Source organism: Burkholderia plantarii (genome assembly GCF_001411805.1).
GTDB classification, from domain to species: domain Bacteria; phylum Pseudomonadota; class Gammaproteobacteria; order Burkholderiales; family Burkholderiaceae; genus Burkholderia; species Burkholderia plantarii.
This window is the reverse complement of sequence record NZ_CP007212.1, coordinates 1,483,792-1,541,462: the sequence shown is the minus strand read 5'-3', so window position 1 is coordinate 1,541,462 and position 57,671 is coordinate 1,483,792. Positions and strand designations below refer to the sequence as shown.

General features: G+C 61.0%; 49 protein-coding genes, 2 tRNA genes and 4 pseudogenes (1 of these 55 running past the window's edge). 33 read left to right on the top strand and 22 right to left on the bottom strand.

Annotated features, from left to right (window positions below):
- A protein-coding gene (gene tssH, locus bpln_RS06650) for a type VI secretion system ATPase TssH (protein WP_055138386.1) crosses the window boundary here: on the bottom strand, positions 1 to 2,389 show its 5' portion. 305 nt of this gene lie to the left of the window's left edge; the window shows 2,389 of its 2,694 coding nt (coding positions 1-2,389); it begins with the start codon at positions 2,387 to 2,389; its stop codon lies off the left edge, out of view.
- 506 nt (positions 2,390 to 2,895) lie between these two features.
- Here tssH and bpln_RS33705 point away from each other — a divergent pair.
- The 6 genes and pseudogenes from bpln_RS33705 (at position 2,896) to bpln_RS06625 (ending at position 8,611) form a co-directional block, all read left to right on the top strand.
- A complete protein-coding gene (locus bpln_RS33705) occupies positions 2,896 to 3,573 on the top strand; it encodes a TagK domain-containing protein (RefSeq protein WP_082465210.1) in 678 nt (225 codons plus the stop codon).
- Positions 3,570 to 3,962 carry a type VI secretion system accessory protein TagJ gene (locus bpln_RS37610; RefSeq protein WP_244131907.1) on the top strand — a complete coding sequence of 131 codons (393 nt, stop codon included), beginning with the start codon at positions 3,570 to 3,572 and terminating at the stop codon, positions 3,960 to 3,962. The genes bpln_RS33705 and bpln_RS37610 overlap by 4 nt, the downstream gene beginning before the upstream one ends.
- The gene (gene tssE / locus bpln_RS06640; RefSeq protein ID WP_042624505.1) at positions 3,955 to 4,512 is read left to right on the top strand and encodes a type VI secretion system baseplate subunit TssE; all 558 of its coding nucleotides are present in this window, start codon (positions 3,955 to 3,957) and stop codon (positions 4,510 to 4,512) included. The genes bpln_RS37610 and tssE overlap by 8 nt, the downstream gene beginning before the upstream one ends.
- 32 nt (positions 4,513 to 4,544) lie before the next feature.
- Positions 4,545 to 6,434 carry a type VI secretion system baseplate subunit TssF gene (tssF, locus tag bpln_RS06635; protein ID WP_055138384.1) on the top strand — a complete coding sequence of 630 codons (1,890 nt, stop codon included), beginning with the start codon at positions 4,545 to 4,547 and terminating at the stop codon, positions 6,432 to 6,434.
- Positions 6,434 to 7,508: pseudogene (tssG, locus tag bpln_RS06630) on the top strand (type VI secretion system baseplate subunit TssG). Before tssF ends, tssG begins: the two are co-directional and overlap by 1 nt.
- Positions 7,505 to 8,611: a type VI secretion system protein TssA gene (locus bpln_RS06625; RefSeq protein WP_055138382.1), complete on the top strand. Its 1,107-nt coding sequence runs from the start codon at positions 7,505 to 7,507 to the stop codon at positions 8,609 to 8,611. Before tssG ends, bpln_RS06625 begins: the two are co-directional and overlap by 4 nt.
- Before the next feature lie 53 nt (positions 8,612 to 8,664).
- Here bpln_RS06625 and bpln_RS06620 read toward each other — a convergent pair.
- Together bpln_RS06620 and bpln_RS06615 are read right to left on the bottom strand one after the other, a co-directional pair.
- A tRNA-Arg gene (locus bpln_RS06620) sits at positions 8,665 to 8,741 on the bottom strand.
- A 306-nt stretch (positions 8,742 to 9,047) separates the two neighbouring features.
- Positions 9,048 to 9,878, bottom strand: a complete 831-nt coding sequence (locus bpln_RS06615) for an undecaprenyl-diphosphate phosphatase (protein ID WP_055138381.1) — start codon at positions 9,876 to 9,878, stop codon at positions 9,048 to 9,050.
- A gap of 571 nt (positions 9,879 to 10,449) precedes the next feature.
- Here bpln_RS06615 and bpln_RS06610 point away from each other — a divergent pair.
- The 5 genes from bpln_RS06610 to bpln_RS06590 all read left to right on the top strand — a co-directional run bounded on the left by bpln_RS06610 (position 10,450) and on the right by bpln_RS06590 (position 16,383).
- Positions 10,450 to 11,358: an aldose epimerase family protein gene (locus tag bpln_RS06610; RefSeq protein ID WP_055138380.1), complete on the top strand. Its 909-nt coding sequence runs from the start codon at positions 10,450 to 10,452 to the stop codon at positions 11,356 to 11,358.
- A gap of 369 nt (positions 11,359 to 11,727) precedes the next feature.
- Positions 11,728 to 12,429 (top strand): peptidoglycan DD-metalloendopeptidase family protein, encoded by a 702-nt coding sequence (locus bpln_RS06605; protein WP_042624493.1) that lies wholly within the window; start codon positions 11,728 to 11,730, stop codon positions 12,427 to 12,429.
- Between the two features lie 369 nt (positions 12,430 to 12,798).
- The gene (locus bpln_RS06600) at positions 12,799 to 14,424 is read left to right on the top strand and encodes an acyl-CoA synthetase (protein ID WP_055138379.1); all 1,626 of its coding nucleotides are present in this window, start codon (positions 12,799 to 12,801) and stop codon (positions 14,422 to 14,424) included.
- Positions 14,425 to 14,689: 265 nt separating this feature from the next.
- Positions 14,690 to 15,013 carry a DUF2288 domain-containing protein gene (locus bpln_RS06595; RefSeq protein WP_055138378.1) on the top strand — a complete coding sequence of 108 codons (324 nt, stop codon included), beginning with the start codon at positions 14,690 to 14,692 and terminating at the stop codon, positions 15,011 to 15,013.
- Between the two features lie 8 nt (positions 15,014 to 15,021).
- On the top strand, positions 15,022 to 16,383 hold the full coding sequence (locus bpln_RS06590; protein WP_055138377.1) for an MATE family efflux transporter: 1,362 nt from the start codon (positions 15,022 to 15,024) through the stop codon (positions 16,381 to 16,383).
- Between the two features lie 138 nt (positions 16,384 to 16,521).
- On the opposite strand, the gene bpln_RS06585 is transcribed toward bpln_RS06590, so the two are convergent.
- The 4 genes from bpln_RS06585 to bpln_RS06575 all read right to left on the bottom strand — a co-directional run bounded on the left by bpln_RS06585 (position 16,522) and on the right by bpln_RS06575 (position 18,679).
- Entirely contained in the window at positions 16,522 to 16,710 is a 189-nt protein-coding gene (locus bpln_RS06585) for a hypothetical protein (protein ID WP_042624489.1), read from the bottom strand.
- Positions 16,711 to 16,766: 56 nt separating this feature from the next.
- Entirely contained in the window at positions 16,767 to 16,988 is a 222-nt protein-coding gene (locus bpln_RS35135; RefSeq protein ID WP_148653946.1) for a hypothetical protein, read from the bottom strand.
- A gap of 262 nt (positions 16,989 to 17,250) precedes the next feature.
- Positions 17,251 to 18,069, bottom strand: coding sequence for a GNAT family N-acetyltransferase (locus bpln_RS06580; RefSeq protein WP_042624488.1), 819 nt, complete (start codon positions 18,067 to 18,069; stop codon positions 17,251 to 17,253).
- A gap of 151 nt (positions 18,070 to 18,220) precedes the next feature.
- On the bottom strand, positions 18,221 to 18,679 hold the full coding sequence (locus bpln_RS06575; protein ID WP_042624487.1) for a SixA phosphatase family protein: 459 nt from the start codon (positions 18,677 to 18,679) through the stop codon (positions 18,221 to 18,223).
- A 112-nt stretch (positions 18,680 to 18,791) separates the two neighbouring features.
- Between bpln_RS06575 and bpln_RS06570 the strand changes: the two genes are divergently transcribed.
- A tRNA-Pro gene (locus tag bpln_RS06570) sits at positions 18,792 to 18,868 on the top strand.
- 957 nt (positions 18,869 to 19,825) lie between these two features.
- Here bpln_RS06570 and bpln_RS33695 read toward each other — a convergent pair.
- A pseudogene (locus tag bpln_RS33695) lies at positions 19,826 to 20,263 on the bottom strand (IS6 family transposase); the annotation flags it as partial.
- Positions 20,264 to 20,606: 343 nt separating this feature from the next.
- Between bpln_RS33695 and bpln_RS36620 the strand changes: the two are divergent.
- The 9 genes from bpln_RS36620 (at position 20,607) to bpln_RS33350 (ending at position 30,630) form a co-directional block, all read left to right on the top strand.
- Positions 20,607 to 20,852 (top strand): helix-turn-helix domain-containing protein, encoded by a 246-nt coding sequence (locus tag bpln_RS36620; protein ID WP_158512009.1) that lies wholly within the window; start codon positions 20,607 to 20,609, stop codon positions 20,850 to 20,852.
- 559 nt (positions 20,853 to 21,411) lie between these two features.
- The gene (locus bpln_RS06565) at positions 21,412 to 23,520 is read left to right on the top strand and encodes a hydantoinase/oxoprolinase family protein (RefSeq protein WP_055138376.1); all 2,109 of its coding nucleotides are present in this window, start codon (positions 21,412 to 21,414) and stop codon (positions 23,518 to 23,520) included.
- Complete coding sequence (locus bpln_RS06560; protein ID WP_055138375.1) at positions 23,517 to 25,259, top strand: hydantoinase B/oxoprolinase family protein; 1,743 nt, start codon at positions 23,517 to 23,519, stop codon at positions 25,257 to 25,259. The genes bpln_RS06565 and bpln_RS06560 overlap by 4 nt, the downstream gene beginning before the upstream one ends.
- A 19-nt stretch (positions 25,260 to 25,278) precedes the next feature.
- Positions 25,279 to 26,178, top strand: coding sequence for a fumarylacetoacetate hydrolase family protein (locus bpln_RS06555; protein WP_055138374.1), 900 nt, complete (start codon positions 25,279 to 25,281; stop codon positions 26,176 to 26,178).
- A gap of 181 nt (positions 26,179 to 26,359) precedes the next feature.
- Positions 26,360 to 26,722, top strand: coding sequence for an IS66-like element accessory protein TnpA (tnpA, locus tag bpln_RS33685; protein ID WP_148653945.1), 363 nt, complete (start codon positions 26,360 to 26,362; stop codon positions 26,720 to 26,722).
- The gene (gene tnpB / locus bpln_RS06550; protein ID WP_055138373.1) at positions 26,722 to 27,069 is read left to right on the top strand and encodes an IS66 family insertion sequence element accessory protein TnpB; all 348 of its coding nucleotides are present in this window, start codon (positions 26,722 to 26,724) and stop codon (positions 27,067 to 27,069) included. The genes tnpA and tnpB overlap by 1 nt, the downstream gene beginning before the upstream one ends.
- Before the next feature lie 29 nt (positions 27,070 to 27,098).
- Positions 27,099 to 28,661 carry an IS66 family transposase gene (gene tnpC, locus bpln_RS06545; protein ID WP_055138372.1) on the top strand — a complete coding sequence of 521 codons (1,563 nt, stop codon included), beginning with the start codon at positions 27,099 to 27,101 and terminating at the stop codon, positions 28,659 to 28,661.
- 39 nt (positions 28,662 to 28,700) lie between these two features.
- Complete coding sequence (locus bpln_RS06540) at positions 28,701 to 29,297, top strand: plasmid pRiA4b ORF-3 family protein (protein ID WP_055138371.1); 597 nt, start codon at positions 28,701 to 28,703, stop codon at positions 29,295 to 29,297.
- A 169-nt stretch (positions 29,298 to 29,466) separates the two neighbouring features.
- On the top strand, positions 29,467 to 30,630 hold the full coding sequence (locus tag bpln_RS33350; RefSeq protein WP_063891192.1) for a porin: 1,164 nt from the start codon (positions 29,467 to 29,469) through the stop codon (positions 30,628 to 30,630).
- 99 nt (positions 30,631 to 30,729) lie between these two features.
- Here the strand turns inward: bpln_RS33350 and bpln_RS06530 are convergent, their stop codons facing one another.
- Positions 30,730 to 31,608, bottom strand: coding sequence for an IclR family transcriptional regulator (locus bpln_RS06530; protein ID WP_158512008.1), 879 nt, complete (start codon positions 31,606 to 31,608; stop codon positions 30,730 to 30,732).
- A 354-nt stretch (positions 31,609 to 31,962) separates the two neighbouring features.
- On the opposite strand from bpln_RS06530, the gene bpln_RS06520 reads away from it, so the two are divergent.
- The 6 genes from bpln_RS06520 (at position 31,963) to bpln_RS33665 (ending at position 39,051) form a co-directional block, all read left to right on the top strand.
- Positions 31,963 to 33,360: an MFS transporter gene (locus tag bpln_RS06520; protein ID WP_063891188.1), complete on the top strand. Its 1,398-nt coding sequence runs from the start codon at positions 31,963 to 31,965 to the stop codon at positions 33,358 to 33,360.
- A gap of 267 nt (positions 33,361 to 33,627) precedes the next feature.
- Positions 33,628 to 34,587, top strand: a complete 960-nt coding sequence (locus bpln_RS33680; protein WP_082465206.1) for a LysR family transcriptional regulator — start codon at positions 33,628 to 33,630, stop codon at positions 34,585 to 34,587.
- Between the two features lie 457 nt (positions 34,588 to 35,044).
- Complete coding sequence (locus bpln_RS06515; protein ID WP_055138366.1) at positions 35,045 to 36,004, top strand: VOC family protein; 960 nt, start codon at positions 35,045 to 35,047, stop codon at positions 36,002 to 36,004.
- Positions 36,005 to 36,026: 22 nt separating this feature from the next.
- Complete coding sequence (locus bpln_RS33675; protein WP_082465205.1) at positions 36,027 to 36,698, top strand: alpha/beta hydrolase; 672 nt, start codon at positions 36,027 to 36,029, stop codon at positions 36,696 to 36,698.
- 203 nt (positions 36,699 to 36,901) lie between these two features.
- Positions 36,902 to 37,870: an amidohydrolase family protein gene (locus bpln_RS33670; RefSeq protein ID WP_158512007.1), complete on the top strand. Its 969-nt coding sequence runs from the start codon at positions 36,902 to 36,904 to the stop codon at positions 37,868 to 37,870.
- Positions 37,871 to 37,953: 83 nt separating this feature from the next.
- On the top strand, positions 37,954 to 39,051 hold the full coding sequence (locus tag bpln_RS33665; protein WP_082465203.1) for a maleylacetate reductase: 1,098 nt from the start codon (positions 37,954 to 37,956) through the stop codon (positions 39,049 to 39,051).
- Positions 39,052 to 39,063: 12 nt separating this feature from the next.
- Here bpln_RS33665 and bpln_RS33660 read toward each other — a convergent pair.
- Positions 39,064 to 39,631 (bottom strand): annotated as a pseudogene (locus bpln_RS33660) (transposase); the annotation flags it as partial.
- Between the two features lie 69 nt (positions 39,632 to 39,700).
- On the opposite strand from bpln_RS33660, the pseudogene bpln_RS37605 reads away from it, so the two are divergent.
- A pseudogene (locus bpln_RS37605) lies at positions 39,701 to 40,238 on the top strand (integrase core domain-containing protein); the annotation flags it as partial.
- Positions 40,239 to 40,327: 89 nt separating this feature from the next.
- Here bpln_RS37605 and bpln_RS33645 read toward each other — a convergent pair.
- The 11 genes from bpln_RS33645 to bpln_RS33630 form a co-directional block, all read right to left on the bottom strand.
- Positions 40,328 to 41,290 carry a SphA family protein gene (locus tag bpln_RS33645; protein ID WP_209444929.1) on the bottom strand — a complete coding sequence of 321 codons (963 nt, stop codon included), beginning with the start codon at positions 41,288 to 41,290 and terminating at the stop codon, positions 40,328 to 40,330.
- A gap of 97 nt (positions 41,291 to 41,387) precedes the next feature.
- Complete coding sequence (dmpG, locus tag bpln_RS06500; RefSeq protein WP_055138364.1) at positions 41,388 to 42,398, bottom strand: 4-hydroxy-2-oxovalerate aldolase; 1,011 nt, start codon at positions 42,396 to 42,398, stop codon at positions 41,388 to 41,390.
- A 9-nt stretch (positions 42,399 to 42,407) separates the two neighbouring features.
- Entirely contained in the window at positions 42,408 to 43,367 is a 960-nt protein-coding gene (locus bpln_RS06495; RefSeq protein WP_055138363.1) for an acetaldehyde dehydrogenase (acetylating), read from the bottom strand.
- Positions 43,364 to 44,158 (bottom strand): 2-keto-4-pentenoate hydratase, encoded by a 795-nt coding sequence (locus bpln_RS06490; RefSeq protein WP_055138362.1) that lies wholly within the window; start codon positions 44,156 to 44,158, stop codon positions 43,364 to 43,366. The genes bpln_RS06495 and bpln_RS06490 overlap by 4 nt, the downstream gene beginning before the upstream one ends.
- 50 nt (positions 44,159 to 44,208) lie before the next feature.
- Positions 44,209 to 44,997, bottom strand: coding sequence for an alpha/beta fold hydrolase (locus bpln_RS06485; protein ID WP_082465324.1), 789 nt, complete (start codon positions 44,995 to 44,997; stop codon positions 44,209 to 44,211).
- A gap of 70 nt (positions 44,998 to 45,067) precedes the next feature.
- The gene (locus bpln_RS33640; RefSeq protein WP_082465200.1) at positions 45,068 to 46,000 is read right to left on the bottom strand and encodes a VOC family protein; all 933 of its coding nucleotides are present in this window, start codon (positions 45,998 to 46,000) and stop codon (positions 45,068 to 45,070) included.
- 29 nt (positions 46,001 to 46,029) lie between these two features.
- Positions 46,030 to 46,860 carry a 3-(cis-5,6-dihydroxycyclohexa-1,3-dien-1-yl)propanoate dehydrogenase gene (gene hcaB, locus bpln_RS06475; RefSeq protein WP_055138359.1) on the bottom strand — a complete coding sequence of 277 codons (831 nt, stop codon included), beginning with the start codon at positions 46,858 to 46,860 and terminating at the stop codon, positions 46,030 to 46,032.
- Positions 46,847 to 48,076, bottom strand: a complete 1,230-nt coding sequence (locus bpln_RS33635; RefSeq protein WP_082465199.1) for an NAD(P)/FAD-dependent oxidoreductase — start codon at positions 48,074 to 48,076, stop codon at positions 46,847 to 46,849. The genes hcaB and bpln_RS33635 overlap by 14 nt, the downstream gene beginning before the upstream one ends.
- The gene (locus tag bpln_RS06470) at positions 48,073 to 48,414 is read right to left on the bottom strand and encodes a bifunctional 3-phenylpropionate/cinnamic acid dioxygenase ferredoxin subunit (RefSeq protein ID WP_055138358.1); all 342 of its coding nucleotides are present in this window, start codon (positions 48,412 to 48,414) and stop codon (positions 48,073 to 48,075) included. The genes bpln_RS33635 and bpln_RS06470 overlap by 4 nt, the downstream gene beginning before the upstream one ends.
- A 7-nt stretch (positions 48,415 to 48,421) precedes the next feature.
- A complete protein-coding gene (locus tag bpln_RS06465; RefSeq protein WP_158512005.1) occupies positions 48,422 to 48,955 on the bottom strand; it encodes an aromatic-ring-hydroxylating dioxygenase subunit beta in 534 nt (177 codons plus the stop codon).
- Positions 48,948 to 50,321 carry an aromatic ring-hydroxylating dioxygenase subunit alpha gene (locus bpln_RS33630; protein WP_082465198.1) on the bottom strand — a complete coding sequence of 458 codons (1,374 nt, stop codon included), beginning with the start codon at positions 50,319 to 50,321 and terminating at the stop codon, positions 48,948 to 48,950. Before bpln_RS33630 ends, bpln_RS06465 begins: the two co-directional genes overlap by 8 nt.
- Before the next feature lie 572 nt (positions 50,322 to 50,893).
- On the opposite strand from bpln_RS33630, the gene bpln_RS33625 reads away from it, so the two are divergent.
- The 5 genes from bpln_RS33625 (at position 50,894) to bpln_RS06435 (ending at position 55,685) form a co-directional block, all read left to right on the top strand.
- Entirely contained in the window at positions 50,894 to 51,934 is a 1,041-nt protein-coding gene (locus bpln_RS33625) for an AraC family transcriptional regulator (RefSeq protein WP_158512004.1), read from the top strand.
- Between the two features lie 278 nt (positions 51,935 to 52,212).
- The gene (locus tag bpln_RS06455) at positions 52,213 to 52,527 is read left to right on the top strand and encodes a DUF1153 domain-containing protein (protein WP_047837792.1); all 315 of its coding nucleotides are present in this window, start codon (positions 52,213 to 52,215) and stop codon (positions 52,525 to 52,527) included.
- The gene (locus bpln_RS06450) at positions 52,524 to 53,345 is read left to right on the top strand and encodes an IS3 family transposase (RefSeq protein ID WP_042627473.1); all 822 of its coding nucleotides are present in this window, start codon (positions 52,524 to 52,526) and stop codon (positions 53,343 to 53,345) included. The genes bpln_RS06455 and bpln_RS06450 overlap by 4 nt, the downstream gene beginning before the upstream one ends.
- A 433-nt stretch (positions 53,346 to 53,778) precedes the next feature.
- Positions 53,779 to 54,531 (top strand): WcbI family polysaccharide biosynthesis putative acetyltransferase, encoded by a 753-nt coding sequence (locus bpln_RS06440; RefSeq protein ID WP_055138354.1) that lies wholly within the window; start codon positions 53,779 to 53,781, stop codon positions 54,529 to 54,531.
- Between the two features lie 140 nt (positions 54,532 to 54,671).
- Positions 54,672 to 55,685: a GSCFA domain-containing protein gene (locus tag bpln_RS06435; protein ID WP_208459491.1), complete on the top strand. Its 1,014-nt coding sequence runs from the start codon at positions 54,672 to 54,674 to the stop codon at positions 55,683 to 55,685.
- 640 nt (positions 55,686 to 56,325) lie between these two features.
- On the opposite strand, the gene bpln_RS06430 is transcribed toward bpln_RS06435, so the two are convergent.
- The gene (locus tag bpln_RS06430; RefSeq protein ID WP_055139465.1) at positions 56,326 to 57,630 is read right to left on the bottom strand and encodes an NAD(P)/FAD-dependent oxidoreductase; all 1,305 of its coding nucleotides are present in this window, start codon (positions 57,628 to 57,630) and stop codon (positions 56,326 to 56,328) included.
- Between the last annotated feature and the right edge of the window lie 41 nt (positions 57,631 to 57,671).

Below are 57,671 nucleotides of genomic sequence, written 5' to 3'. Positions count from 1 at the left end.
GGACGATGCTGGCGAGCGCACTGTCGGCAAGTGGCCGATACGGCACGACTGTCACACGCCCGAGAAATGCCGCCGGGAAGACCTTGAGCAGCTCGGGCGTCAGGGCTTCCCGCAGACCATCCTGATTCGGCGCGAGCGATGGATCGACGCAAAGATTCGTGTTCAGCTCGGCGCCGACGTTGCTCGTGAGCAGGATCGTCGTATGGCGGAAATCGATATAGCGGCCGTCGCCGTCCTCCATGTAGCCCTTGTCGAAGACCTGGAAGAACATCTCATGCACGTCGCGGTGGGCCTTCTCGATTTCGTCGAGCAACACGACCGAATATGGACGGCGGCGCACCGCCTCGGTCAGCACCCCGCCCTCGCCGTAGCCGACATAGCCCGGCGGCGCCCCTTTCAGGCCCGAGACGGTGTGCGCCTCCTGATACTCACTCATGTTGATCGTGATCAGGTTCTGTTCACCGCCGTACAGCGCTTCGGCCAGCGCCAGCGCGGTTTCCGTCTTTCCGACGCCCGAGGGACCGGCGAGCAGGAATACGCCAAGCGGTTTCTTCGGGTCGGTGAGGCCCGCTCGCGCGGTCTGCACACGTTCGCCAATCCGACGCAGCGCGTCGGTCTGGCCAATCACGCGAGCCGCGAGCGTGTCGGGCAATCTGCGCACGGCGGCGACCTCGTCGGTCAGCATGCGGCCGACGGGAATGCCGGTCCAATCGGAGACGATTTCCGCGACGATCGCCTCATCGACCTCAGCGAATACGAGCGGCGCATCGCCTTGCAGCGCGGCGAGCGCGCGTTCGCGTTCGCGCAGCATCGAAAGCGCCGCCGCCTCGTCGCGTGGGGTGTCGCCGTTGTCGGGTCCAATGGCTTCGCGCGCGGCCAGCAACGCCTGTGCGGCGGCCGCCTGAGCACGCCAGCGATGGTCGACAGCCGCCTCTTCGGTCACCAAGGTATCGATGCGCGCCCGCACGCCCGTCAACGCGCTGTCGATATCCAGGCCGATACGGGCTTCCTGCACGAGCAAGGCCTCCTCGGCACGCGCGGCCGCCAAACGCTGACGTATGTCGTCCAGTTCGCGCGGCACGGTATGCTGCGACAGCGCCACGCGGGCACAGGCGGTGTCCAGCAGGCTGATGGCCTTGTCCGGCAGTTGGCGCGACGGGATGTAACGGTGCGAGAGCGTGACCGCCGCACGAATCGCTTCGTCCAGCACCACGACGCCGTGGTGCCGGGAGAACGTCTGTACGAGCCCGCGCACCATGTCGACGGCGGCCGCTTCGGACGGCTCCGAGATCTGCAGTACCTGGAAGCGCCGCGTGAGCGCCGGATCCTTTTCGACGTGGCGCTTGTACTCGGCCCAGGTCGTCGCACCGATCGTGCGAACCGTGCCGCGCGCCAGCGCCGGTTTCAGCAGATTGGCGGCATCGCCCGTGCCTGCCTGTCCGCCGGCGCCAATCAGCGTGTGGATTTCGTCAATGAAGAGGATCACCGGCGCCGGCGATTTTGCAGCGGCTTCGAGCAGCGCTTTCAGACGCGCCTCGAATTCCCCTTTCATGCTGGCGCCGGCGAGCAATGCGCCGACGTCGAGCGACAGCAACCGCACGTCGGCGAGCTTCGGCGGCACGTTGCCCGCTGCAATCGCGCGCGCCAGCCCTTCCACGACGGCCGTTTTGCCGACGCCGGCCTCTCCTGTTACCAGCGGGTTATTCTGCCGGCGGCGCAGCAGCACATCGATCATCGTGCGAATCTCGAGTTCACGGCCGATGACCGGATCGATCTCGCCCGCACGAGCGCGCGCCGTCAGGTCGGTGCAGTACCGGTCGAGAGAAGCCGCCTTCGATGCCACTGGAATGGCGCCGGACGCCTCGCCCGGCACTGCCGCCGAAAAATCGCTGTGGTCGTAAGGTGCATCGGTGGCTTCGGGCGAGCCGTCAATCCAGGCCGGCAACGCGTCGCCGAGCCCGTCGACGGGGAGCTTGCCAAACGCGGGAGAAATGGAGAGCAGAACGCGCCGCAACTCGGGCGTGGAGACGAGCGCAGCGACGAGCCATGCGCCGCGCACGCGGCGATCGCCATGACTCAGCGTCGCGAGCACCCACGCACGCTCGATTGCCGCCTCGATATGCCACGAGAAATCACTGATCGAACTGGCGCCGGCGGGCAGCGCGGCCAACGCGCTTGCGAAATCACGATCCAGTGCGTCGCGGTCAATGCCGGCGTGCCGCACGATGCGATGCAGGTCGCTATCGGGTTGCTGCAGGAGCTGATGCAACCAGTGGACGAGCTCCACATACGGATTGCCGCGCAGCTTACAGAACCGTGTTGCTGATTCGACGCTGCGGTAGAGCTGAGCCCCGAGCTTGCCGAACAGCGCCTGGCGTGAAATTGTCATGCGAACCTTCTTGTTGTTGATTCGATGTTCCTGGCCCTGGCCGGAGCAATCAGGAATTCTATTCGGGCGGCATCGGCCTATTGCCGCACTTCACACACCAATAAAGTGAATGCCTCTCAGTCCGCGCATTATTCCAATTAGCTTTTACTGTCGTCACTCACGCAAGTTGGAGAACCGACATCGAATCGCACCTTGCGACCTTACACCGCCAAAGATATTCAACTACACCATCTGGGTCATGAAAACGGGGAAGCTACACGAGCGCCGCAATCACCACGCCATTGATGCAATCGAGGGAATCCGCCAAAAATACGAACATACCCTCAACAATCCCTCATTGACATTTCTTATCTCCATATAAACCAAGCACACTCCACCTCACTCAATTAATCCATTAATTCAAGATCAAATCTTGATAATATTTTAAAATCGAGAAACCTCATTTCGAATGAACGAATTACCCACCCCACGGGTAAAATGCGCATTCCGTCATCACAGGCTCTTTCATGCGCTTATTCCGCTTGCAACGGCACCGCCAACCCGATACCTCGATTACCGAGCCCGAGTTGCATAACGAGTCGTGCGATCCCGGGAAGCAAGAGGACGGCGCGGACTCTCTGCTGTTCGAACCATCGGATCTCGCGGGCGGAAATCAATCGATCCTCGATCTGATCGGCAATCACGGTATGAACGGGAATCACGTCCGGGGGAAGCTCGGCACGGGGTCGCGGGAGACCCCGTTTCCCGAGCACACTGACGACCTCGTCGAAACGCTTCACGCGCAATACTGGCGCGCGCTGACGGACCCACACACCGCCCTTTCCGGCTCATTGAGCGAACCGCCGGACCCGCCCGCGACACCTGTTGGCTCAGTCGCGCCCGATTCCGGTTCGCACGACCTGCGGCCGCCACCGGCAAACCCGACTGGCCCGGAATCCATCGAGGTGTTGCTGTCAGGCGAGCGCAAACTCGAGGACGCATTCGGACGGCTGGACACGGAATCTGCTCCCGAGCTGGAGACCGGACCCACGCCGGAAGTCCTGCGCCTCTTTGCTCCCCCCGAATTCCACTCGGCGGAACTCCGCCGTGCGCCATCGCTGCCGCCCGCGCTGACCCGGCGCGAGCATCACGCGCTGTCGGTCGATAGCCCGCTGGATGCACCGGTATGCAAGGACGACGCATGAACCTGTCATTCGCGGTTGAAACGCTCTCTGGCCACCGCTTGGGAGACCTGCCGACTATCGTGCAGATCGAGCGGATCGAATCGAGCATTCGCGTGCAGCCGGTCCATCGGTGGGCCTTTTTGGATACCGTGTCTGCTGGCGCTGAGGGACGGCAGTACCGTGCGCGGCTTCATGCCTGCCTGCTACCCGGCTCGGAAGCCGCGACCGACGTACTGCGTCTCGGGCGCGAAACGGCTTGGCAGGAATCTGGACGGACCGCCGTCATCGCACCTGGACGAAAAACCCGGACAACGGATCAGGGAGATTTCGGTCCATTCGAACTGGACCACGCGCAGTTCGGCTCGCGTATCACGGGCGGCGCCACCCCTGGAGAGCCGGCCGATGACTGAGCCCAAACGGCATCCCACGCGGAGCGGCTCGCTCGTCGCCCGCCCACCGCGGCGCGCAAACGCCCACCTGATGCCGACCCTGCTCGACCGGCTGCGGGACGACGCGCCGCATCGACTCGTCGAAGCCCCCGAAGAATATGCCGTCACGCGCAAACAGATGCGCGACATCGTCCAGCGCGATCTCGCCTATCTACTCAACACGACCAGCATTGAAGACCGGATCGAGCGCGACCGCCACCCGCGGGCGGCCGCGTCAACCGTCAATTTCGGCGTACCGCCGCTCGCCGGCACCTTTCTCGCATCGCGCCAGTGGAACGACATCGAGCGGATGATCCGGCAGGCCATCATCGATTTCGAGCCGCGGCTGATCCCCGATTCGCTGGCGGTCTCGCCGCGTCTGAGTGAGGACGCCAGTGGCCAGCACAATGTGCTCGCGTTCGAAGTACGCGGTCTGGTCCACATGGACCCGTATCCGCTCGCATTCATGGTGCAGAGCTCGCTCGATCTGGAGACGAGCGAGATCCAGATCACCGGCATGCGCGCCGGGTAGGCACGGCAGCACGACAAAACGAGGCCTTTCCGATGGACCCGCGACTGCTCGACTATTACAACCAGGAACTCATCTACATGCGCGAGCTCGCCACCGAGTTCGCGCAGGCGCATCCGAAAATCGCACGCCGGCTCGGCATGCAGGCCGGCGAAGTGGCCGACCCTTACGTCGAGCGCCTGATCGAGTCGTTCTGCTTCATGGCCGCGCGCATGCAGATCAAGCTCGACGCGGAGTTTCCCCGCTTCACGGAACGGCTGCTGGAAGTGATCTATCCGAATTACGTCGCCCCCACGCCATCGATCGCGGTCGTGCGCCTGTATCCGGGTCAGGCTGAAGGCAATCTGGCCGCAGGCTACCGTATCGCGCGCGGCACCTCGTTCAAGGCACAGGTTCCGGACGGAGAAAAAACCGCTTGCCAGTTTACGAGCGGGCAGGACGTCACGCTCTGGCCGCTCACGATCACCGATGCGCGCCTGACGGGCATTCCGCCCGACATTCCGGCGCTCGACCGCTACGTCTCACCGGACCGACCGGTGCGCGGCGCATTGCGGCTGCGGCTGGCGACGACGGGCGACGTGCGCATCACCGATCTGAAGGGGCTCGACCGGCTGCCCGTGTACCTGGCCGGTGACGAACAGGTCGCTTCGCACCTGTTCGAGCTGCTGCACGTTGCCGGCGTCGCGTCGATCATTGCCGCGCCGGGTGAATTCGGCGTACCGGGGCGCCCTCCCGCCGCCGTGACTCGAGACGCGGTCGAACACGAGGGACTGCGCATCGATCAGAACCTGCTGCCGCTCACCTGGACGAAGTTTCACGGGCACAACCTGCTGCACGAATACTTCGCATGCCCGGCACGGTTCTGGTTCTTCGCACTCAACGGTCTCGCGGAAGGGCTGTCTCGCGTGAATGGTCGCGAGGTCGAAATCGTCGTGCTGCTCGACCGGGCGCCGGGCTCGCTCGCGAACCTCGTCGACGCGTCGCGCTTCGCGCTGTTCTGCACGCCCGTCATCAACCTCTTCAAACGACATACCGACCGCATCGAGATTTCCCCCCGCGAGACCGAGTCTCATCTGGTGCCCGCGCGGCTTGCACCGCTCGACTACGAAGTGTTCGCGGTGGAGACCGTGCATGGACAGGTCGCGGCGACCTCGGACGAACTGGAATTTCGCCCGCTTTATCAGACGCTGAACAACGACGAAGGCAATCACGGGCGGTATTTCTCGACACGACGCGAACGGCGGCTCGTGTCCGATTCGGCGCGCCGTTACGGCACGCGAACTCCCTATGTCGGCACCGAGGTGTTTCTCTCGCTGATTGACCAGAACGAGGCCCCTTATGGCGAGGACATCCGTTTTCTGTCAGTCGTGGCGCTGCTGACGAACCGGGATCTCGCCACGCTCGTGCCGCGCGACGGCGTGCGCGATCTGACAACCGAGGAGTCCGCGCCGGTCGAGAGCATCGGTCTCATTCGTCCGCCGAGTCCACCGAAAGCGCCGTATGCGGAGCGAGAGACGGCGTGGCGGCTGATTCGCCAGCTCAACTTCAACTACCTGCCGCTCGAAGGTCTCGATCACCGTGACGGTGGCCAGGGGCTACGCGACCTGCTGCGCCTGTATCTTTCGAACGACAACAACGAGCCGCTGCGGCAAGTCGAAAGCCTCGTCGGCGTCAAGACGCGTCCGGTAACACGCAAGCTGCCGGGCACCGGCCCGATGACGTTCGGGCGTGGCATCGAGTGCGCGGTAACGGTCGACGAGACCGGTTTCTCCGGCGTGAATCCTTACCTATTCGGGACGATTCTCGAGCACTGGCTGGCACGGCACGTCTCGATCAACAGCTTCACGCAGACCGAATTGCATTCGATGCAGCGCGGCCGTATCGCCCGCTGGCCCGTGCGCACCGGGACACGCGGCGTGCTGTGATGAAACGTACCACGCTACCGGCGCTCGTTCGCGACAACACGCTTTCGCCCGATCTGCTCGAACGCCTGCGGGCCGAACCGTGGCGCTTCGGGTTCCTGTCGCTGCTGCGACGCATCGGCGCCAACCCCGCGCTCGACCCGATCGGCACCGCGCGCCGGCCGCGGGCCGAGCCGTTCCGGCTCGGACAACAACCGAGCCTCGCCTTCGCACCGCGCGAAATCGCCAGCGTCCAGGAAGCAGCGGGACGGCTCAAGGTCAGGCTCTTCGGTCTCGGCATGCTCGGGCCAAACGGGCCATTGCCGATCCATGTCACCGAATGGGCGCGCGAGCGCGAAGAGGGTCGCCGCGACACGACGACAGCCGACTTCTTCGACATCTTCCATCACCGATGCCTGACGCTGTTCTATCGTGCGTGGGCATCGGCACAGTCGACCGCCGGACTCGACCGGAAAGACGACGAGAGGTTTTCGTTCTACATCGCGAGCCTCACGGGCCACGACACCGCCGAAATCGGGCGGCGCCCGCTGCCCTCGCATGCCCGACTGGCGGCGTCCGCGCATCTCGTGCGCGAGTCGCGCAACGCAGACGGGCTCCGCGCCACGCTCGAGCATTACTTCGGCGTGCCGGTCGCGATTGAGGAGAACGTGTTCCATTGGGTCGAAATCGATCCGGCCGATCAGGGGCGCATGGGCCGACCGGGAGCCGCCGCCACGATGGGGCAGGCCGCGATGCTCGGGCGCGTGGCACCGGACCGTCAGCACCGGTTCCGCATCGTGATCGGCCCCATCGATCTCGACGCGTATCTGCGCTTCACACCGCAGGGCGAGGATCTGCCGCGTCTCGTCGAATGGGTGCGAGCGTTCGTCGGCTATGAACTGGAGTGGGAACTCGAGCTGCGCATCAAGCCCGAAAGCGCGCCGCCGGCTGTCATGGGCGGCCCGCAACGCATGGGATGGTCCGGATGGCTGGGGCGCCCGAGGTCCGACCGATCGATTACCGGCATGCGGTTCGAACCCGAACGTTATGTACGGCATTTTGAAAATGCGCCCGACTGAATCCGACCATCGACCATGAGCAAAAAGCAGTCGCCCCGACAGTCCGCAACCCGTAAAGGTGCCGAGCAGGACACGCCTTATCACGACTGGCTCGCGCCCGTGAGCGATTCCATGCCCTGCGGTCCGGACCTCGAATACGACCACGATTTCGTCGTGTTGTTTGCGAGTGCGGCACCGAGACAGGACGTGCAGTATGGTGCGTTCGTCGGTACCCCCGATCCCGTCAACTGGAGCGAGCTCGAGCGCGACTGCCGGCGGCTCATGGCGCGCACGAAGGATATTCGGGTTGCCGTGTTGTATACGCGATGTCGCACGCGGCTCGCCGGTGCCGCGGGTCTGGCAGAGGGCACCGGATTGCTGGCCGCCTGGCTCGATGCGTTTGCCGAACACGTCCATCCCCAGCCCGATGTCGAGGGTGGGCGCGACGTCGCGCGTGAAATGCGGATGAACGCGATACAGGCGCTCGCCGATCCGGAAGGGTTGCTCGCGGACGTGCGCGAGATCGTGCTTTCGAAGTCGTCGCTGGCGCGACTGCAGGTGCGCGACGTCGAGCGTGCCTTTGCGCACCCTCGCCCCATTGATGCGCTCGCACCCGAGTCCGTTGCGCAGCAGTTGCTGGATGTGCGCGAGCAGCGGCCCGAGGTGATGGCGGGTTTCGACAAGGTGATTGCGCATCTCGCTGCGATCGATGCATGGTGCGCCATGCATCTCGAAGCGTCCCTGCCGGACCTGACATCGCTCACGCGACTCCTCGGCAGGTTGACTGCATCCGCATCGGTGAACGCGGCGGAGCCATTGGAAGAATCTTCCGATCCCGCGTTGGCTTCTGACGAACCATCGGAAAGCGACGCGTCAGTGCTGCGAGAACCGTTGAATGACGGAACAACGAGCGCCACCGAGCGCATAACGGCCCAACCGAGATCCGAACCGACGGACCGGCAGGCCGCGCTCGCGCTGATTCGCAGCGCGCGAACGTGGTTCGAGATCCACGAACCCAGCAGCCCGATTCCCGTATTGCTCAAACGCGCGGAGCGGTTCGTCGGCAAGCCTTACGCCGAGGTCGTCACGGCGATCCCAGCCGAGCTTCTTGCGCAGTGGGAAGAAAATGGGCGCGGCGGTTAGCAACGAAGGGCCGCTGCATGATTTGAAAATATCAGCTAACGCACTGATTTGACTGGCCCGCCCTACACGATTCGAACGTGTGACCTACGGCTTAGAAGGCCGTTGCTCTATCCGTCTGAGCTAAGGGCGGTCGTGAGACAGGCAGTGCCGTTTGCACTGCCCCGGAGAGACGAGGGAAAAACGAGTATCCTCTTCGATGCGCCCCAACCGATCCCGCGTCGAAGCCCCTCGCAGACAGCCCGCCAACCCGTTCAGCAATCGTCGACCGCCCCGCCCACCGAGGCGAACCGGTCGAAGAATCCGAGCCGGCAATTATACCCGATCGTCACCGCGCGGCCAGCATCTGCGGGGCCCGCATCTGCATGGCATTACCGGCCGGCAAGCGCGCGAGGCGGCGCGACCACCATCGCCCGCCGCCTTTTCCCATCAAACTGCCTCAAACCGGCTGCGGATGAAACGCGAACCACCCAAGGCAGAACAACCCCGCCAGCACGCAATACACGCCGAACGACGCCAGCCGCCCGCGCCCCTCGAAATAGCGCATCAGGAACCGTATGCTCAGGTACGCCGCGATCGCGGTCAGCACGCCGCCGAGCGCCGCGTCGGCGAGCTGGTCCGGTGCATGGAACAGCTTCGGTAATTCGAGCACGCCGGCCGCGAGAATGATCGGCGTGCCGAGCAGGAACGAGAACTCGGCGGCCTTCTCGGTGGTGAGCCCGGCCGCATTACCGGCAATCATCGTCAGCCCGCTGCGCGAAAAACCCGGAATCAGCGCGCCGATCTGCGCGAGCCCGACGAAAAACGCCTGGCCGAACGTGAGCTTCTCGGGCGCGCGATGCTGGCGCGAACGCTGCAGGCGGTCGCCCCACCACAGCAGGACGCCGTTCACCATCAGCGCCGCGGCCACGATCCGCAGGTCATGGAACACATGCTCGATGCGCTTCTCGAGCACGAGCCCGACAAGGCCGGCCGGAATCGTGCCGATGATGAGCGCCCACATCATGTGCGCGTCATCGTTCGGGCGCCCGGCGAACGAGGCAAAGAAACCGCGCACGAGGGCGCACCAGCGTGTACGGAAATACCAGAGCAGCGCAAGCGCGGTCCCGAGGTGCAGGGCGACCAGAAATGGCAGCAGTTGCGGCGCATGCTTGTCGATATGCATGCCGATCAGCGCCGGCACGAGCAGCGTGTGACCCAGGCTGCTGACAGGGAAAAGTTCGGTCACGCCCTGCAGGACGCTCAGAAATACCAGAAACCAGAGGCTCACGCGTCGGTCCTTTTGTCGATGATTGAACGGGGAGATCGCCAGATCGGCCGGCGCGAACGGCCGGCCGCGCCCCGATTATGCCCACCTGCATCCCGTGCGCCAAGCCACTCGGCGCGCTCATCGTAACCGGCAACGCATCACCGCAAAATTGAAATAAAAATCAAAAAAACAAACGGCCCGCGGTCCGAAGACGGCGGGCCAGTCAACGCGGTGGCGGAATCCGATCCGCCGCCGCGCGGCATCAGCGGCCGAGCTGGTAGAAAAACAGCAGCGTGCTGCCGGTGAACATGCCGAACAGTGCGATACCCATGGCCATTGCCAGATCCATGCTCAGACTCCTTCAACTCGACTCGAGGGCTCAGTGTAACGAAAAGTAACTGGTTGATACAATTATCCCGACTCTCCGGCGCGATGCCACCCCGCGATTTCCCGAACGGGTTTCCCCTAGGTGCCGGCCGCCTCATCGCATCCGGTCCCGCTCCCGCCGCGAGACGGCCGGCGCCGCCCGCACAATCGCGCGTCGATCCGTTATGCTGTCGGCCCGTTTCCCGATGCCGATCGAAGGCCCCTCATGCCCATCTTCCAGCAGCAGGACATCATCGAACTCGTCGACGGCGCCTCGCGCGTGCGCATCGCCCCGCAGGCGGGCGGCCGTCTTTTGTCATGGGACATCGGCGGCGAGCCGATCATCTTCTGGCCCGAGCAGGCCGACTGGAGCGCACCGGCCAAGGTGCGCGGCGGCAACCCGCTGCTGTTCCCGTTCCTCGGCCGCCATCGGGTGGGCGACACGATCGGCCGCTGGCGCGACGCGGCCGGCGCAGTACGCGACCTGCCGATGCACGGCTTCGCGCGCGACCTGCCGTTCGCGGCGCACGTCGATGCGGACGGACGTGGCATCGACATGACGCTAGAAAGCAGCGAGGCCACGCTCGACGCCTACCCGTTCGCGTTCCGCTTCGACGTGCGCTACCAATTTAACGACGAGAACACGCTCGACGTCGAACTGACCACGCGCAATCTCGGCGACGCGCCACTGCCCTATTACGCGGGCCATCACTTCTATTTCGCGCTGCCGCACGGCGAGCGCGCGCAGACCACCCTCGACCTGCCGCCGACGCAGCGCCGCTACCAGCAGCCGGACGGCTCCATCGCGGCGCCCGAGGCGGGCGAGCCGCGCTACACGCTCGACGAGGCGCGCATCCACGACCGTTTCCACTGCCTCGAAGGCGTGCCGGCGCAGCCGGTGCGAATCACGATGCCGGGGCGCGGGCGCTGCATCGGGATCGACCTGAATCGCCCCGGCTCGATCCCGTGGTACACGGTGACGACCTGGACCGAGAAGCCCGAATCGGACTTCTATTGCGTCGAGCCGTGGCTCGGCCTGCCGGACGCGATCCACAACGGCCTGGGCCTGCGCATGCTCGCACCCGGCGCCAGCGAGACGGCCGCGCTGCGGATCCACGTGACGGCGCTGGACTGAGCGCGCCCCGCCCGCTGTCCGCCGTGAGCACGGCGGTGTGGAACGCGAAACCAATCGTCCCGCACCGCCGCGCCTCAACAAAACACGCGTAATAACGACAAGGCCGACGGCCTGCTGAGCCGTGGCGCATCCGACGCGCACCTCTTTCGCGCTTTTCGTTCAGCACACACACCGTCGCGGCGCCCGTCACGCGCCGCCGCCACATCGCGCCGCCCCCCCCCCGCGCGTCGTCGCGTCACGCGAACATCCGCTTCCGATCGCCACGGCCAAATATCGGGCGCCGCGCCGAACCCGGTAAAATCCGGGGTTTTTGCATCCGCTGCCGTGGGCATCGCGGCGGCACCCTGCGAGGTTTCATTGCGAGGTTCCATGTTGGTCAAGATCACCCGGCGGCTCGTCGTCGCTTCACTCGTCGCCGTGCTGGCCGCTTGCGGCTCCGCGCCGGTCGCCCCCGGCTTCTATCGCGTCGAGCGCGGCGACACGCTGTCGAAGATTGCCCGCTCGAACCGCCAGTCGGTGTCGAACCTCGCGCGCTGGAATTCCATCGCCAATCCCGATGCGATCGAGGTCGGCCAGGTGCTGCGCGTCGTGCCGCCGGGCGCCTCGGGCAGCGCGCCGATCCGTACCACGGGCGGCGGTGCCCCCGCGCCGAGCGCACCGCCGCCGGCCGCAGCCACGGCCGCGCCGTCGACGCGCCCGGCCACCTCGATCTCGCTGATCTGGCCGGCGGCCGGCACGGTCGTGCGCAGCTTCGACGGCGGCAATTCCAAGGGCATCGACATCGCGAACACGGCCGGCACGCCGGTGATCGCGGCAGCGGCAGGCACGGTGGTGTACGCGGGCAACGGGCTGCGCGGCTACGGCAACCTGCTGATCATCAAGCACGACGCGGATTACCTGACCGCCTACGCGCACAATCGCGTGCTGCTCGTGAAGGAAGGCCAGGCGGTGACGCAAGGCCAGAAGATTGCGGAGATGGGCGACACCGACAACGATCGCGTCGCGCTGCATTTCGAGCTGCGCTACGGTGGCCGGTCGATCGATCCGTCGCGCTACCTGCCCGCGCGCTGAGACGCGCACCGGCGGCCAAAACGCCGGAACGCAGCCGGCCGAGGCAGCCGGCGGAGCCGAAGAAAACGCGGACGGTGCCGGTTCAGCGCTTGCGATACCGGCCGCCGACGCGGCCCGACAACGGATCGACGCGCGTCGCGAACAACACGACGGCGCCGATGCCGATGAGGCTGAACCCCGACGCAATCCAAAGCCAGAGCATGTTTCATTTCGAATCGTTGACCGCACGATAGTACGCGTCCCGGCCCCCACCCGCCGCGAGACACGATGCAACAGACCGCTGCACGGCACGACTATCGTGCAAAAGCCGTGACGATCCGGTGTAATGTCGTCGGAATTCGCGACACGAGACTCTCGCCAGGAGCGCCGATGCTGCCCGAAGCCGACGATTACCCTTCCCTGCTCGCCGCCTTTTCGTGGCGGATTCCCGAGCGCTACAACATCGGCGTCGACGTCTGCGACCGCTGGGCCGACGGCAGCGGCCGGCTCGCGCTGATCGACGAGCGCGAGGACGGCCGCGTGACGCGCCATACGTTCGACGCGCTGAAGGCCGCTTCGAACCGACTCGCGAACAACTTCGCGCGGCTGGGCGTGGCGCGCGGCGACCGAGTCGGCATATTCATCGCGCAGGGCGTGCAAACCGCCGTCGCGCATCTGGCCGCTTACAAGGCCGGGGCGATCGCGGTGCCGTTGTTCGCGCTGTTCGGCGCCGACGCGCTCGAGTTCCGCCTCGCCGACAGCGGCGCCGCGGCGCTCGTCACCGATCGGGCCGGCGCCGCGAAGATCGCGCCGCTGCGCGCGGCCTTGCCGGCGCTGCGCACGGTCTATTGCATCGACTGCGACGACAGCGGCGGCGTGCCCGACGGTTGCGTGTCGTTCGAGGCAGCGCTCGCCGCCGAATCCGACCACTACGCGCCGGTCGACACGCTGGCCGACGATCCGGCCGTGATCATCTACACGTCCGGCACCACCGGCAAGCCGAAGGGCGCGCTGCATGCGCACCGCGTGCTGCTCGGCCACCTGCCCGGCGTGGAGATGTCGCAAAACGGTTTTCCGCGCCGCGCGCGCGTGTTCTGGACGCCGGCCGACTGGGCCTGGATCGGCGGCCTGCTCGACGTGCTGCTGCCGGCCTGGCATCACGGCGTGACGGTGGTGGCGCGGCGCTTCGAGAAGTTCGACGGCGAGGCCGCGTTCGCGCTGCTGGCGCGCCACCAGGTCAGCCACGCGTTCCTGCCGCCCACCGCGCTGAAGCTGATGCGCAGCGTGGCGCGGCCGCGCGAGCGCCACGCGCTGCGGCTCGAATCGGTGGCAAGCGGCGGCGAGTCGCTCGGCACCGAGTTGCTCGAATGGGGCCGCGAGGTGTTCGGCGTGACGATCAACGAGTTCTACGGGCAGACCGAATGCAATGTCGTGCTGGCCTCGTGCAGCGCGCTGTTCGCGCCGCGCGCGGGTGCGATCGGCCAGGCCGCGCCGGGCCATCGCGTCGAGATCGTCGATGGCTCGGGCGCGCCGCTGCCGGCCGGCATCGAGGGCAACATCGGCATCCGTGCGCCGGATCCGGTGATGTTCCTCGGCTACTGGCGCGACCCGGCCGCCACGCGCGAAAAGTTCGCCGGCGACTACCTGCTCACCGGCGACCGCGGCGTGGCCGACGAGGCCGGCTTCATCCGCTTCGTCGGCCGCGACGACGACGTGATCACGAGCGCCGGCTACCGGATCGGCCCCGGCCCGATCGAGGACTGCCTGCTGCGCCACCCGGCCGTGCGGATGGCGGCCGTGGTCGGCGTGCCGGACGCGACGCGCACCGAGATCGTCAAGGCCTTCGTGGTGGTCCAGCCCGGTGTCGAGGCTGGCGACGCGCTCGTGCGCGAGTTGCAGCAGCACGTGCGCACGCGCCTCGCCGCGCACGAATATCCGCGCGCGATCGCGTTCGTCGAGAGCCTGCCGATGACGGCGACCGGCAAGATCATCCGGCGCGCCTTGCGCGACGCGTAGCGCCGCAAGGACTTCCATCGGTTCGGCGATGCCGGAGCAGGCGGCGAGCCGGCGAGCCGGCGCTCCCGCCGCCTCCGCGCCCACCCGATTTCCGGCCGGATCGAGCGGCCCGCGCCGGATCGGCTAGAATCACGCGCTGCGACATATCGTGCGAGACCGCGCGAGCGGCGCGCCTGCCGACACCGCCCGCCGCCGCTCATCCATCGTCACGTCCATCATTACGGCGGCACGCTCCGGCGGCCGCGTCCTGCCCCAACGTCAGCTCATGACTTCATCGAACCCACCGTCCGCCGGCGCGGCGCCTTCCGCGCTCTATACCCAACTGCTCGGCGAAACCGCGAAGATCGACTGGTGCGATCTCGAACGCTTCTTCGCGCAGGGCAAGCTGCTGTCGGTCGCGCGCGACCTCGATCTGGTCAGCGTCGCCGAGGCGATCGCCGCGGACCGCACCGAGCAGGTCACGCCGTGGCTCGCCGCCGGCCACGTGGCGCGCATGCCCGCCGAACTCGCGCAGGACTACGCGGCACGCGCGCCCGAGCTGTGGGCCGTGGTCGTGTCGCCGTGGATCTGCGTGCAGGAACGCGCGTAAGCGGCGCGATGTCGGCGCCTTCCGCGTTATCCGCCGGGGTCGCGCCCGGCCGCGCCGGCGTCGGCCACCGCAGGGTGCTCGGCCTCGCCGTGCCGATCGTGCTCGCGAACCTGACGCAGCCGATCCTTGGCGCCGTCGACACGGCCGTAGCCGGCCATCTCGACGGCACCCAGATGCTGGGCGGCGTCGCGCTGGGCAGCCTGTTCTTCGGCTTCGTCTACTGGGGCTTCGGCTTCCTGCGGATGGGCACGACCGGGCTCGTCGCGCAGGCGTTCGGCGCCGGCGACCACGCCGGCATCCGCCTCAACGTGCTGCGCGCGCTCGTGCTGGCCGGCCTGCTCGGCTTCGCCGTGCTCGCGCTGCACGGCCCGCTGATCTCGATCGCGCTGACGCTGCTCGGCGGCAGCGAGGCGGTGCGCGCCACCGCGCGCGACTACGTGCTGGCGCGGATCTGGGCCGCACCGTTCGCGCTCGCCAACTACGCGATCCTCGGCTATCTGCTCGGTGTGCAGCGCGTGCGGCTCGCGCTGGCGCTGCAGGCCTTCATCAACCTCGTGAACATCGTCGCGGTGCTGCTGTTCGTCTACCGCCTCGGCGGCGGCGTGGCCGGCATCGGCGCGGCCACCGCGGCAGCCGATCTGGCCGGCTTCGGGTTCGGCGTGCTCGCGCTCATACGCCGCCGCCATCGCGGGATCGGCAGGCCGACCTGGGGCCAGCTCCTCGACCGGGCCGCGCTGAAGCGGCTGGTCGCGCTCAATCGCGACATCTTCGTGCGCACGCTGTGCCTGCTGTCGGCGTTCGGCTGGTTCGCGCATCTGGGCGCGCGGCAAGGCGATGCGATGCTCGCCGCCAACGCGCTGCTGCTCAACTTCCAGGCGTTCATGGCCTATGCGCTCGACGGCTTCGCGCACGCGGCCGAGGCGCTGGTCGGCGCGGCCGCCGGCGCCCGCGACCGGGCAGTGTTCCGCGCGACGCTGCGCGTGACGCTGCAATGGGCGGCTGGTTGCGCGCTCGCGTTCTCCGCCGTCTATGCACTCGGCGGCGACTGGATCATCGCGCGGCTCAGCGACCAGCCCGCGATCCGCGCAGCGGCCGGCCACTTCCTGCCTTGGGCCGCCGTGATGCCGCTCGTGTCGGTGTGGGGGTTCCTGCTCGACGGCGTGTTCATCGGCGCCACCCGGACGCGTGGGCTGATGGTGGCGATGGCCGTCTCGCTCGGCGTGTTCGTCGCCGCGACCTTAGTGCTGACCGGCCCGCTCGGCAATCACGGGCTCTGGCTCGCGATGGCGATCTTCATGATCGCGCGCGGCGTGACGCTGGCGAGCCAGGTACCGGCGCTGTCGCGGCACATCGGCGGCGAGGCGTCGTAAACGCGTGGCGGAAGCTGGCGTGAAGACGTGAGCGTCGATGTCGGCGCCGGGCTGACGCACGACGCAGCCGGCACGAGCGCGCGCATGCCGGCCGATCGCGGGCGCTCCGCCTCGCGCGCAAGCCGCCCGCGCAGCCGCTTACTGCGAAGCCGGCAACGCCGGCGCGGCCGGCTCGCCGAGCATCGACGGCGGCGTCATGTCGGTCGGCACGCCCTGGTAGTCGGCCGGGTCCTGGGGCGGCTTGCCGTGGTGGCGCGCCGCGCCCGAATCGCCGACGCAGCCGGCAAGCGTTGCCGCGACGAGCGCGGCCAGAACGATACGAAACATCCCTCACCTCGGAAGATCTGCGACGCGGCGCCGGGTGCGCCGCACGAGCCGGGAGTCTAGCCGAAACCGGTCGCGCGGGTGGCCTCGGCGGGCCGCCGCGATGGCGGATCGCCCGTCATGAATGCATGGCGCTGAGCGACGCCAGGAAGGCTGCCACGAACGTCGAATCGATTGCCGGCCCGGTCGGCCTCCGTATCGACCTGGTGCCCCTCATCTAGCGGTCCGCATTCGAAGCGCGCGAATCCCGGCGCACCCATCCCGGCAAACGCCGCGTTCATTGCTGGCTCGCTGCCGACCGCGCGCGGCGCGGCTGGCGACACCGGCACCGTTCGCCGCCGGCACATGCACCGGCGCGGCGTCATCCTGCGTCGCGATATCGCGCCCCACGGCGTTGCGTCGCCACCACGGATCAACATGAGCCGCACGCCGCGCCGGGCGTGATCGCGCCGTAAACGACAACGGCACGACGATCGTCTCGTCGTGCCGTCGTGGATGGCTCGCTGGAGCCGGGTCGGGTGAGCGCCCCGGCAGGCTGGCAACTCAGCTTGCGAGCGGCTCGCCGAGGAAGTGGCGGGCGTAGCGCGCGTTGATGTCCGACAGGCGGAACAGCGTCAGGAAGTCAGCGCAGTTGAAGTCGGGATCCCAGGCCGGTGCGCCGCAGATCTTCGCGCCCAGGCGCAGATAGCCCTTGATCAGGGCCGGCGGCGCGACCTTGGTGCCCGTCTGCAGTTCGTCCACCGGCAGCGCCGTGTGCGGGAACGCGTGGTACTCGGGCGCCGTCAGCGAATTGCCGAGCGACTGGTAGAGGTTCGCCGCGTAGTGGCCGCCGTCGGCCATCGACACGCTCGCGCAGCCGAGCATCGTCTCGTAGCCGTTCTGCATCATGTAGGTGCCGAGCCCGCCCCACAGGGCCATGATCACGGCGCCGCTGCGATAGTCGCGGTGGACGCACGAGCGGCCCACTTCGACCATCTTCGATCGCAGGTGCGCGAGGCGCGACAGGTCGAACTCGCCTTCCGCGTACAGGCGGCCGATCCGGGCGGCCTGGTGGGGCGGCAGCACGCGGTAGGTGCCGACCACTTTCAGCGTGTCGAGGTCGCGCACCAGCAGGTGATCGCAATAAGCATCGAAGGGATCGACGTCAAGGCCGGCAGGGCCGCTCACGGCGGCGCCCATTTCATCGGCGAATACGCTGTAGCGAAGGCGCTGCGCTTCACGCAGTTCGTCCTCGGTGCGCGCCCACGCGGCGCGCAGGCGGAATTCGGAGGTGACCGTCTCGGCCGCGCGCGGCAGGCGGCGGCGCGACTGGTCGAGCGGCAGCGAAGCGAATGGGAGCGTAGGCGTCGGCAGATCTCGCATCAGGCTTTCCTGGTCGTAAGGAAGGGAACGACATGGTCGCCAATGTAGTAACCGGCCGTGACGCTTGGATGGCGAATCGGTGTCAATTCGGTGACATGTCGTCCAGCTGACTTTAGCAGAAAGTCCGAAGAAAGATACGATCGTGCCCCACTCAGACCAGATCGGGCGAAATTGCCGCTCTTAGCGTGGCCTGTTCGCCCGCTTCGCGGGATCGGCTCTGCAGCCAGATCAGGCCACCTTTCTTCAGCGACCAGCCCTGATCGCTGCCGGCCAGCAGACGCGCGGCCACCTCGCCCAGCGTCGGCTGATGGCCCACCACCACCACGGTCGGCGCGATGCCGTCGGGCCAGCCCGCGGCAGCGAGCACTTCGGCCACGCCGCCGCCCGGCGCGAGTTCGCGCACGGTGCGGTACTGGTCGGTCAGCGCCTCGACGGTCTGCACGGTGCGCGCGGCGGGACTTGCCAGGATCACGGCGCTGCTCTCGAGGCGCAGCCTGAGCCATTTGGCGACCGCCTGCGCGTCGCGGCGGCCCCGCGCGGTGAGCTGGCGGGCGAGATCGCTCGCGGCGTAATCCTCGGCTTCGGCATGACGCCACAGAATCAGATGCATCCGGATAGCCCTCGTTCGACGATGCTCGGAACGAACATCCTAACGCGCACTCGATGACATCTGTACAAGGGATTGACCCAAGTGTGGCGATGGGGCACAATCTCCGGCTCGTCGGAGCGTAGCGCAGCCTGGTAGCGCATCTGATTTGGGATCAGAGGGTCGTAGGTTCGAATCCTATCGCTCCGACCAAAGGAATCAAGGGGTTACATGCCAAAAACGTGTAACCCCTTTTTCTCTATTCGGTCCATGTAACCACCATGTAACCCGATCCAGCCTAGATCAATCAACATTGATCCATCTCGGCCGACCAATTTCCCCGCAGCTCTCCTCCCGCTCGGAACGATCCAGTCAAATCTCGATGTGCTTCCAGGGTTTATGGGGCCGGATACTCGATTTGGGAGCGGAGCGCGGTCCAGGAGCTGCGACGCCAAGGTCACTCACCGCCCCAAATATCGAAGACCAACGCTGTGTTAGCCCATACACAGATGATGCAGCAGTACCTGTGCCTCATCTGACAAGGACCAGCGCACAAAGCTACGCCAAGACCTACGCCTGCGCTTTTGTGGATGGACCCTACCGACCCATTGCTGCCGTTAACGCCTCGTGGCTCGATGTCCGCTGTGCAGCGATTGCGACCCGTCGCGAGCCGTGCTCTGTCTGGCCGCTCCCGGCGAGGAAGCCGAGGTTCGGCCAAGCCGCCCTCTGCCCACCCACTGGGGGGTCTGCAGACGTGAACTCTGCGCCGCGCCCCTAGACGACCGCCCCGATTCCAGTTCTCGAAATACGTCAAGAAGGCAAAGGCCTAGCGCTCTGTCGGGAGCCGTGTCCGGCGTAAAGCCAAGGACTAGCTCGGCTGGCCAAACAGCCTTTCGTACAGCCAGTGGGTACTCCTTGAATCGGTTGTAGTTCTCCATCAGATCGAAAATCTCGCGCGCGTACCACCCGTATCTCTGCTCAAGCTTGAACGCCTCGATGTGCGCTAGAGCTTCATCATCCGGAGGCACGAGCGCAAGCTGAACATCTGCGACCGTGCCACCGATCTTCGCCGGAATGGGCAATCCTGTGCTGGCGAGTATCAGGCAGATTGCCTATGAGGTTGAGGAAACGCTGCGCGAGAAGGTTCCACGGTTGAGGCCCTGGTAAGCGGACTCCGGCTTTTGTAGCCGGGTCGCTGCGCAACTGGTCGGTGACGATCTTCCGCGGCACCGGGTTTGAGCGCAGGATCCGTCTGAAGAAACGCTTTGCGGCCGCCTTGTCGCGCTCGTTCTGTAACAGCACGTCGAGCTGCTCATCCACCGCACGCCACAGCGCGTACGGCTCGCCGCGCAGCTTCACGAACATCTCGTCGAGGTGCCACGTCGTGCCCGGTCTGAGGCACACGGCCTTAGCACATTGCGCAAACTGCGCACCGAATCGGTCACACCAGTTGCGCACCGATTCGTATGTCACATTCACGCCGCGCTCGAGCAGCAGTTCATCTATATCGCGCAGGCTCAGGTTGAAGCGGTGGTACCAGTGCATCGCGCAGTTGATGATCGCTGCCCGGAAACGGTAGCCGTGAAATGAGCAGCGGGTCTTTGTCATCTGACCATTCTAGCCGCCTGCATCGCCAATTTGACATTGCCCTTCAGACCCATCCATAGGGGATTCCCTAGATTCAGGAATTTACCGTTGACGGAAATAGTGAAATATTTCACTATTTCCGTCAACGGCACGAAGTTGGGAGGGTTGAGCGTCCCCGACGCGCCTTACAAACGTTACGTTTTAAGCACTTTTATAACTCCAGAATCCCATGCATTCCAGCCCTTCTTCGAGACCCGAAGCACTACCCTCGAATTCGCGTCGCGGGGGTCGGCCTATGGTGGGCCGGCCGCGAACACAGTCCGGGGAACCGCTCGGCATCCAAACGCTTGGAACTGGATTGAACATGCTGAAATTAGTGTCGGAGCATGGCGCGGAGATGGCGCTATCGAGCGTCGCTCGGCGCACCGCAACGACGCCAAGCAAAGCCCATCGATACATCGTCAGTCTCGTGGAGCACGGGATTGCGCAGATTCTTCCCCTTGGACAGACCGGGGAAACACAAAGGCAAACCGTCACGACTCATCTAAACAAGATTCGGTCAGATCTGAAACTCAGCCATGAATCGCTCCAGTTCACCGACGCAAAGTAACCCCGCAATCCGGACAAAACCTATGCTTGTCCCACCGCAACAGCTAGTTCAAAACACTCAGGATGATGACCGGGACATCTGCGAACTCTGGCACGCCTTGGATGTCGGCATATGGCACGGCATGGCCTGCCGCTGCAGCGGTGCAGCCTCCCCCTCTCTTTGTCGCGCTGACATCGAGACGACCCTGCTTGAGTATCTCCAGATGCGGTACGAGGGGCTGAAGCGAGAAACACTCTCCGCGGTCGTTCAAAGCAGACAAAACGTAAGCGAAGGCGAGTTCATCCAATGGCTCACGTTAGTTCTTACGCGTCAGGATGTCAGCTCGCAAGACCGCGAGTTGCTCAGATCCGATCTCTTGACGTTTCTCCGTTCACTGCAGCGACCTCGAGGATTTGGCTACAAGTCGGATCTGTAGTGAGCTCAGATTTCTAACGCCCTATAAGACACGGTATGGATACTTCCCACTTTCCGCCAGATAAAGTGAAATATTTCACTTCAAGCAAGGCGACCCATCCTTGCCTGTTCTGGAAGAACAGGACTTAAGTAAAAAGGCATTTATATGAAAGACAAAAGCACCGAATCGCGCGCACGGGGCTCCGAGCTCGGCACGTTGCGCTTGGCCGTAGACATCGGCGGCACCTTTACTGACCTCGCCGCATTCGACGAGGCCGGCGAGCGCTTGCATTTTGGCAAGGCACTGTCGACGCATGGCAGCCTAGTGGACGGCATCCGCCATACCGCAGAAGACGCAGGCGTGGCATTTAAGGATGCCTATCTCTTCCTTCATGGCTCCACCATCGCGATCAACACGCTTCTGGAGCGCACCGGCGCACAAACCGCCCTCATCACCACACGCGGCTTCCGTGACGTCTACGAAATCGGTCGCATCAATCGCCCCGATGCCTACAACCTCTTCTTCGTCAAACACAAGCCACTGGTAGACCGCTCCTGGCGCGTAGAGGTCAACGAGCGAATGATTTCCGATGGCTCCGTTTTGGAGGCCTTGGACGAAGAACAGGTAAAGCAAATCGCTCGCGATCTGCGTGAGCGCGACGTCCAGTCGGTTGCAGTCATGCTGCTTCACTCGTACCAGAACCCCCAACATGAACAGCGCGTTAAGCAAATCCTCGAATCCGAGCTGCCGAACGTCTTCTTGACGGCATCGCACGAGCTGACGCAGGAGTATCGAGAGTTTGAACGAACTTCGACCGTCGTCGCGAATGCGTACGTAGGTCCGACCGTCCAAACCTACCTTGGCGAACTGGAAACGTACCTGGAAAAACAGAACTTTCCGGGAGACTTCTACGCCGTCCAGTCGACGGGCGGCTTGTTCCCCGTTTCGGACGCTCGGCAGTACTGCGTTCGAATGCTTGAATCCGGACCAGCTGCGGGCGTCATCGGCACTCAAGCACTCTGTCGCCAGCTAAGCATGCCGGATGCAATTGCATTTGACATGGGGGGCACCACAGCGAAGGCCGGCGTGATTCAGGACTATACGCCGCTGACGACAAGCCATGCACTGATTGGCAGCTACGACCGCGCACTTCCCATTCAGATTCCGATGATCGACATCTTCGAAGTCGGCACAGGGGGCGGCAGTATCGCAAAGCTCGCTGAGGGCAACGCTCTGCGTGTCGGTCCGCAGAGCGCGGGCTCAATGCCAGGCCCCGCCTGCTATAACCGCGGAGGCGAATTTCCGACGGTCACCGACGCAAACCTCCTGCTGGGCCGACTGGATCCGGATCACTTCCTGGGTGGCAGCATGCCCCTCAATCGGGGAGCGGCAAATGCCGCGATGACAAACAAGGTAGCCGCCCCACTGGGCATCGACGCCATCGAAGCCGCGGACGGGGTGCTGCGCATTGCCGTGACGGCCATGTCCTACGCAGTGAAAGGCGTCACAACCGAGCGCGGGCTGGATGCTGGCAGCTTCGCGATGGTCGTCTATGGGGGCGCAGGCCCGCTGCACGCGTCAGCGATCGCAAAGGAACTCGGTATCAAGCGCGTATTGATTCCCTTCGCGCCGGGTCACTTCTCCGCCTATGGGATGCTCTTCAGCGATCTCAGATACGACTACGTGCGGTCCTGCTTCCAACGCCTTGCGTCGAGCGACTTTGCTGCGATCCAAGCTATGTACAAGGAAATGGAGGACCGCGGCGTGCAAGCCATCGCCGCCTCTGCAGTGGTACCGGATCAAGTCAGCATTATTAGGTATGCAGATATGCGATACGTAGGCCAAGAACACGCAGTCACCGTCGAACTTCCCGTCGACGTTTTCGAAACGGAAGACCGCGCCCAGATCAAACGAAAGTTTGACGAAGTCCACCTGCAACGATACGGCACGTCTGCCCCGGAGGAGTCGGCCGAACTGGTCAGCTTGCGCTCTACCGTACTTGGTGTCATGCGCAAGCCGCCTCAGCAAGCTATTGCTGCCGGCTCGGAAGCGCCAGCGGAAGATGCGCTGGCACGCATCAAAGATGTCTATTTCCGTGAAGTCGGGTTCGTAAAGACACCGGTGTATTCGCGCGTAAAACTCCAGCGAGGCAACCGCATTGACGGCCCCGCCCTTATCGAAGAGCACGCCTCGACGACCGTGCTTCACCCTGACGATAAGCTGGTCGTCGATGCATTCGGGAATCTGGACATTACCATCGGGAGCAGCAAATGAACGTGCAGAAAGAAGTCGACGCTGTAACGGCCGAAATCGTACGAAATGGCATCATTGCGGTCACAGAAGAGATGAAGATCAATCTCACCCGCACCGCTTACAACATGATCATCTATGAGGCACTGGATTTCACAGTTGGCCTTTTCACGCCTGAGGGTGAAACTATCTCGATCGGACTTGGTTTGCCAATGTTCATCCGAGGTATGTCAGAAACCGTCAAGGCCAAGATCAAGCACTTCGGTATCGAGAACATCCATGAAAACGATATTCTCATTACCAACGACGCGTACATCACGGGCAGCCATCTGAACCATGTCACGCTGACCATGCCTGTCTTCCATGAAGGCTCTCTGGTTGCCTTCACCTGCTGCATGGCGCATTGGATCGACGTTGGCGGATCGATGGGCCATGTCACCACCGACATCTACTCGGAAGGCATCCAGATTCCGATCCTGAAGTACCAAAGCCAGGGCGTTGTCAATCAAGATTTGGTTGATATCATCCTGATGAATGTACGGCTGCCCGATCTTGCCATCGGAGACCTGCGTGCGCAGGTCACAGCGGTCGTCACAGGTGAGCAGCGGTTCCTGGACCTGGTCCGTCGCTACGGAGTGCCCCAGATCCATCAGTCGGTGGCTGCGATCATGGACCACACAGAGGCAGCAGCACGCGCGCACACTCTGACGATTCCGGACGGCGTGTACGAGGCTACGTCATTCATGGATGATGACGGCATCAATATTGGTACGCGCATTCCCGTCAAGGTCCGTGTCGAGGTCACCGGTGACGAGATGACGATTGATCTCTCCGACGTCAGTCGTCAAGTCAGCGGCTTCTATAACTCCGGTATCACCACCGGCATCGCGTGCGCCCAAGTCGCGTACAAGTGCTTGACCACGCCGACGGAATACCCGGTCAATGACGGAAGCTTCCGATCGCTGAAGGTCATCATGCCCCCCGGTCGTGTCGTCAGCGCTACCCGTCCGGCACCGATGCGCTGGTGGATGACGTTCCCCATGACCGTCATCGATACAATTTTCAAGGCGCTCGCTCCGGCTATCCCGGATCGAGCAATCGCCGGCCACTACGCCGATCTGGTCGCCGCGACGTTCCATGGCATCAATCCACGAGATGGCCGATTCTACATCGGTGTATTTGGCCCGCCGGGTGGCGGCTGGGGCGCCAAGAAGTCTGAGGATGGCGTATCCACCACCATCTGCATCAACGACGGCGACACACACAATAGCCCTGTGGAGCAGGCGGAAGCCAAGTATCCAGTGCTCGTGGAGAAATACGAACTGAACCAAGACAGCGGTGGTGCTGGCGAGCATCGTGGCGGTCTCGGCGCAAACCTGGTTTTCCAGGCCTTGGCCCCAATGGCCGTCGACAGCACGATCGAGCGCATGCATTGCCGACCGTGGGGACTGGAAGGGGGGCTCGATGGCGCAGGAAATCGGGTCAGCGTTCGAGTGAACGGAGAATGGCGCACGGACATGCCTAACGCAAAGTTGCACGGCCACAAGCTCCACAAGGGCGATGCCTTCCTTCTGCAGTCGGGAGGTGGCGGTGGATTCGGCGACCCGTTGCGTCGCGACTTGACCAAGCTCGCGGAAGACATACGAGAGGGATATGTCAGCGCCGAGGCCGCTGAGCGTGACTACCAAGCAGTCATAGACCAAAACACCGGTTTGATCGATATCGCCGCTACGCAACGCAAGCGTGCAGCGCCAGCCCATTAATCCTCCAATACAAAAGAACATGCAAACGTTCAACCTTCTTACGTATGAAACCGCCGACTCGACTCGTCCTGGCGTCTCCGTTGGCTCCAAGCTCTATGATCTGAACGAATTACTTGGAAGCACGGAGTATCCGACAACTTTGTCGGTCGTTCAGTCATGGGACAAGGCGGCCAAACAGATTCGCGACCGCCTCGAACTCTCCCCCACACCACTTGGCGAGTTGAACGACTTTGTTCTCCGAGCTCCAATTCGCCCGCAAGCGGTCTATTGCGTCGGCGCAAACTACCGCGCGCACGTCAAGAATATGGAAGCGGCCAACAAGCTTGACGTCGAGGTTCTCGACGGCACGCTTACGCCCTGGTTCTTTCTCAAGACCAGCCACACGATCACCGGTCCTGGTGATGTCGTGAACCCCTGCACTTACCTCGACTGGGAAGGTGAACTCGCCGCGATCATTGGCAATCCCGCGCGAAACGTTGAGGCGGCTGACGCCCTGAAGTACGTCGCTGGATACACCGTGTCCAACGATCTTTCGGCTCGGGATTTCATGTTCCGGGACAAATCCGATCCCCAATCCCCTTTTTATTACGATTGGGTATCTCAAAAAAACTTCGACCAATCGTGCGCGATCGGGCCGTGGATCGTTCCGGCGACCGCTGTGCCAGATCCTCAAAAGCTGTCACTGGTGACTACGGTCAATGGCAAGGTACGTCAGAACGCCACAACTAGCGACATGATTTACACGCTGGCGCAGCAGATCTCTTTCCTGTCAAACCGATTCACACTGTATCCGGGCGATCTGATTCTCACAGGCACGCCTAACGGCGTCGGGATGGAGACTGGTGAGCGTCTGGCGACGAGCGACATAGTGACCGTCGCAATCGACGGAATTGGCGAGCTGACCAATACGATTCGCTGATGTTCCAGCTTCGACGCTCCCGGGCGTGCCAAGGAGTGTCGAAGCTACGTGATTTCTTACTTGGTGGCGCAGCCCCTTCTTAGTACCTTTCGCTCGTAAGCGCTTCCCCAGCACCGTCTGTTCATGAAGGTTCATAGGCGGCAATCTGATTCCCACCAGAATGTAGTGGGAACCAGAAAAAATGGAAATCAAGGCGCAGGGCCGCCGACGAGGCTCCAAGAATTACACGAATGAGTTTCGCACGCAGGTCGTGGCGGAAACACGAGACCCGACCCGTTCACTGGCGGAAGTTGCACGCGCGCATGGGTTGAACGCGAATCTCGTGTCGAAGTGGCGTCGGGATCAGGAGCAAGAGGCGACGTCCGCATCCGCGCCAGTTGAATTATTCCTGCCTGTTCAGATGGCATCACCGCCGATACCGGAACCGGTCAGATCATCCGGGCTGGTCATCGAATGTCGTGGCGTGCGCGCGTGTTTCGAAGGCAAGCCGGAGTCTGATGTCCTGCGGCTTGTGCTGACAAGCTTGCTGGATGTGGGTTCGTGATGCTGGGCCTTCCCGCTGGGCCGCGGGTGTGGCTGGCTGCTGGTGTGACCGATATGCGTTCCGGCTTCAATAGCCTGGCCGCGAAGGTGCAGACCGTGCTCGAGCGGGACCCGTTCAGCGGACACGTGTTTGTGTTCCGCGGCCGACGCGGCGATCTGGTCAAGGTGCTGTGGTGGAGCGGTGACGGCATGTGTCTGCTGATGAAACGGCTTGAACGCGGCCGCTTTGTCTGGCCGCGTGCGGATGGGGGCGTCGTCAGCTTGAGCCAGGCGCAGTTGTCCATGTTGCTGGAAGGCATCGACTGGCGGCAGCCGGTGCGCACGGCGGCGCCGACCTCAGCGTTGTAAACCCGCCCACCGGCGCGTAGACTGCGGGCATGACGACGGCGAACGCGTACCCGGACGACATCGAAGCGCTCAAGGCTCTACTGCTCGAGCGCGATGCCCGCATCGGGCATCTGGAAGACGTGGTCGAATCGCACAAGGCGGCGACGGCAACCGACAAGGCGGAGATCGAGCGTCTCAAGCTGCTGATCGCAAAGCTGCGCCGCATGCAGTTCGGCCGCCGCTCGGAGAAACTGGACCGCCAGATCGAGCAGCTCGAGCTGCGTCTGGAAGAACTCGAGGCCGACGAAGGCGCTGCCCCCATCGAGATTCCCAGGACGCCACGCACGGCACCGGAACAGGTACAACGCAAGCCGTTGCCGGATCACCTGCCGCGCGAGATCCAGATCCATTGGCCCGAATCACGTGAAACCTGCACGGCGTGCGGTGCGCCGATGAAGCAGCTTGGCGAGGACGTCGCCGAACAACTCGAGTATGTGCCGGCGAGCTTCCGGGTCATCCGCCATGTGCGGCCGAAGCTGGCATGTTCATGCTGCGATCACATCGCCCAGGCTGCTGCGCCGAGCCGTCCCATCGAGCGAGGCATGGCTGGCCCGGGACTGCTGGCTCACGTACTGGTCGCGAAGTTCGCGGATCACCTGCCGCTCTACCGGCAGTCGGTGATCTATGCGCGGGAAGGTGTCGAGCTGGATCGCTCGCTGCTGGCGAAGTGGGTTGGTCACACTGCGGCGCTGCTGCAACCGCTCGTCGACGCACTGCGTCGCCACGTCATGGCGGCGACGAAGCTCCATGCCGACGATACGCCAGTGCCGGTGCTTGCGCCAGGGAACGGCAAGACCAAAACCGGACGCCTGTGGGTGTATGTGCGTGACGATCGGGCGTCCAGCGACGCCGCTCCGCCGGCCGTCTGGTTTGCCTATACGCCGGACCGCAAGGGCATCCATCCGCAGCAGCATCTCGAATCGTTCAATGGCACGTTGCAGGCCGACGCCTACGGCGGCTACCAAGCGATTTACGAAACGGGACACGTTGCCGAAGCAGCATGCTGGGCCCACGCACGGCGGCAGTTCTACGAATTGCATGCGGCTCGCCCAAATGTATTGAACACCGAGGCGCTGGAACGTATCGGCGCGCTCTACAAGGTCGAAGAGCAGATCCGTGGCAAACCGCCCGATGAGCGGCGAGCGCACCGACAAACTCGCGCCAGGCCCTTGCTCGATCAACTCCATGCGTGGCTGAGCGCCACACTGGAGACGCTCTCGCGCAAATCCGACACGAGTCGGGCGATCCTCTACGCGTTGAACCGGTGGGAAGCGCTCACGCGCTACTGCGACGACGGGCATCTCGAAATCGATAACCTGCCGGTCGAGCGCGCGTTGCGCGGAGTGGCTATCGGGCGCCGAAACTACCTGTTCGCCGGCGCGGACTCAGGTGGGGAGCGTGCTGCCGCGATCTACAGCCTGATCGGGACGGCCAAGCTCAACGGCATCGATCCCGAGGCGTATCTGCGCGTCGTGCTTGCGCGCATTGCAGACCATCCGATCAACCAGGTCGAAGGCCTGCTGCCCTGGAAAATGACCACCCCAGCATCGTAAGGCGATAATGCCGCTGGCTTCCCGTTCCCCGGAGATCAGATGGCGAAATCGTTCCAGCGCTTTACCCTGCACGTGCAGCTTCAACACATCGAGCCGCCCATCTGGCGTCGGATCGAGGTCGAAGGAACCGAGTCACTGCGCAAGCTGCACCATATCCTGCAGGCGGCCTTCGGCTGGGAAGACTCCCACCTGCACGACTTCCTGGTCGACGGCATGACCTACGCCATGTTCGAGGTCGATGACGTGCTGGACTTCGCTGATCCGGGCACGACCGCCGATGACCGCAAGGTTCGACTGCAGAAGGTCCTGAAACCTGGCTCACGCTTCCTCTACCGGTACGACTTCGGGGACGGGTGGGATCACGCCATCGTCGTTAAGAAAGTGGAAATCGTTGAAAGCGAACCGTGGGGCGCGGCCCAGGTCATCGATGGTGCTCGCGCGTGCCCGCCAGAAGATGTGGGCGGCCCGCCTGGCTACGACGCGTTCCTGAACACGCTATCTAACGATCCGAATAGCGAAGAGGCAGAACATTACCGAAACTGGGTTGGCCCCGGCTTCGATGCCGATCGGTTCGATCTGCGTGCTGCCAATGCCACGCTGCTGCGCATGGCATCCAATCGTTGGGGAAACCGGTAACTCACGCCGTCAAGACGGTATCGGCCCCACGCTTACTTTCGCTCCGACCAACGGCGTTTTTCTCGCCTTATAGTGAAATATTTCACTACTTTGGGAATGGATGTTCCCGCAAAGAAGCGTAGATATGGACCAACACAGAAGCGCTGGAGAAAAGCGCCGGAGGAGACATATGAAAAAATACATCGCGCTCATCGGGTGCGCCGGCCTGTACTCGATCGGGCACGCTCAATCGTCGGTGACCATTTACGGGATAATCGACAATGGGGTGGCGTACTTTGACAGCCTTTCCACATCGGCCAAACTGCCCGGCCACAGCCGAATATCTGCCGATTCCCCGTTCGCACTCTGGGGCTTCAAGGGCAATGAAGATCTTGGGAACGGCCTGTCCGCGACGTTTGTTCTTGAGAACGGCTTCAATGGCTACACCGGCTCGTCCTTGCAGGGCGGCCGCCTTTTTGGCCGCCAGTCCACTGTAGGCCTCACATCGCGGGACTATGGCTCCGTGACACTGGGACGGCAATATGACATCGGCTTCGACTACGTAGGTACGCGTTCGGCTTCAATTCAATTCATGGGCGTGTACGGCGCTCACATTGGAGACAATGACAATATGTTCTCCTCTGTCCGCTTGCAGAACTCGGTCAAATATCAATCTCCCAGATTCGGCGGATTCGATTTTGGAGGTATGTACGCTTTCAGTAACCAGGCGGGCAATTTTGCGAACAACTCCGCGTACAACTTCGGGCTCCGATACACGGGGAGTAGCTTCGCCATTGGCGGCGCGTACACGAAGATGCGCTCCCCGTCGGCAGGCCAAAGCGCAACCGACAACCCGGGAGGCGCCCAAGGCGGCGAATATGTAATTGGCGCAAGCCAAATCTTCGCAAGCGCCGGATTCGTGAATGAGCAGACCATCGCGCGCCTCGCCCTCTCATACTTTTACGGGCCAGGCACCTACAATCTGGTGCTGAGCGAAACGCGCTACACGTACGCCGATGCTAGCAGGTTGAAGCTACACAATTACGAACTGAACGCCCGATACGCCCTCAGTCCGGCGTGGTTTGTCGGTGTTGCCTATATTTTCACCGACGGCAACGCTACGGGGGCAGCGAATAGCAGCGGCCTCTTTCAGGGCAACAATCCGCAGTGGCATCAAGTGGATGCGGTCATGGGATATCAGCTTTCGAAGAGAACGTCGGTACTGCTAAAAGGTGTGTATCAGGTCGCGGCCGGATCAGGCTCCATCGCGGCCATCAACCTCTCTGGTTATGTTTCGGGCTCGAACCAGAAGAGCATGTCGATGATGTCGCTGGGGTTACGACATATTTTTTGAAGAGTATTTTGAGCTTTAGACGATCCCGATAGAGCCCAAGAGATACGCACTCTTCCGGAGGGCGTAAATGCACGACAGCCCGCCAGGCACGCCCTCCGTCTAACTCACCGGCCGCCTTGCGAATCCGCTCTTGCTCACCAGTGTTTCCATGGTCTCAGTCAGCGCCGCAATCACGGCGGACTTTGCCGCAGCGCCCGTTTTCCCCGGCGGCATGCCTTGCATGATCGCCGCAACAAGTTCACCTTCTCTGCTAAACAATGGCAGCACTGCGGCAGCGCCTGGCACGATGGCGTCTCGAGTCCAGTACACTGCCTCGCTCCGAACGCCCGACACAATCTCCTCAATCTGCTTCTGAGTCGGAAAAGCCAGTTCATCTGCCGCAGCGCTCTCGCGCTCATTGGCAACGAGCGCTTCGGTATCCTGCCGAGGCAGGTATGCGAGGAAAACCCTGCCCGTTGCAGACCCGACCATCGGTACCGCCGTACCAACCTTTAGGCGCACCGGAAGACTATGCAAGCCATTTTCGACTCGAATAAGCGTGGGGCCGAGGTGGGTCCAGACGTAGAGGGCTGTCGTAAAGCCAGTCTTAGCCGCAAGGACAGGGACGATCTCCTGGATGATAGCCAGCGGATCGAACCGGTTAAGCGCCGACATTCCGATCTCCACCGCGGCCGGCCCGAGATCATAGAGGCCATTCGCAGCAGACTGCCGCAGCATCCCGCGTTGCACCAAGCTCACCAGATACCTGTGAGCTTTACTCGGAATCAAGCCAGTCCTTCTTGCAATATCACTCAAACCAATGGCTGCGCCATTGCTTGTGATTGTGCTGAGGATGTCCAGGGTGATCTCAGCCGCCTGAATACCCAAGGAATCGCCGCGAGGTTGCTTGGTGGGCCGTCCCAGTGTTGGTTTTGCTTTGACGACATTCGGCACCGTGGGCCCGGACGACGTCGCGCTCGTCTTAGCGATTTTGCTCATGTACTGCTCCATAGAACGATCTCTGATGTCCGTCGGCGGCAACGATAGCACGCTGCAGACGTGGCCTCAGAACAAGGCCGACCCACGCATCCAGAAGCGAAAATTCACTGGACTGAACGAGTTCCGCCGGACGGTCGAACACAGAAGTGGAATGACGCGGAAGGCCCCCTAACGACGACAGGGAGCGGCATGCGCAGTTTAACCGACAGATTTGCCCCCCTCGGCGCCTTCGCTGAACTCTGCAATACTGGTAGTTCCCCTAGCTGCACCGCATGTCGCGAGGACATAAGCTCCCTACCAAACAGCTGCTTTCACAATTTTAAGTGAAATATTTCACTTCACTGCAGGAGACACATGCGAGCGAACGATCTTCCCCCTGGGCACGAGTCAAGCGAGACACTGCAGACACGTGTTGCCCTCATCTCCGCCCGGCTTGAGCGACTCCCCTTCGGAGCTGGTCATGCAAAGGTTTTGTTTGCCGCGGGTTCCGCCCATTTCTTCGATGCGTTCGATGCACTGACTATTGCATTTGTTCTACCTGTGCTGATGCTCTTGTGGAAGCTGACGCCAGTGGAAGCCGGGTTGCTGGTCTCTGCTGGCTACGCAGGTCAGATGGTGGGAGCTCTCATCGCAGGCGCCGCCGCCGAGCGCTATGGGCGGGTACGCACGCTACGTTGGATGATCGCTCTGCTCGGGTTGTTGAGCTTCGCTTCCGCTTTCGCATGGAGTTATGGCGTTCTGATTCTTCTTCGCGTCGTGCAAGGCCTCGGCCTGGGTGGGGAAACCCCGGTCGCCGCCACCTATATCAACGAAGTCAGCCCAGGGCGGATCCGCGGAAGAATCGTATTTGTCTTGCAGTCCACATTTGCTTTGGGAACGCTCCTGGCGGCCATCGTCGCAGTCCGGCTGATTCCCCACTATGGATGGCAATCGATGTTCTTCGTCGGCACATTGCCCGTGCTCGTGGGAGTAGTGTTGCCACTGCTTGCCCCTGAGTCGCCGCGATGGCTCGCGTCGCAAGGTCGGATTGACGAAGCCGAGAGCATCGTTAGCGAATGGGAGACGACTCGGGGCCCCCAGCAAAATACTATAGATCCGAAGTCGCTCGTGATCAGCAACCTAACGGTGCAAGAGAAGAGTTCCTTTGCCGCTTTGCTCGCACGAGGGCTTCGCACTCGCACTGTGGGCCTGTGGGTCTACGCTTGTTGCACATCCCTGGTGATGTATGGAATCGCTGTGTGGATGCCGACCCTGTACAAAACGGTTTATCACGTGCCCGTCGATCTCGCGTTGAAGTACGCCCTCTACGCGAATATCACCGCCTTCATCGGTGCGATCTCCGGAATCTTCATCATTGATCGTCTTGGCCGGCGCAAGACGTTCTTGATCGGCTTCACAGGCGCCGCACTCCCCATGGGTTACCTGGCCTTCTTCGGTGCTGGGCTTCCTGTGGAAACTGTTGCGGTGCTTGCCCCCATTAGCTATCTGTTCATCTGCTATCCGATTGCCGGTCTGTATGTGTATGCGCCCGAGGTCTATCCAACTCACATGAGGGCAATCGGCGCGGGGGCTGCAAGTTCATGGCTGCGGATCGGCTCGATCGTTGGCCCTTCCATTATGGGCGCCCTCCTCACCTACTACCGCGTCGAGTACGTCTTCGGCTTCCTGTTTTTTGCTGCGGTTGCCGGCGCCCTAGCGATCCTACTGACAGCCGTTGAAACCACGGGAAAGCAGCTCGAGGAAATCGCTTAAACATGGCGTGGATAGCGACTAGCAGTGCGCCCAAGATCAACCAGAGGAGCGCACTCCGGTCGGACACATAATCGCATGGAGAACCAATGAAATCGATCGCATCCCTGCGGTAGTTCAGCATCGCGCGGCCGATAAGGTCGGCGTCCTTCATCACCACGCATTCATGGCTCGCGATATGGAGGAGATACGCAAGTTTTACGAGGACGTGCTTGGCCTCCCGTGCATGGCCAGGTCCGACCTTTAACACCCTTCGGATTTTGTCGGATCATGGATAGGTTTCTAAGCATACAAGCGTTTGTCGGCGTAGCCCATGCCGGTAGTTTCGTTGCTGCTGCCAGGGAATTAGGCATTTCGAAGTCCGTCGTTTCGAGCCGTATCGCGCAGTTGGAAGAGTTCATTGGCGCGCCGCTTTTCATTCGCGACACACGCAACGTCAGCCTGACTCTCGGAGGTCGTCGTTATCTGACTCAATGTGAACAATGGGTCAGTCACGCGACCGACCTGGTGGAAGATATGCGTGGGATGCTATCGTCGTTGTCAGGGTCGCTCCGCATTCACGCGCTTCCCGGCTTCGCAATCGCGTATCTCGGCGATATAGCGGGGAAATTTCAGGAACGCTACCCTGAGGTAAAGCTCGATCTCGTTGTTGACGACGGTCTCGTTGATCCAGTCAAAGATGGCTTCGACTGCACATTGCAAATCTTCGAGCCGGTTTCGGATGCGCTTGTGGCGCGACGCCTATTCGCATGGCGTGGGGTGTTTTGTGCGTCACCCCGGTACCTGTCTTCCCAAGGCGCACCTAGCTCCCCTATCGAACTTGGATCGCATCGGCTTGGTCTGTATTCGCGCTATCCAACAGAAGATCGATGGACCTGGTACGACGGTGAAAACCGGATGGACGTTGAACTCGTCCCGTCATTGCGCTCAAACAGCGTCAAATTGCTCACGGACTATGCTTCCGGTGGATATGGGATCGTCTACGTGCCAACACTGATCGCGCATGAGTTTCTCCTGTCTGGAGAACTCCAGCCCCTGCTGACAAAATTTCAACTACCTCGATACTGGCTCTATGCCGTATATCCAGCGCCGTACCGGACCAAGAAGATACTGCAGATTTTCCTCGATATGCTAGAGGGCCGACCGGGCGAAGACGCCCCGTGGGATGAAGAGTTGATCAAGCGCGGCATCCTTGCACCACAGCCCCTCGAAGGCACTTCCCCGCTCTGAGCTTGAACTCGCAGTTCGAACCGACCTGATTCTACGCTGCTCCATGTTGGCGAAGCCTCTGCTTAGCCATCCGTCGCACCGCAGCATCACTCCATTTCCATGGACGCCGCGCACCACCTTGCCCGCGAAGCGCAGGCGATGGATCCGCCGAGGCCGGCAAATAGACGTCCGTCTTCGTCCGGGATTTACCATAATTTCGAACGCACACGATGTAGCCCATTCGACCACCACCATCTAGGTTTCCCCGCATAACAAGATCGACGATTGGCTGGTTGGTGATCAATTGTCCGCGAATCGCGCACACAGTGTCTGGAGCCCTCTGTCTTGTACGGAAAAGCGGCTGAACATAGGATTGATCCTGCAGAACAGACTACCACTACACGATTACATGCAGAACGCCGCATGCCAATGAGCAGCGTAGAGGCAAACTGCCAAATTTAAGATATGGAGGCATGTCATGAGCGCATCGAATGCAGCAATCCGCCAGCACCACCACATCACCCTGTGTACCGGTGATGCTCAGGAAGACTACGATTTTCACACCAAGATTCTCTCCTTGAAGAGCGTCAAGAAGACCGCGCTCTACGACGGCACTCATCCGATTTATCACCTTTATTACGGAAATGACCACGGCGAGGAAAGTACCCTCATCACGTGTTTCCCGATGCGCCAGTCAGGTCGCAAGGCACGGAAAGGAACCGGTCAGATTAACGTGCTCTCGTTGTCCGTACCGGTCTCATCTCTGTCGTTCTGGCACCAACGTTTGAAAGAATATGGTATTGCATGCGTCGAATTCGAGCGCTTCGGAGAGCGAGGGATTCGTTTCTACAATCCCGGCGGTATCGAATACGAACTTATCGGCATCGCGGACGACAACCGCAGGCCGTATTCTAACGGTGAAGTACCGACCGATCTTGGCGTTCGCGGCACTCATTCCATTACGGTTAGTGTTCCGACCATGACGCCATCCGAGGAATTCATGCAGTCGGGATGGTCCGCGCGACTCTTGGACACAGACGGAAGCTATGCAAGATACGTTTTCGGTGACGGTGGTCCCGGGAAGATCGTCGACTTCCGAATTGATCCAGACCTCTCGCCGGCAAGCTGGACTTACGGAGAGGGTATTGTCCATCACTGCGCTTTCCAGGTCGACGGCTACTCTGAGCAGAACGACGTCAAGGCTCGTCTTGAAGGGCTCGGCTTCACCGACACGTCTGAGCGAAAGGACCGTGGGTACTTTGAATCTATCTACGTCCGCACCCCGGCCGGTGCATTGTTCGAAGCGACCGTCTCGAAGCCGGAAGGTTTTACCATTGACGAATCCTACGAAGACTTGGGAAAGACCTTTAAAGTGCCCCCCGCCTTCGCCGCACGCAAGGAAGAGATTATGGCCTATCTCCAGCCGTTGAAATATTGAACCCAGAACCGACGGATCATCCATGAATCCTATCTGGAAAAGCCTGCCAGATGGCACGGCACTCCACCACTTCGGCGTGCCGCTTGCCGAAGCGCGACTGGCGGTAATCGTCATACACGGACGGACGCAGACGCCGGGTGATATGTTCGAGGCGATTGTCGGCAAACTGAATCTCAGGAAGGTGGCCTACATCGCGCCGGCAGCATCGGGAAACAGCTGGTACCCGAACTCGTTCATGGCACCGCTGGAGTCCAATCAACCGCAACTTGATGACGCAATCGCTTCGCTCGCCACAATATCGGCTTCGTTGTGCGATCAAGGCTTCGACTTGGACCGCCAGGTTCTGGTCGGTTTTTCACAGGGAGCGTGTCTAGCAACAGAGTACCTGTGGCGAAAAAAGGAGCGGTATGGAGCACTCGCGGCGCTGACGGGAGGTCTGATCGGGCCACAAGACATGCACTGGGAAGCGTCTGGAAACGCGTTTTCGGCAATGCCGATGTTCTTTTCGAACGGAGATCAAGACCAGTGGGTCCCACTTTCGCGCACATTGGAGAGTATTCAGGTCATGCGGGCGCATGGCGCACAGATAATTGAGAAGTGCTATCCAGGAAGACCTCACGAGGTTTGTGCAGACGAGATTGGGCATCTGCAGCGAATGCTTGAGGGTATTTTGGAAAAATGTGGCGTGGCCTAGATAGGTCGGCCGCGAGGTTGCATGGCTAAGAAATTGGACCAAGCTTTCTCGCGGTCGGTTCGACGTGCCAGCTACCGCCTCAACCGTGACGTATTTTATTTTCGCGCGCCGCAGCTATCCTTGCGCACAAATCCGTACGCAAGCGGCTTAGCCGCACGATGATGAAGCCATGCCTTACGTCAACTTCTACACTGGATTTGAAAATGACCTCCGGATCGTTAATCGACGTCCACCATCACGCACTCCTTCCGTCCATTGTCGGTACTCCGAAAATACCAAACGTCGACATTCCGATCTGGGACGCCGATTCGAGCGTGAGAATGATGGACAAATTCGGCATCAAAGCTGCCATTCTTTCCCTCAGCGCTCCAGGAATTCCACTTAACGATCAGAAAGAGGCATGCCTACTGGCTCGGCGCGTCAACGAGCATTTCGCATCGATCATCGAAAAATATCCCTCCCGTTTCGGGGCCTTTGCTGCGTTACCTATACCGTTCGTCGACGAGGCTGTTAGGGAACTGGACTACGCCGTCAACCAGCTTGGACTGGACGGCGTCGGACTGTTCTCGAACTATGCAGGGTCGTATCTCGGCGCTCCCAAATTTGACCCGATTTTTGAGTTCCTCAATGACAAATCGGTGACAGCGCATATCCATCCAACAATGGCGTACGGGAGTTCGATCGACACTTTCGAATTGCCACCATCGCTTTTCGAATTTACCTTCGATACGACACGAGCGGTTGCACAACTTGTATTCAATGGTGTCCTTGGGAAGTACAAAAAGCTCAAGCTAATTGTGTCCCATGCCGGTGGGACCATCCCTTATCTGGCTAAAAGACTGACGTATGGCATTGCAATCCAGAAGAGCCTGACGAACAGGCAGCCGGCGGATGTGATCGGTCAGCTCAAATCCCTTTACTATGACACTGCTGTTTGTGGCAACCCGCACGCGCTTTCATGCTTGAGCGAACTCGTAGGGCCAGACCATATTCTCTTCGGAAGTGATTTTCCTTATCTGCCTTTGGAAGTACTCGAGGAGAACCAGAATGGCTTGATGACGTACGACGGATTTACCAGAGAGGATCTCGAAATCATCGCGCACGGCAACATCTCGGCGCTGTTCCCTGCAGCAGCCAAAAGGTTTGGGTTGCCAGTCATGGCTGCCGCGTAGATGTCCGCGATGGCTTTCCTGATACCGCCGCGCTCGCGGCGGATATCACGTACCTTCCCCTTGTTGTCCTGGATATTTGAATCGTGTCCTATAGCGCTGAGTCTCCCTTACCCTCGTTCGAATATCAAGGCTTGCCAACACGCGTGATTTTCGGGTCCGGAACGCGTAGCTCGACTGCTGACGAAGCCGAACGCCTGAATATGCGCCGCGCTCTTATTCTCTATGGGCCCGTTCATACCGATGTCGCAGCGCAATTACGAGAGCGACTGGGAGCACGTGCGGCATCTGAATTTGCCGGGGCGACGATGCACACGCCGACATCGGTGACTGAGGAAGCGCTCACAATCGTCGAGGCAATGAAGATTGATGGAGTCGTTGCAATCGGTGGAGGTTCGATGACTGGCTTGTCCAAGGCGATTGCGCTCAGAACCGACCTCCCCCAAATCATTCTTCCCACAACGTATGCAGGGTCGGAAATGACTCCGATCCTTGGTGAGACTAGCGATGGTCTGAAGACTACTGTGCGAAGCGCAAAGGTACTGCCGGAGACGGTCATCTATGATGTAGATTTAACGATTGATCTCCCAGTTAAACTTTCTGGTGTTAGTGGAATGAACGCGCTTGCGCATTCCGTCGAGGCATTGTACGCACGCGACCGAAATCCGGTCATTAGCGCTCTCGCCATCGAGAGTATTTGCGCTCTCGCAAGGGCGCTCCCCGCGATCCGACTCGAAGCGAGCGACAAGGTTGCTAGGTCCGATGCACTTTACGGGGCTTGGCTGGCTGGGATTTGTCTTGGGTCGGTTGAAATGGCACTCCACCATAAACTGTGCCACACGCTTGGGGGAATGTTTAACCTCCCGCATGCAGAGACCCACGCAATCATCCTGCCACACGTGCTTGCTTACAATGCGTCCGCCTTGCCAGCGGTAACCCAACGCTTGAACAACGCCCTAAACGTCACCGATTCTGCGCGTGCACTTTATATGCTTAACAAGGCAAGTGGCGGCCCGCTTGCGCTTTCTGAAATCGGCATGCCTGAGAGTGGAATTAATCATGCGGCGGATCTCGCGATAATGAACCCATATTGGAATCCTCGGCCAGTTGATCGAGGTGAAGTGTTTGATCTATTAAAAAATGCATATTTCGGAAAATCGCCGAATTTAACACGCGTAAGCTGATAGATGAGTTGTTCTGCGCAGCCGCTTGATCCGCAGATTCAGTTCCAGTTCGCGATAGATGCGATAAACGCGTTTGTGATTCCAGACGAAGCCCTTCACGTTGCGCAGGGACAGGAAGCATAGGCCAAAACCCCAGCTGCGCTGGTTATGCGTGAGCTTCACAAGCCACTCGGCGATCACCCCGTTTTCTGGGCAGCGCTTTGCCTGGTAGCGGTAGCAGGTCTCGCTCAGCCAAACGCCTCACAGGCCGCCCGTACGCTCATCGCCCGATCCTTGACAGCACGCATGGCCATCTCGCGCCGACGAGATGGCCTCACCACTTTTTTTCGAGCGCCTCACGCACCACTTCGGCCTTGATTCGTTCTTCGGCGTACATCTTCTTGAGCCTCGCGTTCTCCGCTTCAAGCTCCTTCATCCGGGTCATCAGCGCCGCGTCCATGCCGCCGTATTTCGAGCGCCATTTGTAGAAGCTCGCGCTGCTCATCCCGTGCTCGTGGCACAACTCCGGCGCGGGTGTTCCGGCTTCGGCCTGTTTCAAATTCCCGATGATCTGGCTTTCCGTGAATCTGGACGTCTTCAGGCAAAATTTCCTGTCGATCCTGCTGCTAGCATCTACCTTGAATACCCGTTAATTCTTGGGACTACCGTCGACCGGCGCAAGACGCCAGTTCTGGATGACATGCCGCTCGTCACCGAGCTGCGAGAGCTGGTTGCCGACCTGCCCACGTACGGCTACCGGCGCGCATGGGCGTTGCTGAGGCGAAGCCGGGACGCGCTGGGTCAACCTCGCGTCAATGCGACGCGGGTGTACCGCGTCATGCGTCGCCACGGGCTGCTGCTCGAACGCCGAGCTCGTCACGCCCCATCGACGCGTCGGCACGATGGCAAGGTCGCGGTGGACAGAAGCAACGTGCGCTGGTGCTCAGACGGTTTCGAATTCCGCTGCGACGACGGGCCTGAGGCCGATCACGACACCCGCCAGAAGTCTGCAGAGCAATCGGATAGCCAAGAGCTTCGTCAAAACGATGAAGCGCGATTACGTTTCGTGGATGCCCAAGCCCAACGCCCGAACGGCGCGGCAGAACCTGGCCATCGCGTTCGACCACTACAACGAGTCGCATCCGCACAGCGCCTTGAAATACTGCTCGCCGCGCGAGTTTTGCCAACAGGCAAATGCTCCAATCTAAGCGTGACCGCGTGTCCGGTCATGCAGTGCGACGCCCCCGTATGGCGACGCCTGCGATCTCAGTTGCGCGACACCGCAAAGCGGAACCGGTCAAAAACCCAGCAGCGGAATGACTCCCTTCAATACGAGCGTTTGACCTTTCGCTTTGTTGCGCGAGTACAAATCTCGGTCGTAGGTAAGCGTCACGGGAGCCACTCCTGCAACCAGGTAACGAATGGACAACCCTGCGGCCACGTTTTGGTAGCGGTTGCCGTCAAGCACCCGCTGCAAAATGTCATTGGACGCGACGTCGCCAATCTGATCGTTGGTAAATTGATGGCTGGCCATGACGGAGCCGGCCAATGCCCACCGTTGCGTCAAATAGCGACTATAGGCAATTTCTGCGTGGATGACCTGCCCGGATTTATAACTTGCCCCGGTCGGGTTGACGGCACTGAATTGACCTCTGTTGTTTGTAAAATGATATTCGTATTCAAAATGAGCAGAAAAATCCCCCTTGTTACCCTCGAGGTAGTGGGTGAAAAATATTTGCGGCATCCACGTTGCGTAATTTCTACCGAGATTGACGCTCCGGGTAGGGTCATAAGAGGCAGTCGGCACGGCGAACGTCGTTGAAAACCCCACCGTACCGTTTGCCAGTTTCCAGGCAAGTCCGAACGGATCAATGGCGAGATCCCCCCAGCCGCTAACACGTGTCGTCTGTCCTTTGTATCGAAATTCGCTGTGAACGTATGTCGGAAAGACCTCGAAAGCTGCCCAATCCGCCCCAAACAGCTTCAAGCCAGGCATCCAACTGATCCGGAACGTATTGAATTGCGTGGAAACTTTCGCGCCGGGCAATGCGTTGTTACCATGATTATCGACAATCTGATTCGAATTATTGGCACCGAGGTAATTTATCCACCATAGCCCGCCAGGTGGAGGTAAAGCAAAATAGCTTTGCCCGTCAATACCGAATGCCGCATCGCCCACGGATTGCCCACCCTCAAGCGCGCACGCCGGCCGCGCAGCAGCCAAGCTCAGGGCTGCCGCGACAGCAATTCCTGTCCTCATAATCTCCTCCATCGTGTTTTTAGCGGCAGTCTTTGCGATCGCCGTCTTTCAGTACTACCTATCGTCTCCTCCGCTGGGGGTGCGGGTACTGCAAGCGTTATCTATTTTTTTGCAGATCCAGCGCCACGTCCACGATCATGTCTTCCTGACCGCCCACCATCCTGCGCTTGCCAAGTTCAACAAGAATGTCGACGGTTTTCAGGCCATATTTCCTTGCCGCGGCCTCGCTATGACGAAGGAAACTGCTATAAACACCGGCATAACCTAGCGCAAGGGTTTCGCGGTCCACACGCACCGGGCGATCCTGCAGCGGCCGCACTATGTCGTCGGCGGCATCCATGAGCCGATAGAGATCGGTGCCGTGATTCCAGTGCAAGCGGCTGATTGCAGCAATGAAAACTTCCAGTGGTGCATTACCGGCGCCAGCGCCCATGCCAGCCAGACTGGCATCGACGCGGTCACACCCCTCTTGAACCGCGACGATGCTGTTGGCCACGCCGAGGCTGAGGTTGTGATGTGCATGGATTCCTGTTTCCGTCTCGGGCCGCAGTACGGCCTTCAATGCACGGAAGCGATCACGAACGTCGTCCATACTCAAGGCACCACCGGAATCGACAACGTAGCAGCAGTTCGCTCCGTAGCCTTCCATGAGCTTCGCCTGTTGAGCGAGTGCTTGCGGCGTAGTCATGTGACTCATCATCAGAAACCCGACGGTGTCCATGCCAAGCTTGCGTGCATATTCGATATGCTGCCTCGAGATATCGGCTTCGGTGCAATGCGTCGCAACACGAACGATACGTGCGCCGGCTTCGTAGGCGGCTTTCAAATCATGCACGGTTCCGATGCCCGGCAACAACAGCGTCGCGATCCTGGCGTGCTTCACTACACTCGCAACCGCCTCGATCCACTCCAGGTCGGTGTGCGCGCCAAAGCCATAATTGAAGCTGCTTCCTCGCAACCCGTCGCCATGCGCGACTTCAATCGAATCGACCCTGGCGTCGTCGAGCGCTTTAGCAATGGCCTTGGCGTGTTCAATGCTGTATTGATGACCGATTGCATGACTCCCGTCACGCAGCGTCACGTCGGAAATGTAGATCTTCTTATCCATGATATGTCCTTACGCCAGCCGCGTGACCAGAATGCGCTCCGCCATACGCTCCGCCGTGCGCAATGCAGCGCTTGTCATGATGTCGAGGTTGCCGGCGAAGGCAGGCAGATAGTGTGCGGCACCTTCCACCTCAAGAAATATGGAAGTCTTGAGTCCGAACGCTTTCTGATCAACACCGGGAATCCGGATTGCCTTATTCGGTTCGATCCGATCGAACTGGACTCGCTGCTTCAGGCGATAGCCCGGCACGTAGCTTTGAACCGCATCGACCATGCGTTGGATCGACGCCGCGATCACATCCTCGTCGGCGAATTCGCTGAGCGTATAAACCGTATCGCGCATAATCAGCGGCGGATCGGCAGGATTCAGGACGATGATTGCTTTCCCTGCTGCGGCACCGCCAATCACCTCGATTGCCTTTGACGTCGTCTCGGTAAACTCGTCGATATTGGCGCGCGTACCTGGACCGGCGCTCTTGCTGGAGATCGAGGCAACAATTTCCGCATAATGTACGTCCGTCACTCGCGAGACGGCAGCGACCATCGGGATGGTGGCCTGGCCGCCACAGGTGACCATGTTGACGTTCGCGGCATCCAAATGCTCGTCGCCATTGACTACCGGAACGCAATATGGGCCAATTGCTGCCGGTGTCAGATCTATCATGCGAATACCGGGCTTTAACTGGCGAAGCAGTGCATCGTTCCTGACATGCGCACCTGCCGACGTGGCGTCAAAAACGATATCGATGTCGCGAAACACTGGCAGCCGAGTTAAACCATCAACGCCATCATGCGTGGTTGCCAGGTTCAGCCGGGCGGCGCGCGCGAGCCCTTCCGAATCGGCATCGATCCCGACCATCGCCGCAGCTTCGATATTTCGCCCGTACCGCAGTAACTTGATCATCAAATCCGTGCCGATGTTGCCGGACCCGATGATTGCAGCCTTGACTTTAAGTGAAGGGGATTTCATTCGAGGGAAGCTCCCGAGACGGTAAAACCAACACTACCAAGCCCCCCAATGACGGCATGCACCCTGCTTCCGGGAAGCAGGGTCGCCATCGGTCCGAGAGCACCGGTCAGGACGATATCTCCCTCACGCAATGGGTCGCCGCGGCGGGACAAGGTGGCGGCCAGCCAGGCGGCGGCCTGCAGCGGGTGGCCCAGGCAAGCCGCACCGGCACCTACCGACGCGACCTCGCCGTTCAGTTCGAGCACCATGCCGCAATTGCGCAGATCAAGTCCGGCAAGAGAATGTGGAACGCGACCCAGCACGAAATATGCCGAGGACGCGTTGTCGGCAACCGTGTCGGCAAAGCTGATCTTCCAATCGGCGATCCGCGAATCCACGATTTCAAGCGCCGGCAATGCGTAGGCAGTGGCAGCCAGGACATCGAGGAAACCCGCATCGGGATTGTCGAGATCGCGATTCATGACCAGGGCGACCTCGGCTTCGACTTTGCCTTGTAAGAGCGAAGCCTGCGAGACACAGCCGCCGTCGTCGATTTGCATATCGGCGAAGAGCGCGCCGAAGTCGGGTTGATCGACGCCCAACTGTCGCCGCACTGCCGGTGAGGTCAGACCGATTTTTCGGCCAACGAGCCTTCGGCCTTGTGCAAGCCAGTATCCAGTATTGATTGACTGAATGGCATAAGCCCCATCCACATCGTCTACTGCCAATACTTCACGCAGCGGCGCTATCGGTCCGTTGCGGTAGGCTTCGCGAAGGTGACGCGCAGCATTATTAATTTGTTCGTTATCCATAATTATCTGGAATAAGATACGCCGAAGGGAGACAACCGCGCGGCGCTACCTCAGGTAGACGGGCCGGTCAGGAAGTTTTCTACGACGCTGTTGAATTCAGCTGCGCGCTCCCACTGGGTCCAGTGGCCACTGCGCGAAAAGACGTGCAAATCGGCGTTGGGCATCAGGCGCAGGAGCAATAAGCTGGTATCCCACGGCACGACGCGGTCGTCGCGTCCATACACGAGCAACGTCTTCTGCTGGACTTGTTCGACCCGGCGCCAGAGGGAAAACATGCGCTCGGTGCGGATCTCGCGATGGATCATCAGTTCCGGCGCAATGCTGGCTTCGTACCGGCTGTCGATGAATTCGGGCGTAATGCGCGACTGATCGAAAATCATCGAGCGGATGAATGCCTCGAGCTTGTCTCTGCTGGGCCCTGTTCCCTGGTAGTAATTGACCAAATGCTTGGCGCCTTCGGTGGGCAAAGGCGAGAACATCGCCAGGGAGCCTGCCGTCCCCATCAACACCATTCGATCGACCGATTCCGGTCGCGCCAAGGCGAGCTCGAGTGCGATGGTGCCCCCCATCGAGTTACCGACGAAATGTGCTTTTTTGATGTCGAGCTTGTCCAGCACGGCGGCTAGCACCTCGGCGTACCACCCGGTATCCAGGAAGCCGTCGGCCGGCTTATCCGATTTGCCGAAATGCGGCATGTCGATGGCGAGGACACGAAAGCGGGCGGCGAGCGTCGGCAGGTTTTCCCGGAAGTTGCTCCACGCGGAGGCACCCGGGCCACCGCCGTGCAGCAAGACGACGACATCTTCGCCAGTTCCGGCTTCGTGATAGTGAATAGTCATGTCCAGCACCCGCGTGGTACGGGACGTGCTCTCTGCAGTGAATCGAGGTGATTTCATTTAGCGTTCGCGCTCAGGTGGAGGAAACAGACGGTTGTGCATCATCCGTTCGCGGGCGGGGCGGCGGATTGAACGTGTGTCCCCAGATACTCGGCTTCGGATGATGCGTGACATGCCAGATTTCGTCATCGATACGCACGCCACCCCACCCTATCTCGACCGCCCAGCCGGACGGCGTGAGTACGTAGAAAGAAAAAACGCGATCGTTGGTATGGCTGCCGAGGTCCAGCAGAATGTGCGCGCCGGCTTTTTTAGCCCGCTCGTAAGCCAGGCCAACGTCGTCCAGGTTGGCGACTTCGAGCATCAAATGGTTGAAGCGTCGACCGACCGGGAAGTTTCCAAGCGCCAGGGAGTGATGGCGCCGATTGACGTGAAAGAAGGTCAGATGCCCGGCGTGTGGCAAGCCAGGGACGTGGAGGTCGTTGTAGTCGCTGATCTTGAAATCCAGTTTTTCGCGGTAAAACTGGACTTGCGCCTCGTAATCGGATGCAGCGTAGACGACATGCCCGAGACCTTGCGGACCCGTGACGAAGGAACCGCCCCCGACCGGCGAGCGAAACGGATCGTGATTGACCTCGGTAGCGCCATAAAATACTTCTACGGCGTTTCCATCTGCGTCCCGAAACTGAATCAGTTCCAAGACTGCGCGCTCCTTCGCCAGTTCCGCCCCCCCTTCCCAAAACGCCACGCCCTGCGCTTGCAACCGGGCGCGAACATCCTCCAGGGTGTCCGCGTTAGAGGTTTCCCATCCGGTATAGCGAAGATCATCATCGTCGCCGCGATGGAGGAACACTCGCCGCTTATAGGAGTCGGCTCTCAGCACGAGCGAACCGTCCTCGAGTGCCTCGCCGAGTTGAAGACCCAACACTTCCGTAGCGAAATGACGCCATGTATCCAGTCTAGACGCAGTGAAACCGACATAGCCCAACGCGCGAATTAGCGACATCGAATATCTCCAAGTTTGATGTTCTTCAATTAGTTGCCGAAGCGCGCGGGCAGGCCGCGCCCGCCCGCTACCGAACTCAAGCCGCGCACACCGAGCCCGCCATCGGCCTGAATGATGGCGCCCGTGATCGGGGCACCGTCATGCCGGGAGGCCAGTAACACGTATGCTCCGGTGTATTCGTCCGTGCCGGGTAAACGCGCTAGCGGCGTCCCGGATCGAGCATATTCATCCATCGGCAGGGTGCGAATGGACTGGTCTGCTTGACCGAGTGCGCGCGGGCCGCGCAAGTCGGACGCGATCGCGCCCGGCGCCACGGCATTTACGCGCACGTACGGCGCCAGCTCATAGGCCAACTGGCGAACGAGGCCCACTGACGCGTGCTTGGATGCGGTGTACAGGGGACCACCCCCGCCGGGGTAGAACGCAGCGTTGCTGAGCGTCAAGATCGCACTGCCACGCGAGCGAAAAAGCGCCGGCGCTGCAGCCTTCATGCCCATCAGATGTCCCTTCGTATTGACCGCGAAGACTTCGTCGAAAGCCGCATCAATGGCGTCGTCCGGGAGGTCCACCAACGCGACGCTGTAGTCCCAGATGCCGGCGTTTCCAATGAAGGTGTCGAGCCCGCCGAAGCGCTCTGTCGCCAGCTCGACCGCCCTGTAGTTGTCTGCTAGGCTGCGAACGTCTCCCGCATGCGTCGCTACGCGATCACCGAGATCCCTGGCGAGTGCGCCGAGCGCATCCGCATTGCGGTCGAGCACCGTCACGCATGCGCCTTCTGCAATAAAGCGGTCGACGATAGCTCGTCCGAGTCCGGAGGCGCCGCCGGTGACGAGCACGCTATTGCCTTCAAGCGGCTTCATGTGCCAATTCCTTTTCGAGTTTGCGAAGATCCGTGCCCGGATCGCGAAGTGCGTCGATACTCGGCGAGAGGCCGCGCGCAATCAATCTCATCGCAGCACGCACGTCGTTCGGTCGGTTCAGCGTAGACGCAGCGGCAAGCCGGCCGTCACGAACGTAGAAAACCGTTGCGCGGCCGCTAGCCAGGTCACCTCGAATCACCGTTTCATCTCGGGCGCTCGATAGGCCACACCCTTCGACGTGATGCTCATACTGATCCGTCCAGAACCATGGCAGTTCGTCGTACGGTTTCCCGAGGCCTAGCATCGATCGCGCTGTAGACACGCCGTGGTCATGTGCATACCGCCAGTGCTCCAGGCGCCCTGGACCACTCATGTATCGCGTCTGGTGACGCGCCACATCGCCCGCTGCATAAACGTTCGCTAATGACGTTGCTCCATATCCGTCGACCACGATCCCGTTGTCGACTACCGCCCCTGCCGCGTGTGCCAGATCCACGGCCGGCACGATGCCAACGCCGACCAGCACCATATCGGCCTCGAATCGGCGACCATCGGAAAGCTCAACCACGACGGTCCGGTGGTCACCTGTCATTTGCGTCACCAATGCCTTGGTGTGGATTCGTACGCCCTGCTCCTGGTGAATGTTGGCGATTGCCTGGTCAAGCGGATGCGAGAGGGCGCGAGTGAGGCAGCGGTCTCCGGACTCTATCCAATCGACCTCGCAGCCGCAGCGAATTGCGCAGGCAGTGACTTCCGCGCCAATGAGGCCGCCCCCTATGACCGTGACGCGCGCGCCTGGCTTTAATCCTTCGCGGATAGTCTCGGCATCGCCGGCATCGCGGACATAGTGAACTTGATGGAGGTCTCCCCCAGGAATCTGCAGGCGCCGCACCCGACCGCCAGTTGCAAGAAGTATCTTGTCCGCACGCAATTCCTTCCCGCCATCCAAGACGACGGTGCTACGTCGGACGTCCAGTTTCTCCACCTTTCGATTCAAGCGCAGATCGATACGTTGTTCGGTGTAAGTTGCCTCTGGCACGATCAATGGCGCCTGCCCGGTAAGCAGGAGGTCTTTCGACACGGCAGGCCGCTCATATGGCAAGCACTGCTCAGCACTGACAAGCGTCACGTCACCATCGAAGCCGTTCTGCCGGAGCGCGAAAGCCGCTCCGACGCCGGCAGCGCTCGCTCCAACGATCACATAGTGCGGTTTCATGAGGAAAGCTCCTGCGCTACTGGCAACCCGACCAGAACATCACCTTCCTGCACCTTGACCGCGTAGGTGACCAGGGAATCTTTGGCCGGCAGCGACCGTGCCTTACCTGTACGAATACAGAACTTGGCAGCGTGCAACGGACACTCGATCATTCCGTCTTCCACAAATCCATCCGCAAGCGAGGCAACCGCGTGCGTGCATGTGTCCTGCGTCGCAAAGAACCCGTCCTGGAGGTGATAAATCGCGATGGGCCCTGCTGAAGATTCGATCTTCAACACGTCGTCGCAGTCGATCGCCGACGCATCACAAGCCTTGATCCAAATTACGCCGTCTGACATTGCAACCTCAGAAAAACATGGTGAGATTGTTGGAAGGCATCACCGATTGATCGCTCATCAACCAGCGCTCGGTGATTTGCCACTCGCCTTGGTCCGATCTGCGCAAGACGTCCTGGCGTTGCCCGGAGAACACACACGGCGCTTCATCCATTCGGGAGACGTACACCATGAATGCGCAAATCGCCTTGATTTCGTTCGACTGCTCGCCTGGAACGATCTGAACGTTGGAGATGAAATGCCGCGAGCGCGAGCGCGGGTCCTCCGACCAAGCGGTACCGCTTCGGATGCGTCGCACGCGGAGCTTCAGGCTCTCCAGGTTGTCATCGAAGATCTTGATTTCGTCTTCGACCTTGAACCTCTTTTCGTCGCGCCGGAGCCGGTCCACGCGTAGCGGCATCTCATACACGATATCTTCGGCCAGCAACGCGAGCCACTCTTCGTACCGACGCTCGTCAAGCAACCGCGCCTCGTGATACATGAACTGCTCGATTTCCCACTGCAGTTGCGGCCCAGGTTGAACGACCTTGGTCAGGCTAGTCATGGCGGTGGCCTCCACAATCATTGGTGCAACCTTCGTCGTCAACCGGACTGGACTCCAGTACGGTATTCGGCGTCGTCAGCAGTTCCAGCCAACGCCGATAGAAATTCCGCGAACCGGCTTCGCTACAGTCGATATCGGTCTGGCCCGGCCAACCCTGCAGTTCCCCGGACTCGCCCATCTGTATGTTGAGTTGGGTGCGCCTTGCCATTACTCCGGAAAGCGGACGTTGGACGTCCACCCAGTTCGCGGTGTCATCTTGCTCAAAAATTCCGGTAGGGCCGAAGGTTCGCGCCGTCATCGCTTTCCGGGCGGCCCGCACTTCTTGAGGCGCGTCTCGATCGATGAGCGTCCATGCCCAGATCTCGACCTCGTTGGGGCCACGCGGAACCCATGAGCGCAACGTTCGATGTCCATGCAGGTACCCGGTCGACGGGAAGAAATTAGCGAAGATCGGATAGGCGGATCCAAGTGTCTCGCCGTAACGCTGGATCGACTGCACCTGTTCATTCTCGAGCACGTACTTGCCGAACTCGGGCGTCCCGGTGGTGAATGCAAGTGCGGTAACCATGTCGTGCCCTATCAACATCCCGCCACCGTGACCGAGAGGATTGCTGAACGCGCGGCCAGGCACAAACGGGAATGACGGCGCATCTTCGGGGGTCAGCGCAGTGAGCGCGGACGAATGAGAGGTCATGAAATGAAACGAGTCACTGGCAAACTGTTCGGCGGCAAGCTTCCAGTTGCCACGCACCCGCCATTTGTAGACGCCGCCGTAGGCCTCCATTCCACCTTTGGTACGCGCGAAGTTCAGATCGAAATAGTGCGCCGCGTCGCCAAGCGATTCGCGAAAGCCAGGCGCTTGCGCATCCCAGCATCCAAACACCAAGCCATGGTGGATCTCCACCTTCGGCACGCGCCGCGCACTCCACTTTCCTTTATCCAGTGGCTGCCGATAAATCTGTTCCTCCATCGGAATGGAAATGAGCGTGCCGGCAGTGTCGTAGGTCCAGCCGTGATAGGTGCAGGTGAAATTCTTCGTATTACCCGATTCGCCGCGGCAAAGGGCGCCTCCGCGGTGCCGGCATTGATTCAGAAAGGCTGCAATGCTTCCATCTGGCTGCCGAACCACAATGACGGGATCCTCGCCCATAAAACTGACGAAATAGTCGCCCACTTTAGGGATCTGACTTTCCGGGCAGAGCAGGAGCCACGACCGCGCAAAAATACGCGTCAGCTCGAGTTGATAGACATCTGGATCGGAATAGATCGAGGAATGCAGGACTCCGTCGTCCGGACGCACCAACTGTCTTATCCTGGATTCCAACGAATCCATCGCGGAGCCATCGATAGGGGGACGCTTGATCATAGATTTCGCGTTAACGTGTATTAATGTATGAATAATGGATGACGCGTTTCGCGATCCTCATCAACGAAATCCATCGCCGGAAGACGGGACGCTTGCGCATGCGATACGAATGGAACGGCCGGCCCTAGCTCTCGAGCCGAGATATGGATGTGCGGGTACACATGATTTGTCTCCTGGGGCGATTGGTTCGTGTCTGTATGATCCGGCGGCGCACGGTGTTTACGTTGTAGGTCCATTGTGATCCGTGACACGTGGACCACCATCGTCCGTCCGTATCTATTTCTTGATCGAAAGTTTCCAGAAGCTGCTGCTTTGCAGCACAGTAGGGCCGGGCCTACCAATTCACACCTGCCGGTCGCGGCGCCTTCGAACAGACAAATAACCTGCATGATTGGTCGCTGCCGATGGCGCGGGGCCGACATCCATCCCGTAGATGCGAGCACGCGACGCAGCGTTGCCCCGGCACACTGATCTAATGCAAACTAGCGCCACATATGTTTGGAGACAGGTGCCGACCGAGCCGCACATCCCGAATCGTGCGAATAATGGTGATCGGCCCACGGAGACACGTCATGGGCAGTGAGTTTCACAAAGACGATATAGTTGGCAATCCAGATAACTACCGACCCGCAGCACTGCCCGACGAGATACTTCGCATGATCCGTTTGACGGGGGTGATACAAGCGTCGGTGCATTTGACCGCCCCATGGGGTTGCAGTCTTCCGCACGAACACGATGCCGTCATCGTCTATATGGTGCTGAGCGGACAGTGCGTCGCCTATACGATGGACAAATCGGAAGTGATGAGGTTATCGACCGGTGATGCGCTACTGGTTCCAGAGCGATGTTCGCACGCAATGGCGGACTCAATGGAATCACCGCTGGTTTCTCTGGAAAAATTGGTGTCGAATGAATCTAAAATCGCCGAAAGCGCAGACGCCTTTCTTGCCGGCTTGTTCAGAAGTGACACCAACTACGGCGGGGGCGGCAGCAGGACCCGGATTGTCACATTACGGTTGTATATAGATAAGCGTTTTCCCAGCGCAATGCTGAGAGGCTTGCCCAAGCTGGCACGTTTGCCGGGCTTTATTTCACGTCATCAACTGTTCATCGCGCAACTCATCAGTCAAATCGCATTCTATGGCATGCAGGGATTTACAGGCCAGGCGGTCGCAACCAGGCTGGCCGAGACTATTCTGACCATTTTCATTAAAGACTATCTTGATCACAATGCCTGGCGCGGCGAAAAATCTCGCCTGGCTCTCAAAGATCCATTCCTTTCCAAGGTGCTTGGGGATATTCACCTGCATCCGGAATACGAATGGAGCATCTCCAGACTGGCGGAAAGGGCCGGCCTGTCCAGGTCTGCTTTCATCAAGCGATTTGTCAAGGCCATCGGGCAGACCCCGAGCGAATTTATCACCTATTTAAGAATGATTCGAGCCGCCGAATTTCTGGAGACAACAAATAATTCGGTTGCGCAGATTGCCGCCGAGGTTGGATATGGATCCGAGGCGTCATTTGCCCGTGCTTTTCATCGTTGGAGCGGAGTGACACCAGGGGCGCTTCGACGTAAAAAAGTAGCGTCGTGTCTTCATGACGAACACCGGTAGAGCTGACCTGCTCTCCACGTTAGTCTTACTATGTCAATAAATCCGCATTGACCGCAAAGCAAAACGGACATCGCTGGAGTCGGTGCGCGATGTAGGCAGCGATATACCAGCGCAGCGTGGTGATGGAACCAGCCACGTGGCGCTGCGCGCGCTGGGGACCCGCGTGGCACGTAATCCGCGGGCAGGCAGGTTGAGCCCCTACCGAAGGACGCCTCGACAATCACCACCTGTACCGACCCAGTGAAAACCTGCTCAAGTCATAATGGATGAAAAAGACGATGAGCACGAAGATGGACGAAGACATCAAACGATGGACGGCCAAGCGCAAGAGCGCGCTGGTGATGGACATCATTCAGGGCAAGACGACGGTTGCCGAAGCCAGCCGAACCTATGACCTGTCGCCCTCCGAGGTCGAGAACTGGGTGGACGACGGCAAGCGAGGCATGGAGAACGCGCTTCGCGCCAATCCGCTGGACGTCAAGGAGCAGTACGAGCGGCAGATCAAGGAGTTGCAGGAGGCCTACGGCGAAGCCATGCTGGAGTTGCGCGCCAGAAAAAAATTGCAGTCCCTGCTGGGCGAGGACGAGAAGTGATCGAAACGATCCACCAGGGACTGAAAGAAGAAGGCGTTGTCGTTTCGATTTCCAAGCTCTGCAAGTGGTTCGATGTGCCGCGCCGAACCGTGTATTACCGGCCAGTCAAGGCAGAACCCGTCGTGCAGGCGCGTTTCTCGGAACCGATCAAGGCCATGATCGAGGAGTCGCCATCATTCGGCTATCGGACAGTGGCGCACCTGCTGGGCTTCAACAAGAACACGGTGCAACGCGTGTTCCAGTTGATGGGCTGGCAAGTGCGCAAGCGGCCAGTTGGCTTTCGGCCACGGGTGCAATCGATGCCATCGGTTGCGCTCAAACCGAACTCGCGCTGGTCGACCGACATGTGCCGTATCTGGGCGGGGCGAGACGGCTGGGCAACCTTGGCCCTGGTCATCGATTGCTACACGCGCGAGTTGCTGGGCTGGCACCTGTCCCGAAGCGCAAAGGCGACGACCGCGGCCAGCGCGCTGGAGCACGCGTTGATTGCTCGGTTCGGCACGCTGGGTCGAGTATCGACGCCATTCCTGTTGAGGAGCGACAACGGCCTGGTTTTCACGAGCCAAAAGTACACGAAGCTGGTGCGCGATTACGGCCTGAAGCAGGAGTTCATCACGCCGCATTGCCCGCAACAAAACGGCATGGTGGAGCGAGTGATCAGGACGCTGAAGGAGCAATGCGTACACCGGCAGCGCTTCGAATCGCTACAGCATGCGAGCCGCGCCATCGCCGACTGGATTCAGTTTTACAACCACCGGCGAGCGCATCAGTCGCTGAAGATGAAGACCCCGGCCGAGGCGTTTGCTTTAGCCGCTTAACCTGTGCAGGTTTGGCTGGGTCATTACAATCGCGTCGATCTTCCTGTCTTGTTCCGACAAGTGCGCCCTCACTTGCTCGTCGCTCGCGTCGATGCGCGCCTCGATCTGCTTGAACCGCTGGTCCCCTGCCCGCAGACGGCGCTCGACGCCGTCGTAGATTGGCGTATCAGCGATCAATCCCCCGAAATGAAAAAGCCGCCCGAGGGCGGCATACCGAAAGCATGTTGTGGTCAATTCAGGCCCACTGCGCCTGGTCTCGCGTCGCTACTGATGCGGCGCGCTGTGGCGTGAACCCTCCTCATTTGTCCACCGTATAATTCATCGTCGATCGCTCGAAGCACTGAGCCCAATGCCACAAAAAAGAGAATCCAACATGAGAGTCGCCGTCGTTTCAAACTGCCAAGGTGAAGGTATTTCGAAATGCATTCGGGCAATGAACGGGACGCTGGATGTCGAATATTTTTTCGTCTCCAGGATGTGGGATGGCACTGCAGATTTTCTGACTATTCAGCGTGACTATGATCTGTTGTTCACGCAAAAGATGCTCGAGCCACACGTAGCTGCGGAGTACGCGCACAAAGTGCATTATTTTCCGAGCTTCACGTTCACCGGCTTCCATCCCGATATGACGTATGCCCGCGCCGTCCTCGGCGATGGGAAGGTCGGGACGGTTGCCACTCCGCTGTCGCATTACAATTCGGCGCTCGCGTTGCATGGCTATCTCCGCGGCTTGACAGTCGACGAGATCGTTGCCTCATTCAACCGCGACACGTTTTTGCGGCTCGGCTATCTCGATGCATGGGCACCGGCAAAGAAAGCGTTCCTCAAGGAAGCCGATGAGATCGGTCTACCGCTCGGTCCGCATTTCGAGAAATGGACCGCGCAGGGTTGCTTCATGCATACGCTCAATCACCCCACAATTTCGGTCATTGCAGACGTCTCCAAGGAGCTTCTCAAAAAAGCCGGGATCGAGATTCAAAGCGAAAATCCGGCGCGCTATGTTATAGACGATCTTCGCGCGATGCCCATTTGGCCGATATATCCGGAGATCGGGAAAGAGCTTGGCCTCGACGGTGACTACGCGTTCAAGAGGCACGAACCCTACGGAACGATCGGCCTTCGACAGTTTGTCGAGGATTCTGTCGCCGTTACGCGGAATTCGAGCGCCACACGATCGAGCCGCTGAACTTTAGCCTCGCTGAATATGATCACCTGCTTGGGCTGACCGCTCACGCAGACGCGGCCGAGCCCGCCGGCCAGGTCGAGCGTTCCGCAGGCGGGAATCCGTATCGCGGCCTTCCTGCCTTCCATTTCTGGAAAAGTGCAGTGGCAGAGCCGGCCGCGGAGGATGTCGATCCAGTGTCGCCGCCCCGATTCACCATCGAAAAGGAACATAGGGTCGCGACCGCTGGAAGCTGCTTCGCCCAGCACATTGCGCGCGCCTTGGGTGACAACGGCTTCAATCATCTTGTGACCGAAGCAACGCCGCCGGGGCTCGACCCGCAAGCAGCACGGGCTCGCAACTTCGACGTCTTCTCCGCGCGCTACGGAAACGTCTACACGGCCCGACAGCTGACGCAGCTAATCAAACGGGTCAGCGGAACGTTCGTGCCAACGGAACAGCATTGGAAGCGCCACGATGGGCGCCTCGTGGACCCCTTCCGGCCGCAGATCGAGCCCGACGGCTTTGCCGACCTGAGCTCATTGGAGCGCTCGCGCGACGAGCATTTCGCTGCAGTCCGCGCCATGCTTACCCGGATGGACGTGCTCGTATTCACCCTGGGGCTCACGGAGTGCTGGCGCTCGAAGGATGACGGCGCTGTCTATCCGCTCACGCCCGGCGTTGCTGGCGGCAGCCCGGACCCGGAACGCTATGAGTTCGTCAATTTCACGGCCCGCGAGGTAGTCGCAGATCTCCAGGAGACTATTGACCTGCTGCACCTCATCAATCCATCGGCGAAGATGATTCTGACGGTTTCCCCGGTGCCGTTGGTCGCAACGTTCGAGCCACGCCACGTGCTGGCGTCCACGACATACAGCAAGGCGGTACTGCGCGTCGCGGCGCAAGAGATCCGTGAGGGGAACGACTACGTCGAGTATTTCCCGTCCTACGAAATCATCACCGGCGCGCACGCTAAGGGAGACTATTTCGAGGGCGACCTGCGATCGGTCACCGCTGCGGGAACTTCGCACGTGATGCGCCTCTTCATGCGCCACTACGCGTCCTTGGCGCCGTCGATGCGCGCAGATCCAAGCGCAGAGAACACCATCCAAGCGCACCGGAAACTCGCGAGCGTCGTCTGCGATGAAGAGGCCATCGCCAACTTCGAGATGCCTTGACGGGCCGCGCCTCAGTAATGTGAATACCACGTCGTGGTCGCACCGCGGCGGATGAAGCCGTGGCCGGCGCCGGCAGACAGCGCTGTGGCGGTCGGCGAGACACTGCCCGAGGCCGCCGAGAGCGTTAGCGCTGTGACGGCTTTAGGGGACGTGAAGCGCACGAGCGAACCGTCGTAGGCGGTACTGCATGCGGGCTACGTGATCGTTAGCGCGGCGAGCGTTCCTGCCGGATCGATCAGATCCATCTACGTGTCGCTCGCAATCGCGACCGTTGCGCCGCTGGCCAGCGCGCTATACTTGTCCGCGATCATCCAATCACTACGACGATCTCGGCACACGCGGCAGCCCCTCGCTCTCGCGTCGCGATATCGGGAAAATTTCAATCAGTCATCCTGATCGTCTAGTCTTTGTTTGGTCCGAATCGAGACGACGATTCGGAGCGACTCAATCCGCCGAGATATGCAGAAAAATCACCAAGAACGCCTCACGAAAATCGCGAGCCCACTCGATTATTAATCTAATTGCCAATCGATATACGCTCACGCCGCACCACCATCTGAATGAACGAATCTGGTCAGGCGGGACGCGTTTTACGCGCCCCGCCTGACCCAATCAAAACAACAACGCCACTACCATCCGTTCAAACCACCACGCCCGAATGCCGCTCGTCCCGAGCCGAAGCCGAGCCGGCAGCACCACCCACCTCCAGCCGACACAGCTCCGCCAACACATCAAGCCGCCGCCCTGGCTCGCGCACGAACGGATTCGTCTCGTCCCACGCATACCCTGCCAGCACCGAGCAGATCATCCGCTTCAACTCGGGCGACTTGTCCTCATAAAAAACCACGTCCTGCAGTTCCCCCGAATACCAGCGCTCGACAAATGCCCGGAACGTATCGACCCCTTTGCGCAACGCGGCACCATAGTCACGCGCCCAGTCCACCGCCTCGCCGTGCCACTGCCGCTCCAGCGTCTTCACGGCCAGATGCGCTGAACGCAGCGCGATCGTCACGCCCGACGAGAACACTGGATCGAGGAACTCGCCGGCATTGCCGAGCAGCGCATAACCGGCGCCGTGCAGCTGCGCGACGTTGGCCGAATACCCGCCGATATGGCGCACCGGCATCAGGAACGGCTTGTCGCCCACCAGCCGCGCGAGCGTCGGCTCGGTGCGCAGCAGTTCGCGCAGCGTCGCCTCGCGCTGCGCCTCCGGCACGTCGAGGAACGCGCTCTCGGCCACGCAGCCCACCGACGAACGCCCGTTCGCAAGCGGAATCATCCAGTACCAGACGTCCCGCCGCTCGGGATGCACGGCTACGCAGATCTTGTTGCGATCGGTCGAGCCGCCCGGCAGGCGATCCTCGACGTGCGTGAAGATGGCCGCGCGCGTCGGCATCCCGGTGGGCGCCTCCAGGTCGAGCAGGCGCGGCAGTACGCGTCCGAAGCCGCTCGCGTCGAGAACGAAGCCGGCCTCCACCACGTAGTCGCGGCCCGCCTCGTCAAGCACGTCGAGCCGCGGCCGAACGCCCGGCGTGAACGCGCGCACGGTGTGGCTGAACCGCACCTCGGCGCCCTGCGCGGCCGCGCAGCGGATCAGCAGGTCGTCGAAAACGGCACGCTCGACCTGGTAGGTGGTGCCCCAGCCCGGCGTGAGCTTGTCGCGAAAGTCGAACGACGACACGCGGTCACGATGAACGAAATACGCGCCGTTCTTGAACTGGAAACCGGCCTCGACCACGGCCTGCAGCATGCCGGCCTCCTCGAGATACTCCATGCTCTGCGGCAGCAGGCTTTCGCCGATGGAAAAGCGCGGGAATTGCTGGCGCTCGAGCACCAGCACGGAGCGCCCGGCCTTGCGCAGCAGCGCCGCAGCCACGGCGCCGGCCGGCCCCGCGCCGATGATCGCCACGTCCACGGTGTCCTGCGTCGATATTGTTTGACTCATGTCCATAACCTGTTCTTCGAAGCGGTTCGCGGCGATGAATC

Coding starts and splice junctions, on each gene's coding strand:
- bpln_RS33635 (WP_082465199.1), bottom strand. CDS start 48,076: ATGAAACCGCACTATGTGATCGTTGGAGCGAGCGCTGCCGGCGTCGGA.
- bpln_RS33350 (WP_063891192.1), top strand. CDS start 29,467: ATGAAAAAATACATCGCGCTCATCGGGTGCGCCGGCCTGTACTCGATC.
- bpln_RS33680 (WP_082465206.1), top strand. CDS start 33,628: ATGGATAGGTTTCTAAGCATACAAGCGTTTGTCGGCGTAGCCCATGCC.
- bpln_RS33645 (WP_209444929.1), bottom strand. CDS start 41,290: ATGAGGACAGGAATTGCTGTCGCGGCAGCCCTGAGCTTGGCTGCTGCG.
- tnpA (WP_148653945.1), top strand. CDS start 26,360: ATGGAAATCAAGGCGCAGGGCCGCCGACGAGGCTCCAAGAATTACACG.
- bpln_RS36620 (WP_158512009.1), top strand. CDS start 20,607: ATGCTGAAATTAGTGTCGGAGCATGGCGCGGAGATGGCGCTATCGAGC.
- bpln_RS33670 (WP_158512007.1), top strand. CDS start 36,902: ATGACCTCCGGATCGTTAATCGACGTCCACCATCACGCACTCCTTCCG.
- bpln_RS06610 (WP_055138380.1), top strand. CDS start 10,450: ATGCCCATCTTCCAGCAGCAGGACATCATCGAACTCGTCGACGGCGCC.
- bpln_RS06575 (WP_042624487.1), bottom strand. CDS start 18,679: ATGCATCTGATTCTGTGGCGTCATGCCGAAGCCGAGGATTACGCCGCG.
- tnpB (WP_055138373.1), top strand. CDS start 26,722: ATGCTGGGCCTTCCCGCTGGGCCGCGGGTGTGGCTGGCTGCTGGTGTG.
- bpln_RS06455 (WP_047837792.1), top strand. CDS start 52,213: ATGAGCACGAAGATGGACGAAGACATCAAACGATGGACGGCCAAGCGC.
- bpln_RS06430 (WP_055139465.1), bottom strand. CDS start 57,630: ATGAGTCAAACAATATCGACGCAGGACACCGTGGACGTGGCGATCATC.
- bpln_RS06520 (WP_063891188.1), top strand. CDS start 31,963: ATGCGAGCGAACGATCTTCCCCCTGGGCACGAGTCAAGCGAGACACTG.
- bpln_RS06490 (WP_055138362.1), bottom strand. CDS start 44,158: ATGGATAACGAACAAATTAATAATGCTGCGCGTCACCTTCGCGAAGCC.
- bpln_RS35135 (WP_148653946.1), bottom strand. CDS start 16,988: ATGAACGCGGCGTTTGCCGGGATGGGTGCGCCGGGATTCGCGCGCTTC.
- bpln_RS06530 (WP_158512008.1), bottom strand. CDS start 31,608: ATGAGCAAAATCGCTAAGACGAGCGCGACGTCGTCCGGGCCCACGGTG.
- bpln_RS06515 (WP_055138366.1), top strand. CDS start 35,045: ATGAGCGCATCGAATGCAGCAATCCGCCAGCACCACCACATCACCCTG.
- dmpG (WP_055138364.1), bottom strand. CDS start 42,398: ATGGATAAGAAGATCTACATTTCCGACGTGACGCTGCGTGACGGGAGT.
- bpln_RS06540 (WP_055138371.1), top strand. CDS start 28,701: ATGGCGAAATCGTTCCAGCGCTTTACCCTGCACGTGCAGCTTCAACAC.
- bpln_RS06485 (WP_082465324.1), bottom strand. CDS start 44,997: ATGACTATTCACTATCACGAAGCCGGAACTGGCGAAGATGTCGTCGTC.
- bpln_RS33640 (WP_082465200.1), bottom strand. CDS start 46,000: ATGTCGCTAATTCGCGCGTTGGGCTATGTCGGTTTCACTGCGTCTAGA.
- bpln_RS06595 (WP_055138378.1), top strand. CDS start 14,690: ATGACTTCATCGAACCCACCGTCCGCCGGCGCGGCGCCTTCCGCGCTC.
- bpln_RS33675 (WP_082465205.1), top strand. CDS start 36,027: ATGAATCCTATCTGGAAAAGCCTGCCAGATGGCACGGCACTCCACCAC.
- tssE (WP_042624505.1), top strand. CDS start 3,955: ATGACTGAGCCCAAACGGCATCCCACGCGGAGCGGCTCGCTCGTCGCC.
- bpln_RS33625 (WP_158512004.1), top strand. CDS start 50,894: ATGGGCAGTGAGTTTCACAAAGACGATATAGTTGGCAATCCAGATAAC.
- bpln_RS06440 (WP_055138354.1), top strand. CDS start 53,779: ATGAACGGGACGCTGGATGTCGAATATTTTTTCGTCTCCAGGATGTGG.
- bpln_RS06555 (WP_055138374.1), top strand. CDS start 25,279: ATGCAAACGTTCAACCTTCTTACGTATGAAACCGCCGACTCGACTCGT.
- hcaB (WP_055138359.1), bottom strand. CDS start 46,860: ATGAAGCCGCTTGAAGGCAATAGCGTGCTCGTCACCGGCGGCGCCTCC.
- bpln_RS06605 (WP_042624493.1), top strand. CDS start 11,728: ATGTTGGTCAAGATCACCCGGCGGCTCGTCGTCGCTTCACTCGTCGCC.
- bpln_RS06565 (WP_055138376.1), top strand. CDS start 21,412: ATGAAAGACAAAAGCACCGAATCGCGCGCACGGGGCTCCGAGCTCGGC.
- bpln_RS06625 (WP_055138382.1), top strand. CDS start 7,505: ATGAGCAAAAAGCAGTCGCCCCGACAGTCCGCAACCCGTAAAGGTGCC.
- tnpC (WP_055138372.1), top strand. CDS start 27,099: ATGACGACGGCGAACGCGTACCCGGACGACATCGAAGCGCTCAAGGCT.
- bpln_RS06470 (WP_055138358.1), bottom strand. CDS start 48,414: ATGTCAGACGGCGTAATTTGGATCAAGGCTTGTGATGCGTCGGCGATC.
- bpln_RS06580 (WP_042624488.1), bottom strand. CDS start 18,069: ATGCGAGATCTGCCGACGCCTACGCTCCCATTCGCTTCGCTGCCGCTC.
- bpln_RS37610 (WP_244131907.1), top strand. CDS start 3,570: ATGAACCTGTCATTCGCGGTTGAAACGCTCTCTGGCCACCGCTTGGGA.
- bpln_RS06495 (WP_055138363.1), bottom strand. CDS start 43,367: ATGAAATCCCCTTCACTTAAAGTCAAGGCTGCAATCATCGGGTCCGGC.
- bpln_RS06590 (WP_055138377.1), top strand. CDS start 15,022: ATGTCGGCGCCTTCCGCGTTATCCGCCGGGGTCGCGCCCGGCCGCGCC.
- bpln_RS06585 (WP_042624489.1), bottom strand. CDS start 16,710: ATGTTTCGTATCGTTCTGGCCGCGCTCGTCGCGGCAACGCTTGCCGGC.
- bpln_RS06465 (WP_158512005.1), bottom strand. CDS start 48,955: ATGACTAGCCTGACCAAGGTCGTTCAACCTGGGCCGCAACTGCAGTGG.
- bpln_RS06600 (WP_055138379.1), top strand. CDS start 12,799: ATGCTGCCCGAAGCCGACGATTACCCTTCCCTGCTCGCCGCCTTTTCG.
- bpln_RS33705 (WP_082465210.1), top strand. CDS start 2,896: ATGCGCTTATTCCGCTTGCAACGGCACCGCCAACCCGATACCTCGATT.
- bpln_RS06560 (WP_055138375.1), top strand. CDS start 23,517: ATGAACGTGCAGAAAGAAGTCGACGCTGTAACGGCCGAAATCGTACGA.
- bpln_RS33630 (WP_082465198.1), bottom strand. CDS start 50,321: ATGATCAAGCGTCCCCCTATCGATGGCTCCGCGATGGATTCGTTGGAA.
- tssF (WP_055138384.1), top strand. CDS start 4,545: ATGGACCCGCGACTGCTCGACTATTACAACCAGGAACTCATCTACATG.